Raw genomic sequence first — 57671 nt, 5'->3', positions numbered from 1 at the left:
TAAGGAGGAGTGCTATCTCTTTTTTGAAGATATCTGCACAGTGAATGAATTATTATCCTTATCACAACGTTTTGAAGTAGCTGGTATGTTGCGCGCTAAGAAAACCTACTTAGAAATTGCTGAAAAGACCGGCGCTTCTACTGCTACCATTAGCCGTGTGAATCGTTCCTTAAATTATGGTAATGATGGCTATGATATGGTCTTTAACAGAATCTCTGCACTCCCAAGTGGCGATGACGTGAACGCGACCGAATAAACAAGCGTCATATCTCTTTAGATTATATAAAATCTAGGTAATACAAATGAGTCACAAGCTACATGCCCCAGATGATAGATTATAACTATCATTTGGGGTTTTTTCGTTTTTACAAATACCAAAAGCTAGTACATATACATATAATATGATAAAATAACGAAGTATTATTTAATAAAAACAAAAAAACTATTATATAAAAAATTTCTTGCATTACTTTACTGTAGAAATTAACACATAAAAGCTAGAAGTTAAATATACATAGAAAGGCGTCACTATGAAACAAAATAAAGATACAATAACGAACAATATTAGAATTGCAATCATCGGTGTTGGCAGCATGGGTAAAAAATATGCCACACTTCTTAATTCAGGCAAAATAAAAGGCTTAACCTTAACTGCTGTATGCTGCAGAAGTGAATCGAATAAACAATGGGTGAAAGATAATCTAGATAATCAAGTATCTATTTACGAATCAACTGACCTTCTATTTGAGCATACCAATGAATTTGATGCAGTTTTAATCGTAACTCCACATAAAGAACACCCTTCTCTAGTAATCAAAGCATTTGAGCATGGGCTCCACGTATTTTGTGACAAACCAGCAGGTATTTCAACAAAAGAAGCAAAACTTATGAACGAAGCGGCGAAACGCTCCCATAAGGCATATGCCATGATGTTTCATAAACGTACCATGCCTATTTACCAAGCAATTAAGAAAAAACTTAACTCCAATGAATTAGGTAAATTATTACGTGTTTCCTTTGTAAATACAGAATCACTCCGTACGAAAGCCTATCATGATTCCTCTCCTTGGCGAAGCACTTGGGAACAAGAAGGTGGCGGCTTACTTATAAATCAAGCCCAGCATCCTCTTGATTTATGGCATTGGTGGTTTGGAACACCAACATCCTTATACGCTGACATTTGCTTTGGTAAACTTAACTCCTTTTCTGTGGATGATGAAAGTACCCTCCTAATGCAATATGGATCAGGCATGAGAGGCAGTTTTATTGTTTCTACGATTGAAGGGGCTGGTAGTGAAAGAATTGAGATTTCTGGTACTAAGGGTAAACTAGTTGCAGAAGGAAATATTTTAACCCAATATGAATATAAAATACCTTTAGATGAATTTATTGCACAAGGTGAAAATGGTGCTTCTCTTACCTATACTATAACCGAAGAGAAATTTGATAAAAATCAAGCTCCCTATGAAACGATGCTTCAAAACTTTGCAGATCATATATTGCTAGGGGTTCCATTAATATCTCCTGGTGAAGATGGGTTATACCCGATTGAACTTACCAACGCCGCTTACCTTTCAGCTTGGCAGGATAAAAAAATAAAGCTTCCTGTAGAGGAAAAGGCATATGAAGAAGGACTTTTGGACGCAATTCAAAAAGAAAGAACTAAATAATCTTCTTTTTTATAAAAAGACTAATATATAATAAATATAATGAAGGAATTGAATATAAAAAAGCTGTAAGTTGAATTTATATAACCTTAAATTATATAAATCCAACTTACAGCTTTTTCAGTGTCCCCACACCTCTATATCTACTTTTTACTCTTGTCAGCTTCTTTACTATCTTTCTCTTTTGCCTTTTTATCCTTCTTTGCATCTTCTTTTACATTAAATTGAAAATTATCATCAATCAGTTTCTCGATTAGCTGCTTTTTCATATAGACATCAAAACAAAGCATACAAACAAATGCAAAGGTCTGTAAGAATTCTCGGTCCTCATCATCGCTTACTTCTAAAAAGGATTGTCTTGTTTTTTCATTCTTACGAACGACTTCCTTTGTTAATGTAACCGACTGCTCTACACCAAGACGAAAGATTTCCTCATAAATTTGTTCTAGATTCATTTCACCATCATTACCAAAGAACTTATCTGTAATTGGCTCAAGTATACTCTTGATATCGCTAATAGATAAAATATTCTTCATATAGTAAATATAAATCAATAGATACATATGATCCTTTGAATATTTTTTCTTCGCTGGTGAAGGTAATAAATTATTCTTAGTATAATTGTTAATCATTGTTTTTGTCAACAATTTATCCTCAGAATAACGTTTTGACGACTCTAGATGCTTATCCATAAATGTCGTCACTTGGTCCATATATAAATCTATATTTGGAAGCTCATCCGGCTTTATATAATCAGTGCGTTTGAGGCCTTCAATAATAGCCCTAATTTGCTCTTCACGCTTTTTCTCCACAATAATCACCTCTAAGTCACATTATATAGTATTAAAAACCACATGTCAATTAATCTTTATACTATAAATGCTCAATACTTAGGTACAGCACATTTTAGTTTCATAGTTGTGTCTTACTATTTCACATGCTATAATAAACATACGTTTGCATAAAGCTTGATTTATGCATGAAATAAAAGAGAGAGGGTAGTTATTACTATGAGCATATATGATACCTTAAATCCTGAGCAACGAAGAGCCGTAGAGCACGACAAAGGACCACTTCTTATCCTTGCTGGTGCTGGTTCAGGAAAAACCAGAGTATTAACACACCGCATCGCTTATTTAATTGAAGAACGCGATGTTAATCCATACCATATACTTGCGTTAACATTTACAAACAAAGCAGCGAAAGAAATGAGAGAACGTGTAGATAAAATCGTAGGCTATGGTTCTGAAAATATCTGGGTTAGTACCTTTCACTCCACTTGTGTACGTATTTTAAGAAGATGGATTGAATCCCTAGGTTATGATAGAAGTTTTACTATTTATGATACGGATGACCAAAAAACCTTAATGCGCGAAGTTTGCAAATCCTTAGAGATTGATACTCAAAAATTTAAAGAACGTTCCTTTTTATCTGCAATTTCCTCTGCTAAAAATGAACTCATAACTCCTGAAGAATATGAATTAAATGCGCATGGTGATTATACAAAATCAAAATATGCCACAGTGTATAAAGAGTATCAAAAACGATTAAAATCAAACAATGCACTTGACTTTGATGATTTGATATTTAAAACAGTGGAATTATTTCAAACAAATAAAGAGGCACTTACTTATTATCAGAACCGTTTTCGTTATATCATGGTGGATGAGTACCAAGATACCAATACCGCACAATTCCGTTTAATTAGTTTAATGGCATCTTATACGAATGAATTTGGTGAAATTGAGCATAATTTATGTGTCGTTGGTGATGATGATCAGTCCATTTATAAATTCCGTGGCGCTAACATACGTAATATTCTTGATTTTGAGAAAGAATATAAAAATACTGAAGTTATTAAGCTTGAGCAAAATTATCGTTCAACGCAAAACATTTTAAATGCAGCAAATGAAGTAATTCGAAATAATCAAGGACGTAAAGACAAATCCTTATGGACAAGCAATGATGAGGGTGAACCTGTTTATTTTAATCAATACGATACGGATTATGAGGAAGCTACACAAGTTGTAAATTCTATCGCTTCTTTAATTGATGAAAAGAATGCAAAATACGCAGACTGTGCCATTTTATATCGTACCAATGCACAATCTCGTGTACTGGAAGAAAAATTAATTTTAAAAAGTATTCCATATAAAATCATTGGTGGCACAAACTTCTATGCAAGAAAAGAAGTCAAAGATTTGCTTGCTTATTTAAAAACGATTGACAACGGTCTTGATGGAGTTGCTGCAAAAAGAATTATCAATGTTCCAAAACGAGGCATTGGTCTAACAAGCATTGATCGTATTGAAGAATATGCGTTTCGAAATGGAATGAGTTTTTACGAAGCCCTACGTCATGCCGAACACATTCCTGCTCTTGGACGTGCCACCAGCAAAATTACAAGTTTTGTTAGTTTAATCGAAACTTTAAAAAGTAATCTTGGAAAACCTGGTTATACTTTAAAAAACTTGATTGATGAAATTATTGAGGCTACTGGTTATGTTAAAGAGCTTGAAGCACTTGACCAAGAAGAAGCGCTTGATCGTATTGGTAACGTAAACGAATTAATCAATAAGATTACGACTTTTGAAGAAAACTCTATTGAGCCTCCAACACTTAGTGCATTCTTAGAAGATGTTGCACTTGTTGCTGATATCGATAGCTTAGAAGAAGATAATAATATGGTTGTACTAATGACTCTTCACAGTGCAAAAGGACTTGAGTTCCCATATGTTTATTTATGTGGTATGGAAGAAGGAATTTTCCCAAGTTACATGTCCATCCATGCAGATGATCCAGACCAAGAAATTGAGGAAGAACGTCGTTTATGTTATGTAGGTATTACAAGAGCTAAGAACATTTTGAATATGAGTGCCGCAAAACAGCGAATGTTACGTGGTGAAACGCAGTTTAATCGACCTAGCAGGTTTATTAATGAAATACCAAGATATTTAATCTCCATAGGAGCAAATAAGGGTCGTAACTTTATTTCAAATAATTCTTATGGAACAAGCCCAATTCGAGGCGCGCAACCTGGTGGAACTACGAATTCAATGCGTAGTAGTGTAATGGATAAACCTTACGCTAGTACCTCATCGATGAAAAATTTTGATTTTGAAAAGCCATCAACTCCGGCATATAAGGCTTATGAAGCGACTTCTCAGAAACCATATTCTGCTGCCCCATTAAAACAATTTGGCAGTGCAAATCTTGGACAATTAGATTACGGTGTTGGTGATTCAGTAAAACATATTAAATTTGGAGTTGGTACTGTAACTGCTATTACACAAGGTGGTAGAGATTACGAAGTAACCGTTGATTTTCCAGGTCAAGGCACGAAAAAAATGCTCTCAACTTTCGCAAAATTAACAAAAGTGGAATAATTTTCAATTTATTTTCAAATAAACCATAGTAAAAAGGTTCAATTAGTGGTATAATAACCTTGAAATCCAACACAAATTAGAGAGGACGTGCTAATATGAATAATAAATTTGATAAACTTAGTGAAGCATTAGCCGCTACTAAACTTAGCGAATTGCTTCATAAGAAACCGGATCCAATTGAGGAAAAGAAACATACACTTGTATTCGTTTTAGCTATTATCGGTGCAATTGCAGCAATTGCAGCCATTGCGTTTGCAGTGTATAAATTTGTTACTCCTGATTATTTAGAAGATTTCGAAGATGATTTTGACGACGAATTCGAAGACGATTTTGAAGATGAATCAGATAATGATTCTAGCTCATTCACAGAAGGCGAATAAATAAAAGACAAAGGAGTAAATTCCTTATAAAAACAAATCGCAAAGAATGCTCTCAAGAATTAGTATTATAACTAATCTTGAGAGCATTTTTAGTTTTACTTTTCTTATTTACTTCGCAACATCCGTCGCATAACTAGTATTTACAAGTTTCTCATAAGGAGCTTTTTCTGTAATTACGCCTGCTTCCATCAAAATATCTTGCAATAAATCAAAGCTTTCTTGTTCAAATACTAAATTATCTTTCCAAGTATCTTGATCATAATATCTTGTTACAATTTTAGTAATTGTTTCTAGACCAGTTTCTTTAAACTGAGGCTCAATTACTTTAGCAATCTCTTCTGGAGAATGAGTATTTACATAGTCCATACCTTTTTGTAATGCTTTCACAAATTTCTCAATTACTTCAGGATTCTTCTTAATAAAACTAGTTTTTGCAGAATACGCAGTATAAGGTACCATTCCACTTTCAACTCCAAGGGAAGCTACTACCTTACCAGCTTTTTGAGTTTCTAGGCCAGTTGCGGCAGGTTCAAATTCGATTGTATAATCTCCTGTTCCCGCAGCAAAACTCTGTGATGTAATTCCAAAATCAATATTTTGAATGATTGTTAAATCAGTTGTCGGGTCGATTCCATGTTTCTTTAAGATATACTCAAATACCATTTCAGGCATACCACCAACACGGCCACCTATTACCGTCTTACCTTTTATGTTATCCCAAGTAAATTCTTCATTCATATCTCTTGAAACTAAGAAATTACCTGCACGTTGTGTTAACTGTGCAAAGTTAACAACATAGTCTTCATTTCCCTCATTGTATACATAAATTGAGGCTTCTGAACCCATAAATCCTATGTCTGCATCGCCGGAGAGCACAGCTGTCATTGTCTTATCAGCTCCAAGACCATTCACTAAATTTACATCCAATCCTTCTTCTTCAAAGTATCCCTTTTCAATTGCTACATACTGTGGTGCATAAAATATTGAGTGAGCAACTTCATTTAAATTTACCTGTATAAGATCGGATTTCTTTTTACAAGCAGCCAATCCGGTAATCATAAGTGTTACAATGAATAAAGCTAAAATCCTTTTTTTCATTGTAATCCCCCTTAATTTATTTGGTATTATATAATATATCGCAATATCTATCAGATTGTGCTTGTTTCATGAAAGTTGTTGTTTTACTCAAATTATTTTCCTATTCATAAGTATACATATCATCACCAGAGTTTAAATTTAATTCTTCCTTTGAAGTAATTCCCTGCTCAATTGCTTCTTTTCGAAGGATTAAATATAATTCTGCATCTGTTGCATTTACGTACGGTTGTACAAATAATATACCAATTCCACACGCTAATAATCCTAATAGGTTCCACCCGATAAATGACAAATCAAGAACAAATGTATCCAGTTTATTCCCATCCATCATCTCTTGACTTAATTCAATTGCTCGGTTATGTCCAATGGAAGGATTGTCTGCCAATATATATGGTACCATTCGATACGCATAAGATTTCACAATGCCAGGTATTATAAATAACAAGGTCCACAGAAATGTATAAATACTTCGAAGTAACATTGTAACCATTATATCGAAATATCTTTTACCTTTAAAACAATAGCTAATAAATTCTTTAAAATCATTTCCAGATGCTGCTTCAATAAAAAATTTTCTTCCACTTACTTCAAGCATATATCCAATTACTATTCTTAAAAAAGTAATGCCAATAGCTATAATAAAGAAAATAAAGAAAAATAATTCATAGTCAATAACATCTCGATACACCCTATGTGTGTTGCTAGCATTGCCTCCACTAGCCCCACCTCCTCCAGCGATAGCAATAATAAAGCTAACAAGAAATGCCTTCCAATAATTTATTCTCAATACATCTTTTGCTCTACTTTTAATTAATTCTCTTGTCCACATACAAACACTCCTTCCTCATCTAAACTAATACTTCGTTTATTCTAATTACTTTCCATGAATTGTTATTTTGTTTATACTCAAATTCGCTTATCCCACACAAATCGACATGAAATAAATTTCTTTTATATAACGGAAGATTGATTAGATGACATATTAATAATCGTATGTAACCTTCATGGCTAATAAGAACGACATCCTCATTTCTCTCAATCAGCTCGTCTAACAAACTCTTTTGTCGAATTCTTACCTCTTCACTATTCTCACCATTTGGAAACCGAACATCTTTAGAGTAGCTAAAAAAGTCTTTAAAGAATTCAGGATAGTTCTTTTTAATTTCATCATCACACATTGTCTCGATAATTCCATTATCAATTTCATTCAATCTTTTATCTTTAAGAACGGGTAATTTCTTTTTATTTGCTAGAAACTTCGCAGTCTCCTGAGTTCTTATGTATTCACTCACAATTATCTTCTTTATAAATTTTTCTTCAAAGTAGTCTACCAACTTCTTTGCTTTTCTTATTCCATCATTACTAAGAGGAGGATCCTGATGATTTAATACTGTATTAAAATACTCTCCACTTTCGTTATCTCCATGCCGGACTATGTATACCTTCATACAGTAACCTCCTTAAAAGAAATATCTTGTTGATGGATTTAATCATTTAATCTTTATATAAACGTACCATTGGTGCTTCACTACCTATACATCCTAAACGATTCAGTTCCCCTAACATTTCCCCAAACAATTCAAAGAGATTCTTTAATAAGTCTATGTCTGTAATTACTCTATCTGCTTGGAAATATAATTCACCTTCATTCTGTTTAAAACCCGATCCAAATATTCCTTCACCCTCTTTTATTTCTAAGCTTATCCTTGGCTGAATTTTGATAAGATTTCGGATTCTACTATTTGAAAAAAGTTTTTTAATAATATCTTCCTTATTACCTTTTATTATGTAATCTTCATCAAAATCTTGAATTCCTATTTCAATATCCTGCATCCCAAAAAACTTTCCCATTTCAGAGAATATACCTTTTTTATATACCTTGAAATACAAATTATCAGACAAAATGAATGGAGCCCTCATACGGGTATATATCACCGTTGTTTTCCCTGTTGATACCGAATAGGTATCCAAATAAATGGTCCAAGGATGATGACTAAGCTCCACTCGACTTCCCTTAAAAAAACTCCCCTTTACAAATTTCCCGTTGATTTCTTCACTTAATTGCGACCAAACCTCATTTTGGGATGGGCCAAATAATCCCATAAAGCATTCCTCCTTTTACTTACTTAAAATCAATATATTAGGAATCAACTAATAAAATCCATTATAAATTAAGAATTAATTGATAAAATCATTATAAATTATTTATATATTATTCCCTTCTAAATTGTTCCTATTTTTTTACATTATAACATATTTTTTATATAAATCATATAAGGTGTGTAAATCGGCAAAAATTTATTACAATACATATAAAGCATTTAAAAAGAAAAAGAAGCTTTCAAAAGAGTATAATTAAATTGCACTTCAAGACTACTCTAATTGAAAGTTCCTTTTCTCAGCTCATTTACCTTCTTTAAAATAAGAATTTATACTGTTTGGACCACACATAATCTTCTTGTTTATGTTAAGCATGCCATCATCTTGTACCTCTACTTCCCATTTTACAATAGATATCTCGCCTTTATTTATTTCAATAGCGTTAATGTATCGTGGATGTACGCAGCAACCATCATTGAAATACGGTGTCTCGCCAGGGTTAGGATAAATCGGTCTGTGGGTGTGACCTGCCACAATTGCCTTTCCATGTTTATCGCACCAGTCCATTAATATTCTTTCTACAATGTCTTTCCTATTCGGATTAATGGATGTAATTGTAGGATTTTTTATACCTATCAGTTCAAGGGGATGCCAAATATAACGTACTAAAAACCTGCTAATACGCCACAACTGGTCGTTAATGAAATCTGCTTGATGACCATGAAGAAGCAATATTTCATTCTCTGTATTTATATCTTTTAATATAATAGCCTGATGAACTTTTATATCCGGAAAAAGGTCTCTTTCTGCAGTACAATTATGCTCATGTATTTTTGCAAGATTTTCTCTACACCATTTTTGTTTTCTCTTAACAATATCATGATTACCATAAACCATTAAAAGCTTTCCATCACTAAACATTCGAGCTAAAAGCTCAAATATGCCGTCATATTCATCTTTAATATTATCCATGCTCCTATTTTCCCATAGCTCATCTCCATCACCTAATTCAATATAGGTAAATCCTTGTTTGTAATAGGTGTTAAGTGCATAATATAATAGCAATTGGTTTTGTGCAAAATTGTCTGCACCTCCGCCAGTTCCTCGATGACAATCACTTATAATAACAATCTTTGTTTTATTATCAATATCTAATCTTTCCGCATTGTTATAAGCTTTGGTTATCCTCTTCTCTTCAAACATATACCTCCCCCTTTTCTTCTTGGTGCCTATAAATCATTCTATGCATAAAGAGAGGTATAAGTTCCTACTATCTGTCGATATATTTGTATTTTTGTCGAAACAAGATGGTGTTTTCCTTGTTATCACATTTCATTATTATCCCATTTCTTTGTTGTTTTTTTTGTTGGTTTTTTTGTTGGTTTTTTTGTTGGTTTCTTTGTTGGTTCCTTTCATTATTGGTTTCATTCTTTATTGATCCCTTTCTTTGTTGGCTCCTTACGTTATGGACTATCTTCCATCTAGTAGCGCTTATATAAATAGCCCTATAAACTGGTATGATTACTTTTTTAAAATCTGGTCCTTTTAAAATAGCCAAACTTACTGTATATTTATCAGCAATACCAAATATTAATAAAACTATAAATTTTAAGGAGGATTCTATGAAACCGAACACTAGAACACTAAAAATTATATTGACTGCACTTATGGCAGCCCTATGTTGTATTAGTACTATGATTATACAAGTACCCTCACCAACTGGTGGATACATACATTTAGGCGATGGTTTAGTACTTCTTTCAGGTATTATTTTAGGACCTATCTATGGAGGATTAGCTGCTGGTATTGGATCAATGTTAGCTGATATACTATCTGGTTATCCACATTATGCCATCGCGACTTTAATAATAAAAGCTCTAGCAGCTGTTGTAGGAAGTAGTATCTATGCCCTCCTTACCTCTAAAAAACCTGGGAAATCAATTTCTATTATCATTGCTGGTGTCTTTGGTGGAATCATTGTAACCTTGGGATATTTTATTTTCGATTCTATATTACTTGGAAGTGGCTTTGCCGCTGCTGTTACTGGAGTACCAGGTAACGTCGTTCAAAATATTTTTGGAATTATTGTTTCAACCTTTCTTTTCCCATTTCTTGTTAAGTCGCCATACTTAAAAGAATTGATTTTAAAAGAAGCTAGATCTTAATAATAGGATATAAAACTTTATTATTAGAAATAAGGACTTAAGTATAAAATAAGTCCTTAAGAAAAAAATTAGGCCTTAAAAGAAAATTTGACCTTAAAAAGCTTTAAAAAGAAATATGAATTTAGAATTTAAATGATCACTATAAAATGTATCACCTAATAAGTTATACTTCGTTAAATCAGATATATTAGACTCATAATAAAACTCCACAAGAGATGTTCTCTTAACTCTTTTTAAGAATAACATCTCTTATGAAGTTTTTTTAAAATTTTACCAACTAACATTACGAAATCTAACTATTTATTAAACCAATGCCCTCTCCCACGCCTCATAAGAAAGCTCCAACTCTTTCTCTAAATTTTCTTTCTCAATAAAAATCCTTGCCAAATATTCTGTATCCGAATTATGTTTGTTCATTTCATTCTCTAGTAATTGCACCTTTAATTCGATATCCTCTATTTTTCTTTCCAATAATTCTACTTTTTTACTATCTTGCTTCAATGTATTATTTTGTTTCACCGTATTTCTTTGTTTCCATACATTATTTTGTTTTGCTATATTATTTGACTTACCAACATCATCTATTTTCTGTGTCTGCTTTTTAGGCTCCTTATTCTCTAAGATTCGATTATTTTCTAATTTTCTTTTGGCACATTCATTTAAATAATAGTTATAATCACCATCATAAATGTCCATTACGCCATTTTTAAGCTCCATAATTTTATCCGCTACTTTGTTGATAAAATATCGATCATGTGATACAAACAACAGCGTTCCTTCATAGTTAATCAAGGTCTCCTCTAATACCTCTCGGGAATCAATATCTAGATGATTCGTAGGCTCATCCAATATCATAAAATTCACTTGTTCAAATGTTAAAGAACATAACTTTAAACGGCTTTTCTCACCACCAGATAAATTCTTAATCTTTTTAAATACATCCTCTTTAAAAAATAAGACTTTTGCTAATTGACCTCTAGCGATTTCATTTGTGATATTGTGTTTTCTCGAGAAGTATTCTAAAATCGTCTGTTCTTCATCTTCAAATTCTACGTGCTGTGGCAAGTAACCAATCTTTACCCCGGAACCAATTTTTATCACACCTGCATCGGGTTTCATTTCATCTAAAATTAATTTTAGTAAAGTAGATTTTCCACTTCCGTTTTTCCCTATAATGCAAGCACTCTCCTGATAAAATATATTTAAACTAATATCAACAAGTAGTCTTTTTTGTTCAAATGCCTTTTTAAGTTCTTCTATTTCTAGTACTAGTTTCCCAGTTCGATTTACAACATCAATCCCCAATCTTACTTTTCTTGAATCTAAAATTGGACGGTCTAAAACTTCTATTTTTTCTAAACGTTTTTCTAATTCTTTCGCTCGTTTATACATTACCTCACTGTCACGCATTTTACCCCAGATTCGGTATCGTTTGATTTGGTTTTCCATTCGCTCTATTTTCTTTTGTTGATTTTGATAATGGCTATAATCCATAAGAAATCTTCGCTCCTTCTCTAATACATAATAGCTATAATTCCCTTCATAAATATTAGCACGACTAAATTCTAAATCGATAATTCTACCTACTACGCGGTCCAAGAAGTATCTATCATGAGATATAATAAGAACGGATCCCTTATATTCTTTTAAAAAGCCCTCCAACCAGTCAATGGTTTCTAGGTCTAAATGATTGGTCGGTTCATCTAATAAAAGAAGATCGGGCTCCTCTAAAAGCAACTTTGCTAAAATCACTCTAGTCTTTTCACCACCACTTAAACTCTTAAATGGTAAATCTTTTAGATTTTCTGTTATATGAAGGCCTTCTGTAATCTTATTAATTTTAGTTTCTAAGTCGTAGCCACCTTCCAATTCATATTGTGAGGTTAATCTTCCGTAATAATTGATTGACTTTTCTAGTTCCACTCCTTCTAAGGACTCAAAGCTTTTTTCCAACGCTTTCATTTCTTTACTTATTGCACTTAACTTTTCAAACGCCATGCGTATAACCTCAATGGTCTTTATTTCCTCGCTATACACAGGAATTTGATTTAAATATCCTAGTTTTATATCTTTACGATAATTAATATCTCCTTCTTGATAATCCTCAAGGCCCATTAAAATCTTAAAGATTGTAGTTTTACCACATCCATTCCTACCAATTAATCCAATTCGTTCTCCTGTTTTAATTTCAAAGCTTATCTTTTCAAATATCTTTGTCGCACCGTAATACTTTGATAAATTATTTACACCTATTTCTATCATAAAATCCTCCTTTTGGACGCAAAAAAGCCCAAAGCCAATAAGCTTTGGGTGATTTCAAATTTATTATAATGAATCATTGCATCATTAAATATCTAGCTTGAATACTCCAAAATACCTATATGGTTTCTTGTAAATCTATTAAATTTGGACGCACTTATCCCCTTAACGAAAAATAGCGCGATCATAATAGATTCTAATTTTACCCATTTAAGTATGCGATTCATTTTGAGTATCCTTTCTTTTACATATATTTTCATGATATTCCATGTTTTCACTTTTGTCAAGGAATTAATAATTCTGTAGGGACTCTAGCATCTTTTGAACTGTTTTAAATTCCCTGTAACTTTCATCATAATCATCTGGATTTAATACAATATAATACCTTGAATATAATTTCACCTCTGGTATCTTATCTATTTCATTGTCTGCAAAGGACTTCCTATTCTCTCTCCACTGTCTGCTATGAAACATGGTAAGTACAATATCTTGATATGGTGTTTCTTGTGTCCAGTTCGGATGGCGTATTCTTACAATAACGTAATCCTCATCTAACCTTTGAAATATTTCATGCTTCTCACTTTCTTTATTTTGTTGTTCTTCAATTACTCGATACCCATCCCAATCTTTGGGTAGTTCTATAGCAAATCCATATTCCTCATTCTTATATTCAATTACAGAATCATCTAATACGGTTAGTTCACGCTCCTTATTTTTATTACCTACTGTAAAATAACCATAAACTTGGTACCTCGGATACCCTGACCTGCCATAGTCAACACCATTCAATGTATCTCGACTAAATGTAGCATTGATACGATATTTACCTGGAGTAAGGCCATCTGTATAATATTCTAGACTGTGACTCTGCCATCTTGTAGAATTTGGTTCCAAGATAAAACCTATCGCAGTGAAGCCATAATTTTTTGTAGTTTCTTTCGTTACCACTTTCCACTTATCATTGACTTTCTTCTCAAGAAGATATGATTGTCCATATGTCATTTGATCGTTTAAAGTATTAAACCACTTAACTCTAACGATAAGTGTTCCTTTTTCATACGTTTCATTTTCCGTTTCAATCCAAACTCCGCTTAGTTCATCAATACCTTCAGAAGCCTCCCGCCATTCACTTTCCATTTGATTTTCAGCTTTGTTACAGGCTGCAATACTCAATAAAGTTATATTAAGCAATAGAATGAAAAATATCCATTTTAGACGCATCATTACCCTATCACTCCTTATTTTATCTTAGAAGAAGATAATTTATGTTTTAATAGTTCAAAAATTGCTGCAATCGTAACACCAAACGTATATGCCAAAATATCTGACCACAAAAAGCCATGACCTAATATTAATCCCCCTATGGTTGTATTTCTTAAATTATTAATCCAGCCGGCTTGATATAATTGGCTCACCTCAATGAAATAACAAAATAGTAGACTTATTAAAAATACCCCTTTAAGACTCTTATGAATAAAGAAAAATCTCACAATGTAAAATATCATAACTGCCCAAAGTATATCCCCAACAAACAACGGAACTATTGATATCCTTCGTGAAAGTAAACCTAATAAAATAATGAAACAAATAATTAATACATATTTTACTCTGATATTTAATTGAATTGATTTAATATAATTTATAATAAAATTACTTCCTCTCTATAAATAAGCAAACATCTTTAAACATTGTTAATTAAATAATTTTAGTCTGCTTTCTTTTCATAGCAATTTTAGTTAGCTATAAAACTTCAACTTTTGCTTATTTACTTAAATTTGCTACTCCTTTGTCTTTATGCCCTTAACTTCTTTACTTAACTCTTAATCTCCAAATTATTAGCAAGGGTATTCACTTTGCTCATCTGCTCTTCTAAATCTTTAACAGCCAGATTTTGTTCATCAATTGTAGAGTTTATTGCACTAACCATTGCCGTATTTTCTTCACCCACTGCTACTAAATTATTCATTTCAGAGCTAATATTTTCGATTTCATAACCAACCTTATTGATAACCTCATGCTCTTCTTCCATTATCTTTCTTGCATCTTTCGTTGTCATATGTATTTCATCAAAAAGTTGTGTTAAAACATCTATTTCCAAAACTCCACCCTTAGCAGCTTCTGCTCCAGAGGATATCTTTTCTGCTACCTTATTCGCAACCTGTTGTAGCTGTGAGAGAATTGATTGAATATTTCCTGCTGCCTTTACGCTGCCTTCAGAAAGTGTTCGAATTTCTTCTGCAACCACCGAAAAACCACGTCCATGTTCACCTGCTCTTGCAGCTTCAATCGATGCGTTCAAAGATAATAGATTCGTTTGGCTGGCAATTCCGTTAATCTCATCTAAAATGGTGTGAATACTATTCATTCGGTCCATCAATTCATCTGTAACTGACAAAGCCTCCTCTACATCCGCTGACATAATATGAAGCTCACGTTTTGCATTTTCTACCCCGGCATTCCCCTTATCAACAGAACTAGAAACCCTAGTAAAACTCTTATCCAAAGTTTTAGCAATTTCTTTATTACGTGTTATTGCAGTGACAGTATTAAACACATTTTCATTGATATTTGTAATTCCCTCCATCATACTGTCCATTGCCATATTAATCTGATTTGCAGATTCTTTTACACTTTCAGCATATTCAGACACTCCAATCATTCGATTATTTCCAGTGATTACTGCATTATTAAGTTCTTTAGCTGTCAAAGATGTGAGCTCATTTTGTTCCTTTATTATTTGAAGCATTTCTCTTGCTTCTAAGACCATTTTTTCGCCACGTTTTGTTGTTAATGCCAAAATACATGTTACAATCACTAATAAAATCGTTTTCCCTAATGCGCCTGCGAGTGTTGAATTTGGCATTCCTTCAATATAATTTGGGTTAATAAACGATAAAATAAACATATAACCACAAATAGGGAATATTGCCATATAGATGTATTTTGTGACAAAATAACTTGTTGCCATACCAAGAATGACGTATAAAGCAAATACTGCAGTAGAACTTCCACCAATGAGTACGCTATACGTTAAAGCAGCCACACCTACTATCCACATCATTCCCATGACTTTAATGATATCTTTTTTAACAAAGAGATATAGTAGCGTTACTATCACCCCAGAGATAATAAGACAAGCGCAAGCTTTTATAGTATTATTATCAATTCCGTATTTTGAAATCGTTAGTCCAATTAAAACTACAATACAGCACATAATAATTATCCAATTATTTTTGTGATTTCTTTCCATGATACTCCTCCTAAGTACTTTTTTAATCTTTTACCAATACCCTTTCAATATGCCACCAATCATGTCCTGAACCCTCGCCTTCTAGCTTTTCTCGAACATACAACATTGTTTTCTCAATAATTTGTTGCTTCTCATCTTTGTTCATTTATTAAGATTCTCCTAATCTGTAGTTTCTTTAATTAATAACAGTTCTGTAGGCCATCGTTCTTTGTAATCCATTTTTAACATAGATTTATACCTGATATACAACTGAAAAATCTTCAAATATAACTGGCATCTCTTCCCTAAATTCGTATCCCAGATCTTTTCCTTCTTCTGTAAAAAATTTAGTATGTCCTTTCTTCCAAGATTCTAAGCTATCATCTTCACCTTCTCGTTTACAGATATCATAGGTCATCTCTGAAAAAGGAATAATTGTGATTGCGGTCGTTTCAATAACACATTTCGGGACTCCATCCCAATCTGTAACAATACTTAGATCACCTACCTTAGGTATGCATTCTCCACTTACTTCATATCCCCACAAACTACTAGCTGTGGCCCTTTTTTGCCCACTTAAAACAAGTTGCAATAACTCATTAGCACTCTTCTTCGTTAATTCGAAATGAAATGCATCCAAATATTTTGTTTTAGCATCTCTATTAGTTTCACGTAAGAATTTACTCCAAAATTCATCTATGCTTTCCTTTGAAAATTTTTGAGTATCCATTATTTTACCACTTCACTTTCTTATCTTCACTTTTACTTATCTTCACTTTTCTTATCTTTACTTTTCATATTTTTACTTTTTATATGTAACTGAAGTTCGTTAATCTTATACTTCTATCCTATTAATTACATGAATTGTTATCTTTTTTATGTAACTTATTAATACCAGCCTTTAAAGGTAAATACAACAATACTAATATTACAAATAATATTAACTTAGAATATATCAACACCTTTGTACTTGTAATACTATTTACCAAAACAGAGGTTGGTCCGTCTGACGCACCGATTACTCCAATACTAGCGGCTTTCCCTATACTAAAACCATTAAACTAATTAGCGAAACCTATGAATAAATTCGTTATAAATAATTTTCGCGTAATAATATCGCTAATAAAAGCAATGATTACAATACTAAATGATAAAATGATATGCTTCCAAAACTTCCACTCACAGTTCTTTTTCATCTTATTTGCCTCCTATTTCATCTCTTTTTTTACTACCTGCTCTACAATTACTTACGTCTATCACATGATTGATACGTTTGTGAGTTTTAGCAAATAAATTAATCCCTACACATTTACGTAACTCACTTTATAAAATACTACTTTTATCCTTTCTATAATACTGTAAATATTCTCCTGAATCAATAGTATAAAAGAAGTTGTCCTTGATTTCAATCAAAAAAGGCTATCGAACAAGCTCCTTTGTTTCATTCCACTATTCTATGTCCTTCCCCCTTTTGTAAAGGTGAGACATATTATACAGTCCTATGAAACCTAGTTTGTTCGATAGCCTAATAAATAGATACTATTTTTACATATTAATCAAATTTACTACGATATGATTAAATTTTCCTTATCTTTTTTTACTTCTTATTTTACCTTAACTTTTTATATATCTTATTCTATATTATTATCTTGATTGTGCTGGACGATTACCAAGTGTTACATCTAAAGTCTTCTCAGTATAAGTACCGTTTTCCAATACGCTAACTTTTACTTCAACCTTAGTTCCAGCTCTTGTATAGCTTAGATAACTTTGTAATTGATCCGCATCTTTAATTGTTTTACCATTAATACTTGTAATGATATCTCCTTTGTGTAATCCAGCTGCTTCTGCAGGGGAACCTTCTACTACAGATAGGACATAAACACCAACTGGCATATTAAATGCTTGTGCATAGCTTTCATCTACGGTCTTAGGTTGAATTCCAAGATAAGCACTTTCAGACTCATCTAAATCTTCACGATTCATTAAATCATTGATAATTGGGATTGCATCTGAAATAGGAATCGCATAACCAATACCTTCAACACTTGTATCTGCATATTTTACAGAGTTGATTCCAATTACTTCACCATTGGCATTTAACAAAGCACCACCACTATTTCCTGGGTTGATAGCAGCATCTGTTTGTAATAGATTTAGAGTAGTATCTTCAACTGAAACTTCACGGTTTAATGCACTGATATATCCAACAGTAACGGATTGACCATATCCAAGAGCATTACCAATTGCAATTGCTAATTCACCAGTTTTTACTTCATCTGAATTACCTAATGTAGCTATTTTAATATTATTTCTAGTATCTTGTGTTAAATCATTAATATCTACTGCTACTACAGCTAAATCAGAAGATGGCTCAGCACCTTTTAATTTTGCAATCGCTTTTGTATCATCATTGAAAACAATTTCAATTGCAGTTGCACCACTTACTACATGGTTATTTGTAGCAATCAATATTTCATTATCGTTTTGGCCGATAATAATACCAGAACCACTACCAGATACTTCATTTTCATAAGCTCTTCCAAAGAAATCATATTCAGTCTGTGTAGAAGAAGAGTTAATTGCTACGATTGCAGGCATTGCATTCTCAACAACGGAAGATACATCCATTACGGTAGTTTTTGTAGTTGATGTAGCAATTGCACCACCGTTTGTAGATTGATCCTCATTTGCGGAATCAGTTACATCTCCCTGGTTGGTTTCAACAACACTAACATTTTTCTTAAATCCACCTTGATTTACAAATTGGAAAGTGCCACCTGCAATCATTCCAAATACAGCTGCTGCTGCCATTAATCCAGCCACTTTTTTAAAGAATTTACGTGCCTTTTTCATTTTTGGAATCTTCACCTTCTTTTCATTTACAAAGCTTGCATTAGATTGATTAACAGAATCTTCGTTATTAATTTTTTCTTCGATATTACTATAAGTATCTTTTACCTGCTCTGTCTCTGATTCAGAATATGTTTTAACATCATTTCTAACTTCATTCAAATTCGAATCATCATTACTACTATACATGATAAAGTTAGTTGTATTACTTGGAACTATTTCTTCCATTTGGTTCTTTTGTTCAAATTCATTATTTCTTAATTCAATACTGTCATTGATACCATCGTTGCTATTCATTACATTATTGTCAATGATTACATCGTTTTGATTCATTTCATTATTGCTATTCATTGCATTGTTATTCATTTCATTGTTGTTTTCATTATTGAAAAAATTATCATCTCTCATAAGTTTTTCTCCTTTCAAACTCTTTATTTCAGCACTAAGTAATGTTTCATTTTTATATCTTAGTGATTTCTTGATCAACCTTATGTCTATAGTTTAACCGTATATTGTGTACGAATTGTGTTTAGAGTTTGAAAAAAATATGAAAACATAGAGTAATTCTAATTAGGTCATGGATTTATAATTACCAAGAACCTTCATTTCAAGGGCCTCTGCTTCAATACCAAGGAGTGTATTAACAACTGCTGGGTCTTCTATATTTCCTTCAAAATCTACAAAAAATCGATATTCAAAGTTTCTACCCGCTAGAGGTCTAGACTCAATCTTTGTCATGTTTAAATTATTGTAAATAATATGTGATAGCATATTATAAAGACTACCAGACTCATGTGGTAAGGAAAAACAAATACTTAATTTATCTGCGCCCTTTTTATATTGTTTTTTATTAGTTATAATGATAAATCTTGTTGAATTTGTATCTTCATGATTGATGTGCTCTGCAAGTACTTTTAAACCATATGCTTTTGCTGCTCGAATACTTCCAATCGCAGCTTTTGATTTATCATTATCCTGCATAACTTTTTTCGCACATCCAGCAGTACTTCCATGTTCCACTGTCTTCATATTCGGATATTTTGATAAAAATACTTTACTTTGCATAATTGCCTGTGGATGTGAATATACAGTTTTAATATCTTCAAGAGTCGCATCAGGAAGAGCTAGCAACGCATGATCTACTTTAATTACATGTTCTGCCACGATATAATTATTAAATTCAACCAATAAATCATAACTATCGGTAATTCCACCAGTTGTAGTATTTTCAATCGGTAAAATACCATAATCTGCTCTTCCTTCTTTTACTGCTGACATTACCTCATAAAAGGTATCTGCGGGATAGCTCTTAACTAATGTACCAAAACATTCTTCCATCGCTTGCTCTGTGTACGCCCCTGTGGTCCCAAAATAGATAACTTTCGTATTAGCATCCTTTGGAAGATCTGCAATTTGCTCATAAGGAGCATCTTTATTCTCCATTATCATTGCGTACTGAAGTTTTCTACTCATTGACATAATCTGCGTGAATAACTCCTGTACCCCATGACGATTAAAATCATTGCTACATAACGATGTTACAGATTCTATCTTTTGTTTTTCTCTCGCAACATCTAAAACCTCTTTCCCGATACTCTTTTTATATTCAGCAACCTTTTTCGCTATTTCCATTCGTTGTTCAAATAATTCCACAATCTGTTTATCAATCTTATCAATTTCTTTTCTACATTCTTGTAAATCCATTGTATATTCCTCCATCCTATGTATTTATGGATATTTAATTTATTATACCTACCCTACCATTAATTTGCAATGTGTAAATTGCTTCTCAAACACTAAAAACAATAGGAGTTACATATATAAAATTTTATTTTACGACAGTCCCTTTTATCATACTTAGTTACTATTTGCAATTTATTCCATTCAATTGTATAATATTTTTATATATAAATTTGTAGGATAAGTTCGAAAATTCATTTCAAATAAAATGGATGAATCTTACATTCGTATAAATTTTAACTAAACATAAGCCTTTCGATAAGGAGAAATACGAATCAATGAATAACACACTTAAAAAAATTATTATTGCTATCATTATAGCTGCTGCCCTTATCTGTTCTATCCTACTATATTATCGTACAACTCGTACCTCCTTAAATGAAGGAGACGTGATTGGAAATACTGCCGGAAATCTCTATAATGGAGGATTGTTTTGTGAGTACAACGGAGTCATTTATTTTAGCAACATGAATGACGATGGTGCTCTTTATCAGATGAACTTAAATTGTACTGATGTTAGAAAAATTCATCCAAATAAAGTTAAATATATTAATGCTGATGCTAATTATCTCTACTATTCAAAAGTAAATTATTCGAAACAAAAGCATTCTGATAATATATTCGAGCTTTACAATGCTGGAGTTTATCGAATTGATAAGAATGGTAAGAATTTGAAACTGCTAAATAAAGATCCTGCTGGTGTTGTAAGCCTTTTTAAAAACACATTATTTTTTCAACATTACAATACAAGTGAAGGATTAACCTTTTATAAAGTCAATATTGATGATACCGATGAAAAGAAATTATATGATGACCCAATTGTTCCTGCCTCTTATATCAATGGTGAAATGTATTTTTCCGGAGCCTCCTTTGACCATGATATTCATGCACTTAATATGAATAATTTAAGTGTTCGTACTGTTTATACTGGTAATACATATATGCCAATTGCAACCAATGATTGGATTTATTATATTTCATTGGAAGATAATTATAAATTGTATCGAATTGATCTTAATGGTGAAAATAAAACTCTTATCGTTGACGAATTTGTATTTACATATAATATTAGTCCAGATGGAAACAAAATTTATTACCAAGTTGATGGAGGAGATAACAATCGAATTGAATGTTTAGATTTATCTTCCATGACAACTAAAACAATTCAACAAGGTGATTTTAAGGAAATTCATGTGACTACTAATTATATATTCTTTCTTGACTTTAAAGAAATAAATGTTTATGCATATGATCCTGTAACTGAAAAACTTAGTACATTTCATGCACCTGTCGTTGATGAATAGAAATGGAGTAATTAGCCGTGGTCCAGAATTTATAAATCTGACTACGGCTAATTTTATAACTTTCCTCATTTGTAACATACCTTTTAATAACTTTCCATTCTAACGTTCTTCATTTGTAACTTCCTTTCTATCTAACTTTCTTTCATTGTAGCTATTTCTATCACGAAATAACTACCATACGTTAAATAATATTTTTGAATCTTTATGAAATCTTCAAAATTACCCCTTATCCTATTCTTGAAATCAAAAGAAAGGACTTAGATATTATGAATATGATTTTAAAAACCACTGACCTCTGTAAAAAATTCAAGGGGCAAATAGCGGTCAACAATGTATCGCTGAATATAGAAAAAAACTCTATTTATGGGCTGCTTGGTCCAAACGGTGTAGGCAAGTCTACAACCCTAAAAATGATAACAGGTATTTTAAAACCCACATCAGGAAGCATTGAATTTGATGGTCATATCTGGAAGCGAGATGATCTTAACCATATCGGGGCTTTAATCGAAATGCCACCTCTTTATGAAAACTTAACTGCATATGAAAATCTGAAAGTTAGGGCCACTCTACTTGGCCTTGATGATTTAAGAATTGAAGAAGTTCTGCAAATTGTACGGTTAACTGATACAGGTAAAAAAAGAACCGGACAGTTTTCCCTCGGTATGAAACAGCGACTTGGGATTGCACTAGCCTTATTAAATCATCCAAAGTTATTGATTTTAGATGAACCTACCAATGGTCTTGATCCCGTAGGCATAGAAGAGCTGCGAGAGTTAATTCGTTCTTTTCCCGAAAAAGGTATTACGGTTATTCTCTCTAGCCATATTCTTTCTGAGGTACAACAAATTGCTGACCATGTAGGCATTATTTCTGGGGGTGTTTTAGGTTACAGCAGCAAGATAAATCCTAACGAAGATTTAGAGAAGTTATTTATGCAAGTAATTAAGGAGAATAGAAAGGCTGGTGAATGATATGTTTCGTTTAGTAAAGGCTGAACATCTAAAGTTACAACATACGTTTGGAAGAATTCTTACGGTAATTGCACCTGTTATTACTTTATTGCTAGCGCTATTTCTGACAGGTGGTGTACATAATGCCTTTCCTGCGGGTGCATGGAATTGGTGGTATATTATGCTACTACCTGGAATGTTGGCTGTTTTTTGCTATCTTTCCATCAAAAAAGATAGGAAAATCAAATACTATAATATTTTATCACTTAATATTTCACCAGAAAAATGTTGGATTGGTAAAATCATTTATAGCACCTTTTTATTATTGTTTTCTAATAGTATTATTTTTTTAGGTACCTTAGTTGGAGGATCAGTTCTTGGAACTACAATTTCCCCCTTTGGTGGATTTAGTGGCGCAATATTATTAAGTATAAGCTATTTGTGGGCAATTCCTGTCTACTTGTTTTTGAGTGCCAGGTTCGGTATGTTTGCAAGTATTTTTACAAGTATGGTGCTTTCTGTTAGTGGTGTTGTAGCACTGGCAGATACTAGCTTATGGTGGATTTTTCCTTTCTCCATTCCAATCCGCTTAATGTGTCCGACACTAGGTCTACTGCCAAATGGTTTGCCAATTCCTACTGGTAGTAACCTTAACAATACAAATGTTATTCTACCAGGAATATTACTTTCTCTGTTATGGTTCTTTACGCTAACTTTTCTTACCTCAATTTGGTTTAAGAGAACGGAGGAAAAATAATGAATCTATTTTTTCGTTGTTTTATATCTGAAGTACGTAAGACAAAACGTTTGGCTATTGGGAAAGCGCATTTCTTAATTCCTTTGTGTATTGCTGTCGTTTTTCTTGCTTATTATGCATATACTCCTTGGGACGCTTATAGTAAAATTCAGGCCTACTTTCAGGTATTAGGAATTGGATTCCCATTTCTAATTGGTCTGTTCTGTGTGTTACTTGCTGAGCAAGAGTTGTCGGCTGGACAATTTCAGGTAATGTTATCTGCGCCCAAAAGATTGCCTATGTTTTTTAGTAAGCTTTTCTTACTCATACTTTTAGGGACATTTTCTATCTTTTTGGCAAGTGTTTTCTTTGGTGTGGGATATCTATATTTTTTTCAGGCATCCATGGTGAATTCTTTATTTTATATAAAAGCTGCGCTAATACTTTTAGGCAGCAATATATTTTTGTATATTTTACATTTTTTTTTGTCATTACGCTTTAATAAAGGAATATCCATTGGTATAGGAATTATAGAAAGTTTAATTTCCGCATTATTTCTTACTGGAATGGGCGATGATATTTGGTGCTATGTTCCTTGTGCATGGTCATCTAGGCTTGTTACCTATGCCCTCACTGTAGCAAATGGACAAGAACTACATGAAGCAGATTACAATATTGCAATTTTTATGTGTATTTTCATCACAGTAAGTGCAATCATTTTATTTAGTATCTGGGTTTGTCGCTGGGAAGGACAAAATACCAGTGATTAAACTTTACTAACAAAGGTATCCAGCGTATAATTCTGATGAAGGGAAGTGATTAGTATGGCAAATATATTGGCGGTCGATGACGAGTTGGCAATTTTGACTATGATACAGAAAATTTTAAGTAAGGATGGGCACAATGTAACGACAATTTATGAACCAGCAAACGTTCAGAACCTCAATCTGTGTTCTTTTGATCTTATTTTATTAGATGTAATGATGCCAAAGTTAGATGGTTTTACTTTGTGCAAAGAAATCCGCGGTCACGTAGATTGTCCTATTTTATTCCTGACTGCAAAAACAGAAGAAAATAGTTTGGTTTACGGCTTAGAAACTGGTGCCGATGATTATATTAGTAAACCATTTGGAGCATTAGAACTTCGCGCAAGAGTGACCGCCCATTTAAGGCGTGAGCATCGTGAACATACTACAAGACTCTCTTTTTCAAATTCCTATTTTAATCTTTCTGCAAAGCAATTAATTATCAATGAAAGTATAGCTCCATTGACCAAAGGTGAATACCAGATATGTGAGTTTTTAGCACGAAATACAGGACAAGTATTTTCAAGAGAGCAAATATTTGAACATGTTTTCGGATTTGATAGTGATAGTAATGACAATACGATATCTACACATATTAAAAATATTCGTATAAAATTGGAGCATATGAACTACTCACCAATCAAAACGGTTTGGGGGATAGGATACAAATGGGAAGAATAAAAATTAAAAAACGAGAGATTCCTCTTAGTATGTTTTATTTAAAATACTTCTTTTACCTGTTTCTTAGCGTAATACTAATTGGAATTCTCTTAATTAGCTCCTTTAGTTATTTAATTGCAAACGACATGATTTATCCCGCAGATTTCGCACAGGAACAAGCTAACGCTGCTTACGACCAAATTTTAAAAGCGGATGAAGTAAAGGAGACTATGATTCCTGATTTGTGTCAATATATCGTATTTGATACAAATGGAAGCATTAAAGCTGGTAATATTGAGGGAAGTGGCATAAAAAATGCATGGGCGGCAGTACAAGGGCGTACCTCTGATTTTAGCGAAAATTATTATAAAGTAGTTCAGCGTGTCAATGAATATTGCGTGCTTCGATATAAAATCACCCCACAATTTAAATCCACAACCTTGCGAAAATATCTCATGCCACCACAAACGATGTTTATAGTTACTGCATTATTATTAATCCTATTAAGCGTGATTGTCACAGCTATTCGCTTTGGATATATGATGCACAATAAATTACGTTCACTCACTTTTGTAACAGAGAAAATCCAAAGTCAAGAGTTGGACTTTTCTATTGAGCGTGGCAATATAAAAGAAATAAATGCAGTTTTAAACTCAATGGATAAAATGCGCAAAGCACTAAAGAATTCTTTGGAAAGACAATGGAAATTGGAGCAATCAAGGAAAGAACAAATATCCGCATTAGCTCATGATCTAAAAACTCCGTTGACTCTTATTCGTGGAAATTCTGAACTACTGTACGATACAGAGCCTACTGCTGAGCAATTAGAATGTATTGATTACATTAAGGAAAGTTCTTTACAAATGCAAAATTATGTGCAGATGTTAATAGAAATCACAAAATCAAATGACAGTTTTCGACCGCAACTACAAGATATTATGATAGATGGTTTTATACAAGATGTTCAAAAACAGGCAAAAGGATTATGCACTGTGAAAAATATTCAATTACGATGGGAAACTACTTATGAATCGCAGCATTTTTCTATTGATCCCCATTTATTATTAAGAGCACTTAATAATGTAATGTCCAATGCCGTTGAGCATACTCCATCCGGGGGAATCGTTACGTATAAAGTAAGTGAGGACAATGGTTATATTGTATTCACTATAAGTGACACCGGTATGGGATTTTCATCAGAAGCATTAAAGCATGCAACCGAACAATTTTATATGGATGATCGTAGCCGTAATTCTAAATCTCATTTTGGAATTGGCCTTTATGTAGCTGATTCCGTTGCAAAGCAACACGGTGGATTACTTATTTTAGAAAATTCTAAAAGTACACATGGAGCAAAAATTATAATTAAAATTCCTCTCTAATCTCGTATGAAGCATGTCAGCCTTTTTTAGTAGTAACATAAAGGAGCTGTCGCTAAATAAAGTTTTTATCTGTAACGCCTAATGTCTTTCGTGTTATGAGACAGGTTTAAAATTCTGTCCCATAGCATAAAAACATTGTCTACATATAAAAATAATTATTTTCGACAGCCCCTTTTTATAACTTATTTTTCATTACATACTTGGAAAATATAAAATTTCAAGTAATAAGACTCATCTGCAGCCCATAAAATTGGATGATCTGGTGCCTGCGTACGATACTCCACTTGACGTAAGCGTTTGTGAACATTTTTAGCGGCTTGTCCAACCGTCTCTGTAAATAATTCAGGAGTCATAAAGTGAGAGCAAGAGCAGGTTGCTAAAAATCCTCCATCTTTTAATAACTTCATTGCTCTAAGGTTAATTTCACGATATCCCTTAATCGCATTCTTCACAGAATTTCTTGATTTCGTAAATGCTGGTGGATCAAGTATAATAACATCAAATTTCTCACCTGCTGCTTCTAATTCTGGTAATAATTCAAATACATCCGCACATTTAAACTGAACAATTTTATCAAGTCCATTAAGCTCTGCATTTTCTCTTGCTTGAGCTACTCCCAACTCAGAAGCATCCACTCCTAATACGCTTTTTGCACCGCCAATTCCTGCATTTAAAGCAAAAGAACCAGTATGAGTAAAGCAATCTAGAACTTTCGCATCCTTACAAATTCGTTGAATTGCAAGACGATTGTATTTTTGATCTAAGAAAAATCCTGTTTTTTGTCCGTCTTCAACATCCACGATATATTTAACACCATTTTCAACGATTGTAACTTTTGTGTCGAAAGGTTCACCAATAAAACCTTTGATTCGTTCCATGCCTTCTTGTAATCTTACTTTCGCATCACTACGCTCATAAACACCACGAATCTTGATGCCATCTTCTTCTAACACTTTCTTAAGAAGTGTTAAAATAGTCTCTTTCATACGATCAATTCCAAGTGCTAAAGATTGTACAACTAAAACATCTGAGAATTTATCAATAACAAGCCCAGGTAAAAAATCAGCTTCTCCAAATACAATTCTACAACTACTGATATCTACTGTACTTTTTCTATAATTCCACGCATCTCTCACTCTTTGTAAAAGAAATTCTTCATCAATTTCTTGTCCTTTGATTCGAGACATCATACGAACTGTTATCTTAGAATTTGTATTAATAAAACCTGTTCCCATGCAATAACCATCGAAATCATTTACTGTTACCAAATCACCATTGGTAAACTCGCCTTCAATCTTACTAATCTCATTGTCAAAAACCCAAAGGCCTCCTGATTTTAAGGTTCTTCCCTCACCTTTTTTTAAAACTACTACTGCTTTTTCCATGAATTATTGCCTTCCATTCCTTTTTTAAGATTTCTATAATCTCTAAACTGATTTAGATTCATGATTTAGATTTATGATTTAGATTTATAATTTTGATTCATTATCTATCAATTTTCTCGTTATATTCAGTAACATTAACGGTAGTACTATTTACATCCGTATTCTTATCAAATACAAACCATTTACTGAAGATATAATTTAGTATAATAACTATGATTGCAATAAAACCTTTCACAATCATATTGTACTGATGTAATTTTAATACATCGATAAAGATAAACATACCGGCACTTTCAATCACTAAGGTTACTATTCTAGCACTAAAAAATTTAGCCAGTTTTTCTCCTTCTTTTTTACTACTGCCTGTCTTATTTTGAAACACCCAAAAGTTATTTACAACGTATGCAAATATAACTGCTACGACCCATGCAATTGTATTCGATACCATATTTGCAATCCCTAAAAGATTACATAAAACTCCGTAAACAACGAAATTAACAACCGTTGTTAACACTCCAGCAATCAAATAGGTAAGCACTTCTCTGGTAAGTAATTTATCAATTACTTTCTGAACCAAATTATCATTTAGATTTGAACTCATCGCGATCTCCAATACTGTATTTATTTCTACACATATCTGATATTATAGCAAAGCTGATTTAAAAATACAATGTACACACTTGTGAAAATATGAAATGATAAAAGCTTTTATAATCTATTTACACATATTGACACCTATGATACATTAGATGTATATAATAAGTCGCTGGGAGGTCTCTTATGGAATTATTACTTAAAAATATCATGGAAGATATCGTTATCAAACGGATTGATGAAATACTTCCTGAATTAAACTGTTGTCAATGCGATCAATGTCGCTTAGATATTGCTTCCTATTCATTGAATCGTTTACCACCAAAGTATGTTGTTACAACTCAAGGTGAATTACTATCAAAGTTAGATGTACTAAGTACCCAATTTGAAGCTAGTGTTATTGCTCAAATTACCCAAGCATCACTTCAGGTGGCTCACCACCCTAGACATAATTAATAAAATAAAAAATAATGAGACTTATGCATACATATATTTCATATTAGATTCCTATAGAATTGCATTGCAATATCCATACGGAATACATATATAAAATCGTTTGTACATAAGTCTCATTATTATTCTAATTGACCTCGTCTGTCAACCGTTATACTAGATCTAAAAGTATTTTTTATTACCCCAGAGATTACTTTTTTTTAAATCCACATACTCATTATAGGCACGTTCTAATATTTGCTTTTCATTGGTAAATTTAAGCATGTGGTACGCTTCGTGGAATTTATAGTATCCTGAGTCCATAAAATACTCTTCCCGTTGTGGTTTGCTGTAATAGCTATCAGACATCATAAGGTACCAATGAACATCCTTCAGTACGGTGTTCTGGGGAGTGTTAAAGGTATACTGACTTTTACCGATATATTTAATTATCGATGCAACAGCGCCGGTTTCCTCTTTTACTTCACGAACTGCAGTTTCCTTGTATTCTTCCCCTTCTTCTACAGTTCCTTTAGGTAATACCCAGCCTTCATACTTGTTCTTGTAATTCTTATATAACAATAAGATTTTACCTCTGAAAATAACTACACCACCACAGCTCGTTGCTTCTATCATCGCAATTCCTCCTGTTTTCTGGTGTAACGTTTACTACCCTTTAGTATACAACACTTTCCGTCTTAATTCAACCTATTGTTTTTAGGGATTCTATTTTATTGTTATTAATGAATTATTATATCTATTTTGTAGAATAGTATGCCTCTATAATTTTCTTAGCAATTGGCACCGCATAAGTACTACCAGAACCAACGCTTTCAACAATTACGCTGATTGCTATTTCTGGGTTATCTACAGGTGCAAATCCTACAAACCAAGCATGTTCTGGTTTATTTATATCATACTTTGCTGTACCAGTCTTTCCAGCAACTGTAACGGACATATTTTTTAATTTTGTTCCAGTACCATTTTCAACTACTTCTTGCATATACGTTGTTAAAACTTGTGCTTCATTGGCTGAAATTAAACTTCCGTAGCTAGAAGGTGTATTACGAGATACCTCATCACCATAAGCAGATTCGATATGATCAATAAGATATGGTTTCATTAAAACTCCACCGTTTGCTATAGCAGATACAATCATAGCGTTATGAAGTGGTGTTATCTGTGTTTTACCAAGTCCTATCACCGTTTGTGGATAATCATTAGGATCGGATGTCCCATCTAAAACAAAGCTACTTTGTGAAGTAGTAATTGAAGTTGGAAGTGGTTGATTAAATAAGAAATCCCTAGCTAATTTTTGAAAGGAATCCATATTTAATGTTATTCCTAAATTACCAAATGAAGTATTGCAAGAATGTGCAAAAGAGCTTAATAGATTAACACGTCCATGGCTTTTTACACAATGGAGCGTTACATCATTAAATCTTCCCTCACCTTTACATTCATATTCATAAGATTCGTAATCAGGATTTTCTCTCATATATTCTAATGTTGTTAATATCTTAAATGTCGATCCTGGAGCATACAAACCTCTTGTTGCACGATTTAAAAGTGGTGAAGATGAATCATTATTAAGATCTGCCCAATCATTCACTACTGTATTTGGGTTATAATCAGGTTTTGATACCATTGCAAGTATCTTTCCTGTGGAAGGCTCTAAAACTACCACAGCACCTTGATTATTACCAAGAGCATCATAAGCTACTTGTTGAAGTTTTGTATTAAGAGTTGTTACCACATTATCACCAGGATTCTTCTTCCCAGCAATCTCGTTTGTTAACTTTGTAAAACCATTAATACTTGAAGTCAACAGATTAAAATTATCCGATAATTCGACTCCTGTCCTACCTTTTTGCATTCTTCCAACTACATGTGAAAATGTGTTTCCATATGGGTAAACTCTCATCTCAGTTCCATCATCAAGTTCAACAGTTTGAGCTAATATATTACCATCTGCTGATAATATCTTTCCTCGTGTAATTCGTTGTGCTAGCAAGTCCTGTCTATAATTATAATTATTATTCACAACTGTCTTACTCTTAAATGTTAAGAAATACGTATAATACCCGATCACACCAAATAAAAGTGCTGAAAAAAAGTACATAAAACGAATAACAGATTGAGTCACATCTTTTCTTTTTTTCTCTAACTTCTTTTGTAGTTTTCTTTCTTCCTGTAATTGCAACTGATCATTGCCTTTTTTAGAGTTCTTTTTCTTTTTATCCTTTTGTTTTTCAGCTTCGATTTCATCTAAAGAAACTTCATTTCCATCGGAACGTAAATGTAATACATAAAGCCCTTGAATAATGCTAAACATAAATATACTACTAACAATGGAACTACCACCATAACTAACTAATGGAAGAGTAACTCCTGTGGATGGAATGCATTTTAAAACACCACCAACGTTTAGTAAAACCTGCACGATGTACATAGTACTAAATCCAAGCGCAACTAATTTATAAAACGTATTTTTTATCTTTACTGAAATATTAATAAACATAACAAAACAACTAATGCAAATTAATATGATACATATCGCAAAGATACCACCGAACTCCTCTGCAATCGCTGCGAAGATAAAATCAGAATCTACAACTGGAATATTGTTAGGCAATCCCTGGCTTAATCCCATTCCTAGCCAACCACCAGTTCCTATCGCAAACAAGGATTGACTGATTTGATATCCTTCCTTCTCAATCAACTCAAAAGGATGTAAAAAGGCCGCCACTCTAATTCGTACGTGATCAAACAAAGTGTAGCCTGCAAAGGCTCCAACAACACCAGCCCCTACACCAGCAGCTAAGTAAGCCGCTTTTTTCGTTGCTGCATATAACATTATGATATATGTGATAAAGAAAATAAGTGCAGCACCTAAATCCTTTTCCAATACTAATAAAATAACATGAATTGCAGCCATTATCGTAATTAAGACGATCTCTTTAAATTTTACTGCCTTGCTAAGTAAAGCACCCACTGCAAAGATATACAACAGTTTCACTATTTCAGATGGTTGGAATTGAAACTTACCTATAATAATCCAGTTTTTTGCTCCGTAGTATTCTTGTCCAAAGATTAGAACTACGATTAACATAGCAAGACCTAATAAGCTATAAAACCAACCGAGCCGTCCAAGGGACTTAAATTTTTCAATCGCCACTGGTACAACTAAACATATCAAAAGCATAGCCGCTGAAATAGCAAACTGCCTAACTCCTTTTTCGAATGAAAGTCTCGTTATCATTACAAAACCAATCATCAACAGCATCATCATATTTTGAAAAACTAATTGTGACATCATTCGATAACTAACTTTATATAACGCGCTAAATATGATAAATACCAGTAACTGACTTATATACAATATAAATAATTTTTCATCTCGTGACGTAACATAAAGAGATAAAAAGCTACTACCATGAATCAGATACATCAATATTTCCATTCCACGATATACTCTTTTACGGTAGTGTTTATTCTTTTTTACGATTACTCGAAAGGAAAAGAAAGTATACAGCGTCATTAATATGATAATTAAATATTTTGTTAATTCCGTAATTAAATGATCCATTTTTACCTCTTCTTATTGAACCTTCCATTTGATTTATAGGAAGTATTCTATAAAGCTTATCCAAAAACAACTTAGGGAAAGCTTCCTACGAAGTTTTTTCGCAAAAACTTTTAATGAAACTTCGTAGGAAACATTCCATGTCGGAGTTTAAAGAATACCTCTTCTAAAATGTCCTTTTGTGTATTCTCGCAGATTTAAACTAGAATCTATGCCATGTTTAAATACATCAACAAAACTTTTTAGTACTTTGCTTACTTCTTCTCCAGTTTCGTTACTAAAATCTAGTCTAATATTTCTTGGATTTAAGTTTTGTATTTCTGCCACTTCCTCAAGCAATGAAAGACACTTGGAGTTATAAATAGTATTGTAACATTCTCTACAATTTGTTCTTACTGAGAGTTCATTCTTTAAACGGTCTACAAGAACCAAGGATTTATCATCATCGGCACTCTGTAAATTTTTATTTGCTTTATTTACCTGTTTTCTACAACCAGTCGTATTCATCTTTACGCATTGTGCTGACACCATTAATGGCAAATTACCATACACCAAAAGGTCCATATTTGAAATTCCAAGTCTTGATAACTCACCTTGATTTAACTCAACGGATGCTGTGGTATGAGTAATTCCATGCTCTAGATAGAATTTCTTCGCCTCATTATTCATAACATACATATTGTAATCAAGTCGTACTTCCTTAGATAAATGTTCCTCTGTTTGCAAGTTTTTAAAAAATGTATACTGCTCATAATTTTTAATTACATATCCATCTATAGTATCGGCTAGCAAATACGCTTTATTCCTTAAGAATAAATCATAGGTATAAGAGCGGAAGATGTGTGGCATAACAATATAACATCTTTTCTTATACTCTTTTACTTGCTTGCTAAGTTTCTCAATTTGTAAAAAGTTGCATTCAGCCATGTCTAAATAGATTTCATCAACCTCTTCTATTTCACATGCATGAATTAATTGTTCTTCATCTTTGACAAAAGCAATGATACCAATATCACTATTGTTATCTTCTGCTATAAACTCTTTACTTTGATCTTTCATAATAGGCTCTAAAGCTTCTTCTCTTTTATATTCTTGAGCCATTGCCTCTTCTAAACGTAATAAGGCATTTCTACGAATCTCGTTCAATTTTGATACTGGAATAAATACATCTCCATTCAACTCAATATCTAAGTTCTCAAAAGTAAATGGTGTTTCGTTTGTCTTTTCCAATTGCGCCTTTATTTTTTCCCTAGTCATTGGTTGCTTCATTGCAGGTTCAACCACATCACCAATTTCGCTCACCTTAATCAACTTATCTTCACGATTTTTCGTAGATACCTGTAATTCTAGTTTTTCACCTGGCGTTGCACATAATAAACCATGAATTGAAACCTTACGTTCATTTTCGTAATATTTTTCAGAAAGTTCTTCTAGTAATTGACTATTCTTTGTTCGATAAACTTCATTTCCAATGCTCACCTTACTGCCAGGCTTGAAATTACTTTTTAAAATCTGGCCAGCCTTAGCACCATCTTTAACTGTAAATTCATAAACCTTATCTCCATTTTCACGAATTTCAAGAATATCTTGTGCATTAATATTCTCTTCTAAACGAATGGATGCATTGATTCCTTTGATATCAACAATTTTTCCCACATACACACCACTATGATTTGGTCGATGCATGGACATCATAGATTTGCCGTTGTGAGCTTGATAATAACCATTTGAGAAACCACCACGATTGTACAAATCCTGCAATTTAAGCATGTCCTCTTTTATAAAATTAGGATTCTTTTCTTTAAACTTGCGATAACCTTCACTTCCTAATTCATAATATAAATCTACCTGTTTGCGATAACTTTCAACAACACCTGCAGAGTATTCATATCTCTTCATTCTTCCTTCGATTTTAAAGGAGTCAATCCCTGCCTCGATAAACTCAGCAACGGAATCTAGCGTACAGATATCTTTTGGGCTTAATAAAAAGCTCTCTTCTTTTTTAGATACAACCGAACCGCTTTCTTTGCATCCATGCTCCATACGACATGGTTGAGCGCAACGACCTCGATTACCACTTCTTCCACCAATCATACTACTCATTAAACATTGCCCTGAGTAGCTATAGCACAATGCACCATGTACGAATGATTCAATTTCAAGAGATGTATTGGCACGTATCCTTCTAATCTCTTCTAAACTAAGCTCTCTTGAAGTTACCATTCTAGTAACGCCATAGTCTTCAAAGGTCTTAGCACCTTCTGCCATTGTAAGTGTCATTTGTGTACTTGCATGGATTGGTAGCTTAGGGAAATGTTCATGTATATAACGCATTGCACCTACGTCTTGTACAATAACTGCATCTAAGCCCTCCATATAAAATCTTCTTAAATACGTATATAAATGTTCAGATAGTTCCTCATCCTTTAATAAGGTGTTCACAGTTAAATACATTTGCTTTCCTTTAACGTGAACATAATCAATGGCACGAAGTAAGGTTTCTTCATCCAAATTATTTGCATATGCTCTAGCCCCAAATAATGTGCCGCCTATATATACTGCATCTGCACCTGCATTGATTGCTGCATGTAAACTCTCAATAGAACCAGCAGGTGCTAATATTTCAATTTTATTCATATATACCTTTTCATATAGTATTTTCTTACTAATACTATATGTTAACCCTTTCTTTTACTTAATTACAATGCTTCTATAATTTTAAAAAGGCCGTCATCCCTGACAGCCCCTAATTATTAGTTTGTTTTATTCTTTCGCGCTTCTATAAGCTCTGTCTCTAAACGAACAACTTTCTTCTGTTCTTCTAGATTTTCCTTTTGCAATCCTATAATTTCATTCTCTGCAGCTTCTAGCCTTGTTTGTAGCATAATAATCTCATGCTTCAAATCAAATATCTCTCCACTTTTTAAATCACTATCGCTCTCGGATTGCTTTAATTGTTTTTTCATTTTAAAATAATCATCTGCAATGTTTAGCTGAAGCAAAATATTGCGCATCTCGCCATCTAAAGTTCGGTAGAAATCTTGTTGTTTAAATTCCGCTATCTTACTGTTAATATAGGATGCAACCTTTTGTAAATATTCTTCGCTTTCATACCCACAAATAACATATCGCTTCCCATTAATAATAACTTCAATATCCGTTCGTTTATTCATACCGTCCTCTTTTCCGAGAATTTCCCCACCACTATCTCAAAACTAATAAAACTTATATGAAACTAAATTCTGATAATTGAATCTTTATGAACTTTTGTACAATATTTACTCTGCAAAAGCGCTTCTGATTGTAATAACAAAGCACATATTGCTTTTTAATAGAATCTAATAACGAAGCTAAGTACACTTCTTAATAGAATTTAATAACGAAGCACAAATCGCTTCGTTATTATATTTTAACATAAATCACTGGAAAAACAATACTTATTTTATTTAGGGAATTTATAAGCGTTTTTTATTCATCGCACTCTTTTGAACTAACAGCTAGTCCTAAATGCTTGTAGGCTAAATCTGTAACCATTCGCCCTCTTGGAGTTCTTATTATCAGTCCATTTTGAACTAGATATGGTTCGTATACCTCTTCTACTGTCCCAGAATCTTCTCCAATTGTAGTAGCAACTGCATCAATTCCAACGGGTCCTCCATTGAATTTTTCAATCATGGTCATTAAAATTTGACGGTCAATATGGTCAAGTCCTAGCTTATCAACTTCAAGTAAATCAAGGGCAAAATTAGCAACATCCTTGGTTATCTTGCCATCATATTTTACTTGGGCAAAATCTCGAACACGCTTTAATAAGCGGTTTGCCAAACGTGGTGTTCCTCTTGATCTTCTTGCCAACTCAATCGCACCAGTTTCATCTATTTCCACATTCAAAACACTTGCTGAACGCACAATAATCGTCTTTAGCTCTTCGGCAGAATAAAATTCCAGACGACTAACCACTCCAAAACGATCACGTAAAGGTGCTGTTAACATACCTGCTCTTGTAGTTGCTCCAACCAAAGTAAAACGTGGAAGTTCAAGCCGAATTGACTTTGCAGAAGCACCTTTGCCAATAACAATATCAATAGCGTAATCTTCCATTGCGGGATATAATAATTCTTCAACTTGTCGATTCAAACGATGAATCTCATCGATAAATAATACATCGCCCTCTTGCAAATTATTCAAAATAGCTGCCATATCTCCAGGTTTTTCAATCGCTGGTCCAGCAGTTGTCTTCATGTTAACGCCCATTTCATTTGCAATAATACCTGCAAGTGTTGTCTTTCCAAGTCCAGGTGGTCCAAAAAAAAGGACATGATCTAAAGAATCGCCTCGTTGCTTTGCCGCCTCGATGTAAATCTTTAAATTTTCCTTCGCTTTTTTTTGCCCGATATAATCCTTTAATAACTGAGGTCGTAAGGTGCTTTCTAACTTCACATCCTCTTCCATTAACTCAGTTGTTATCATTCTTTTTCCCATAGGTTCCCTCTAACAATCTATCATTACACTAATCCAATATTTTTAAGCGCAAGCTTTAACACTTTTTCAGAATCCATATCATATGTTACATTCACCATTTTTACCGCTCTCATTGCTTCACTGCTACCATATCCAAGTGCAACCAGCGCTTGGATTGCCTCATTGCATATTCCATCAATCGCACTTCTATCTGTAAAAATATTTTCCGTTGCATTCAATAATTTTTGTTCAAATGCATCCTCTAACTTAAACTTATCCTTTAATTCCAGGATTAGCTTACCTGCTGTTTTTGCACCAATTCCAGGAGCTTTTGAAATTGCTTTTGCATCCTCAGAAAGTATGGCAAATCTCAAATCATCTGCAGAAAGTGCAGATAAAATTCCTAGTGCACCTTTGGGTCCAATTCCATTCACTGTAATCAATAACTTAAATACGTTCAAATCATCCTTATTCGTAAATCCAAATAAGGCAATTCCGTCTTCCTTAACCTGCATATATGTGTGAATCTTCACTTCGCTATGTAGTGCTGGAAGCTTATGAAACACCGTTTGAGGCACTGCTATCTCATAGCCCAAACCGTGATTCTCAACGATAATCGTATTTTCTTTTATCTCTGCTAACTCGCCTTTAACAAATGCTATCATATTCTCTTTCCTATCTAAAATCAAACTTATGTTCTATTAATAATATTATAGCGTAATATCAAAAAGATAGCAACTTAATTAGCAAGCTAAAAAGAATAGGCTATTTTATACGTTCAAAATTTCCTTTTGAAGTCATTAGTCTACCTTCATTCAAATATTGTATTATGATATAAGCAGAAATATCCAAAGCCTCTGCAATTTGAAGTGCATTGCTATTTGGATATTTCATTAAATATTCTTTTATCTGTTCAAATTGTAAATCATCTTTTTCTTTACACTCATTACATGCATACGATACAAATTTACTCGTGTATACCTTCTTACAATGCTTACAAACATTTATGTGCATCTTTGTTGTCAAGCCTTTCTTTATATAAGTAGCATTTTAAATTATTCGATCTAGTTATTTACATAAGCGTAGAAAATAAGTTTAAAATACTTTGTAAGAACTTAGTGGTCCATGGACGATTCTTCCATTCCTCGTATGTCACTTCTTTGGAAACTTCGAATGTTTTATCAAAATCTTCTCTAATGGTTTGAATCACATCTCGATTACATATAAAAACACCACACTCATAATGTAAGTAAAAGCTTCGATAATCCATATTTATTGTTCCTACGATTCCGCAGTCTTCATTGATAATTGCTTTGGCATGAATAAATCCAGGCGTATATTCAAAAATTCGAACACCAGCTTCCAAAAGCTTTCCGTAGTTATAATTCGTCACTTGCTTCACACTTTTTTTATCAGGGATAAATGGAGTAATGATTCTAACATCCACACCACCCCTTACTGCGCTAATCAAGCTATCTCTCATATCATCTTCAATCACTAAATATGGTGTCATGACATATAAGTACTTTTTAGTATAATGAATCATTTGCTTATAAACAGATTCAATTGGATTCTCAGGATTATTAGCTGGTCCATCTGCAATTACTTGGCAAAATACATTATTCTTCTTAAATTCTTTTGTTGGGCGATATGGAGTATAATCAATTAAGGCACCATTGGTGCATACTTCCCACATCTGAAGGAATGTAACCGTTAATCCCCAAACAGCATCGCCTTCTACACGAACAGCACTATCTTTCCATATACCAAAACGAGCTACGTAGTTCACATACTCATCTGCTAAGTTTATTCCACCAGTATAACCGACATTTCCATCAATCACAATGATTTTTTGATGACTTCGATAATTCATATATAATTTTTCTGTATACTTGTGTATTGGATTAAATATTCTGATCTTAAATCCTTCTTCTTCAAGCTTTCTTTTAAAATCCTTACTAGTACGAAGCATTGCACCAAAATCGTCATACATAAACATAACTTCTACGCCTTGTTGTATTTTAGTTAATAGCAATGCATGCATCTTTTCCCAAAGAAGACCCTCCCCAACAATAAAAAAGTTTATCATTATAAAATTCTTTGCTTCTTTTATGTCTTCAAAGATAGCTGCAAATACGTCTTCCCCCATGGGATAATACGTAACCTCATTATTTTTAAATAGTGGAAACGTATGGGATTCCATAAATTTTGCCATTCTTGATTTCGTTGGATATTGCTCTGCAAATAAATTCATGGTTTCTTCATCGTATTCGTAAAATGTTGCACCATGCCTTAATTTACCTAGCACTTTTTTCTCAATGCTTTTTTTAGAACCTGACTTTCCCCATAAGGCGTACATGATATGCCCTGTTAGAGGAAGTAATAGTACAATGCAAATCCAAGCAATTTTATATGAAGAGGATCGATAATCATTAAGTAATCCAATAATTACAAAAATACTTAGAATTTCGATAATGGTATAAATGTAAACTGTGTATCCACTTAGCCATATCGATAGCGCAAATATTAGTCCAAATTGAACAAAAACCAAGCTGGCTACTACCGCTACACGCAAAAAACCACTTACATAGTTCTTTACTACTCCCTTTTCTTTATTATCATTCACTTTTTACGACTCCCATCCTATAAATTCTTAGTAACTCTCCTTATTAATTGTTAACCCTATAATATATTTCTTTGTTACTTATTCTTTATTACTTATTCTTTCTATCTTTTAATCTCTCCTTTAAGTCAGCAAATGCGCCTTCATGATGGCTCACTTTCATATTAGGGAAAGCTTTAAATAAACGTTTATAAATATTTCTTTGTAATTTATTATTGGTTTGCTTTTTATAAGCAGTCTTAAATTCTTTGATCTTGTCTTCTACTTCAACAAAAAGCTGTTTTTTCTCTGACATTTGTAAAGATAACTGTTTTTGCTTTTCTTGGAATCGTTCATAACTCTTATCTAAGGATTCACGAAATTCATTCAAAAATTCACGAACATGCGGATTACTTATCTTTCCTTTAATCTCTTCACGCTTTTCATACCATTTTAGTCCCATTGCATATTCATACAATTCTTCACGTAATTTCTCCATAACCTGTAGCTTGTGATTTAACTGTAATGTTGCTATAACTGTAACGGTAAGGTCACTTAAAAAAACTATCATCAATGCGAATAAAACTATATCCCCAACATTTCTTGGAATCTTATCTGTAAATTTCGTTACCGCCGGTTGAATTAAGTAAGCCATAACAACGGATAAAAAACCCCAAAATAAAGAAGGGATTAAGCTTATTCTCCCCTGAATATTAAACTTCCTATCACTATAATCCCACCATTTTGCATGGAATAATTTTTCCATAACCCAAGAAGTGACAAATTCAAGTACCGTTGCAGAAATCATACCTATAAAATACAATAATACAACATTCCTTGGCGTTACCGATTGTGTCAAAGTTACTGTATGGGTATTAAAAAATATAATATAAAAGAAAGTTGCGCCAAAGCCATAGATTGGAATGACTGGCCCATTTAAGAAACCACGATTAATCCAAGTTTTTTTGCAAAATGAAACATATAAACTTTCATAAATCCATCCAAAAAAACTGTAAATAAAAAAATTATAGAAGATATCAAAAACTTCTAATCCTAATATTGTTTTTCCCATCTTTTGTAATCACCACCTATATTTATTACACATATTATCACAATTAAGCAATCTTTACATTATAATCAAATTAAAAAATCATTACATTCTTTTTTATTGTTCTTTCGTTGGTTTTAAAACAATTCATTGAAGTTTTAGAATCATTTATGATAATATACTAATAGACGTACGCTTGCGATACTTGTAACAAAATGGAGGTACTTATGCAAATACACGAAAAAAAATTAAATTCGGTAATAGGATACCCTTTTGAACTTCAATATTCTCTTGATGATATACTTTTTTTTGATATAGAAACCACGGGATTATCATCTAAGATGTCATACCTCTATTTAATTGGTTGTGTTCATTATAAAAAAGGAGAACCTTATTTACTCCAATGGTTTGCTGATAGCATTGAAGACGAAAAAGAACTTCTAATTCAGTTTTTTACTTTTTTAGAAAATTATAAAGTTCTCATACACTATAATGGATCTGGTTTTGACATTCCTTATTTAACTGCAAAATGCAAACGTTACCAATTACGATATAACTTTGAGCATATAAAAAGCATCGATATCTATAAAGAACTTCATCCAATGAAAAAGTTTCTTCCTTTGGAAAGTCTGAAACAACGTAGTGTTGAAGAGTATCTTGGTATTAAAAGAGAAGATACCTTTACTGGCGGAGATTTAATTAGTGTTTATGGCAGATATGTTGGCATAAAACGCTATGAAACCTTAAACTCTTCAAGCGAAAAAATTTATGCCGTGCAAAATGAATCTGGTCTACCTAGTTTAGGTACTTCCTCTTCCGACGCATTGCTTTATGTACTGCTTTTACACAACGCAGAAGATTTGCAGGGATTGTTATGTATTTCATCAATGCTTGCTTATCGTGATTTTTTTCAAGGTCAAATAACGAATCTTAATTATGAATATACAAAGTATGGACTCTCTATTTTTTTTGAACTTAAGACAGCTATCCCAAAGAACTTAAATTTTAAAAAAACATTGGATACTTTTATACCTTCAATGAATTCTGAAAGTTTTGATTATGTAATAACCTGCAGTATAAAAGATAAGAACGGCACAATGTTTCTTCCGTTTTATGAAGGAGTATTAAAACATTTCTTTGCAAACTATAAAGACTACTATTATCTTCCTATGGAAGATACCGCGATCCATAAAAGCGTTGCCGAATATGTAGAAAAAGATTATCGAAAAAAAGCCACCAAAGAAACTTGTTATATAAAAAAGGAAGGTATATTTTTACCTCAAACTGAAAACATTTTTAAACCAGAGTTTCAATTCGAACATAAAGACAAAATATACTGGTTTGAATATACGTGTTTATCAGACGCATCGAATCTTTTAAATAATTATGCTAAAGTTATGCTTTCTTTAATTTTTTCAAAATAAAATGTTATTTTATTCCAATCTCTTACAAAAAGCATATCATACTACTATTAAAAGTGCAACCAAGCTTTTATAATTACAATATTTCAAAACACAAAAAAGAGCTGTATTAACAGCTCTTTACTTGCATATTTAATCTTCCAAGTGCTTGAATTATTCAGCAGTAGAAATGATTTCTTTCTTGTTGTAAGATCCACAAGCCTTACATACTCTATGTGGCATCATAAGTTCACCACATTTGCTGCATTTCACTAAGTTTGGAGCAGTCATTTTCCAGTTTGCTCTACGACTGTCTCTTCTTGCTTTGGAATGTTTATTCTTTGGACAAATAGCTCCCATTGATTACACCTCCTTAAAGTTGTTAAAAATATCTCGGATAACAGACATTCTTGGGTCTAGTTCTGTGCGGTCACATCCGCACTCTCCGTCATTTAGATTAGCGCCACAGACCTTGCAGAATCCCTTACAGTCATCTTTACACAGAACCTTCATTGGGAAACCAATCAAGACTTCTTCGCAAATAAGCCTATCTACATCTAACTCGTATCCGGTAATAAAAGTTGTTTCATCCAAATCCTCGGTACGTTGTTCTGTGGTTAGATTAAAGTCAATCTCTTTTGATGTATCGATATCAAAAGGAATGAGAACTGGCTTTAAGCATCTGTCACAAGGAACATACAAAGATAAGTTTGTCTTAGCGTCAATCAAAACTTTTCGATTGCCAAGATTCTTTATCGTTAATTGGACAGAATCTTTTTCGTGTACCTTATATGTGTTACCATTTAATTCGAATGTATCGAACTCTATAGGAACTGTCATCTTACGTACACCGTCATTTATATTCATGATTTCAGACAATTGAACTAGCATTTTTGACTCCTGTATTATAAACTACAAACTATCCATATCAAGGACTTTCGCGCAATGAATTACATGACACATAAATGTGCCTAGAAATTCACACTGTTTGTATTATACTCATTGATACTTCGTTTGTCAACGATTATTTACTATTGTAATAGGGATTTTTTCTAAAATATCCTATAATAATTCAACTGTTTCTCTACAAATAGCAAGTTCTTCGTTAGTAGGAACTACTAATACTTTTACTTTGCTATCTTCGCCAGAAATGATGATTTCTTTACCTCTTGTAGAGTTCTTTTCTTCATCTAATGTAACGCCCATATATCCTAATTGAGCACATACAGCTGCTCTAATGTTCTTATCATTTTCACCAAGACCTGCAGTAAATGCAATTGCATCTACACCGTTCATAGCTGCAATATAAGATCCAACATATTTAGCTACACGATATGCAAATACGCTAAGAGCTTCTTTTGCATGTTCATTTCCTTCGTTTGCTGCAGCTTCAAGATCTCTAAAGTCAGAAGATACACCAGACATACCTAATACACCGGATTTCTTATTTAAGATTTCCATGATATCATCAAGAGATTTGTTTTCTTTCTTAGCAATGAAATCAATGATCGCTGGATCGATATCACCACTTCTTGTACCCATGATAAGACCTTCAAGTGGAGTAAGACCCATACTTGTATCTACAGATTCACCGTTCTTTACTGCAGAGATACTAGCACCATTACCTAAGTGGCAAACGATCACTTTAGAATTATTTTTATCAAGTCCTGCTATTTCAATTGTACGACCAGATACATAGCTATGGCTTGTTCCGTGGAAACCATATCTTCTTACCTTATATTTGTCATAGTATTCAAATGGAATACCGTAAAGGTAAGCTTCTTTTGGCATTGTTTGATGGAATGCAGTATCAAAAACAGCTACCATAGGAACATTTGGCATGATGGATTTACAAGCATTGATTCCTACTAAGTTTGCTGGATTATGAAGTGGTGCTAAATCATTACACTCTTCAATTGCTTTTAAAACTTCATCGTTAATAACTACTGAATGAGCGAATTTTTCTCCACCATGAACAACTCTGTGACCAACTGCACCGATTTCATCAAGAGACTTAATAACACCATATGTCTCATTTGTAAGAGCAGCGATTACGTTTTTGATTGCTACTTCATGATTTGGTAATGCATCATCTAATACAACTTTTTCTCCACCAGCTGGTGTATGATTTAAACGACCATCAATACCAATTCTTTCACATAAACCAACAGCTAATGCTTTTTCTGTTTCGGAATCAATTAACTGGTATTTTAATGAGGAACTTCCACAGTTAATAACTAAAACTTTCATTGTTAATCTCCTTTTTTCTTCACTTCATCTATGTTTACTTTATAATTCACAAAGCAACTGGTTACAATTACTTTAGCAATTATTTTGCAGCTGCTTGAACTGCTGTAATAGCGATAACACCAACGATATCTTCAGCAGAACATCCTCTAGATAAATCGTTAACTGGTGCAGCGATACCTTGTGTAATAGGACCATAAGCTTCAGCTTTTGCTAATCTTTGAGCAATCTTGTAACCAATGTTACCTGCATCAAGGTCTGGGAATACTAATACGTTTGCTTTACCAGCAATTTCATTTCCAGGTGCTTTTGCAGCGCCAACGCTAGGAACGATTGCTGCGTCAAATTGGAATTCTCCATCTACTTTAAGAGTTGGATTTGCTTCTTTTGCGATTCTAGCAGCTTCAACTACTTTATCAACATCTGCGTGTTTTGCACTACCTTTTGTGGAGTGAGAAAGCATTGCTACGATTGGCTCTTTTTCAACTAATAATTCAAAGCTCTTAGCGGAAGATTCAGCAATCGCTGCAAGTTCTTCTGAATTTGGATTCTGAACTAATCCTGCATCAGAGAAGATGAAAGTGCCATTTGCACCATATTCACAATCTGGAACAACAATTACGAAGAAAGCGGAAACTAACTTAGTATTTGGTGCTGTTTTTAAAATCTGTAAACATGGTCTTAATGTATCAGCAGTTGAGTGGCATGCTCCAGATACTAATCCGTCTGCGTCTCCAGCTTTAACCATCATTACACCAAATGTAGTGTAATCTGTAGTTAAAAGTTCTTCTGCCTTTTCTGCTGTCATACCTTTTGCTTTTCTAAGTTCTACTAAAAGGTCGATATACTCTTGTAATTTTTCGTATTTTTTAGGATCAACAATGACAGCTTTAGAAATATCAAGGCCTTTGGAATTCTCCTTAACTACTTCTTCACTACCAATTAGGACAACATTTGCATTTCCCTCTTTAAGCGTTATTGCTGCCGCCTCGTAAGTTCTTCTGTCCTCTGTTTCTGGTAGTACAATTGTTTTAATATTTTTTCTTGCTCTGACTTTAATGTCATCGATAAAACCCATGGTAATACTCCTTTCGATATCTTGTGTATTCAATTTTTTGCGCTCTACTTACATTAATTTACATATAAGGTGAATTCCCTACATCAATTAATTTAAAGCAGGTCAAAACATACTGCTATTTATTATAATACTATCAAATGAAGTATACAAGAGGCAAATTTGTAAACGCTTACATTCTTTCAATTTCCCCTATTCTAGTCAGTATTTTTCTCATTTTTTTGTACTATTTTACTACTATTGCTCTTCTTTGGGTTAAATTTTTATTATATATAACTTTTATTAGTATTTCAAAATTCGAAGATAATAACCGAATTTTTCAAAAAATGATTCTCTGATTGTTGAATTCATATTTTTATGATAGGATAACATTATAAATAGGAAAGGAATTAGATAAATGAAGACAGTTGCAATTATTGTTGAATATAATCCGTTTCACAATGGCCACCTTTATCAAATCAACAAGGTAAAACAAGAAACAAATGCTGATTGTGTAATTGTTATTATGAGTGGTAATTATGTGCAACGTGGTACACCAGCGATTATAGATAAATATGCAAGAACAAAAATGGCTCTCTCAAATGGTGTGGATTTGGTTTTTGAGCTCCCTGTTTATTATGCTACTGCTAGTGCAGAATTGTTTGCACATGGTGCAGTTAACATATTAAATCGTCTAGGGATAGTCGATTATCTTTGCTTTGGTAGCGAATGCGGTGATATCTCATTGCTAGATAAAATAGCGTCCGTACTATTAGAGGAACCTGATAATTTTAAATTATATTTAAAGACATATCTTAAAAATGGTCTATCCTTTCCAGTTGCAAGAAAACAAGCCCTCATTGATTTTTTAGGAAAGGATCAAAGGATTGAACAGGTTTTAGATGAACCAAATAATATTTTAGGGATTGAGTATATAAAAGCTCTAAAAAAATTAAATTCCTCCATCGAACCAGTCACGATTCTAAGGCATGGTTCTGGTTATCATGATCCTAATCTTAATAATCCTTTTTGTTCTGCTACTGCACTAAGAAACTATTATGAGGCATTAGCACAAAATAATGATTTTCTTACGGAATATCAAGATTCGCTTTCAACTAAAATTGATAAAAAGATGCTTTCTATTGATACCTTTGTTCCAAGCACTACAAAGGAATGTCTAGAAAACTCCTATCATAAGACGTTTCCTATTACAGTGGATGATTTTACTTCCCTACTTTATTATCAATTGACGCAAGAAACCAGTGAATCTTTACAAAGCTATCTTGACGTAAATGAAGATCTTTCTAATCGTATTTTAAATGAAATAAATTATCACACGAAATTTACTGATTTAATTGAGCTAATAAAAACAAAACAATTCACTTACACAAGGATTTCACGAACCTTACTTCATATACTCCTTCAAATTAAAACGGAACTCATGAGTACGTTTCTTTTATCTCCTGATAGTGCGTATGCAAGATTGCTTGGCTTTCAAACATCCGCTAGCACACATTTAAAACAAATTAAAAAGAATGGTCTTATCCCAGTGATAACAAAAGTAGCAGATGCAGATAAATTATTATCTCCAATTGCAATGCAATGCTTTCAAGCCGATTTAAAAGCAACACATTTGTATAACCAGATTGTGTTTTCCAAATTTAATACTGTATTGCCAAATGAATTCAAAGCAGGACCTATAATTTATCAAGGAAATAAATCATTGTAAAAGTAAATCATGAATTCTTGCATAGATTAGACAATCCATCATAAATTATACAAATACTATGTGAAGGTTTTGTATGGCAAAGACAATGAAAACATTTATTTCTAAAAATAAATTAATAAAAATTGCTCTTTTATTATTTTTAGTTTTAATGCTAGTACGTCCCATTGAAACATTAGCGGGGGCAACATCGGGGTTATTATTGTGGTTTGAAGCTGTATTACCTAATTTATTGCCCTTTATTATAATTTCTGGACTTATCATACGATTACAAATTACCAGACCCATTGGTGCCTTGTTTTATCCCTTCTTAAAGCACATATTACCTGTTACAAAGGAAGGTTGCTATCCAATTTTTATAGGTTTTTTATCCGGGCTTCCTGTAGGTGCTAAAACAAGTGCAGATATGGTGGAATCAAAACGCATTTCTTTAAAAGAAGGTCAATTCTTAGCCAGTATGTGTAATAATGCAAGTCCCATGTTTATTTTAGGATACATTGCAATGACTAAAATAGGTTATCCAAAAATAGGCGCATTCCTTTGTATTATAATTTATACTTCCTCTATTATTAGCACAAAAATATGTTATCACTTTTATAAAGATAAAATAACAAGTCCAACAGAGTCCTGTCTGGAGACACATGGCCCACAAAGCTATACAACAATTAAAAACAATACCTTGTGTCTAGAGATTGTAGATGAAGCTATTTTAAGTGGTTTTGAGGTAGTCACTAAAGTCGGAGGATATATTATTCTATTTTCTGTACTTGCAAGCATTGTTGAGTCTTTTGGTTTTCTATCCTTATTTTCTGCTTCCATCTTAACTGGAATATTAGAAATTACCGTTGGTATTCATAATATTAGTTATTTAGCCATAGATTTGGGATTAAAAATAGTCCTTATTACAACGATAACAGCTTTTGGCGGTTTATCAGGTCTTGCACAAACCAAAAGTGTTATAGGGGTAACAGGACTATCGATTAAATTCTATTTTATTACAAAAATACTCTGTGCTTTTATTGCGTTTATCCTTAGTAGTATTTATGTAATGTTTTTTATTTAACTTGTATGGGTTTTTGAATAATAGAATGCTTTAATCATCAATATCTTCTAGAAAAGTATTCTCATCAAAGTCAAACTCTTCCTCATTATACTCTCTTGGTCCTTCTTCTAACTCTTCTGGTTCTATGGAGTTCATATTATTAGAAGGACTTAGAGATTCTGTAAGCTCTTTTTTATTATTCACTACAATATCTAAATTGTTCTTTAATGTAGAAACTAAAGCTTCTGTCTTACTTCTTGTTTCATCATAAGCACCAGTTAAAACACGTTCTACTTCAGATAAAATTTCATTCGCATAAGCGAGCGCGCCAGCACGAATTTGGTTCGCATCTTCATTGGCACTTCTAAGCATAGCTTCCGCTTGTGCATTCGCACTACTTACCATCTCATTCGCTTGATAGTATGCTTGCTGCATAATTTCATTTTCATTTACAAGGGTTTTTGCCTTTTCCTTTGCTTCTGCTTGAATTGATGCTGCTTTTTCTTCAGCATCTGCAATGATAGCATCCCTGTTTGCGATTATCTTTTGATAACGTTTAATCTCATCAGGGGTACGTAATCTTAATTCATCAAGCAAATCATATAACTCATCCTTTGGAACTATTACCTTTGTCTGCGACAATGGTTGCATCTTACAACTTTCTACGAATTCATAGATATCTTCTATTAGCTGTTCTATTCGATTAGCTCCCATATTAATCGTTCCTCCTCAATTTATATTTGTCATATACATAATCTACAATTGCTTCTGGAACCAATTGTGTGATATCACCATTGTAACTAGCTATCTCTTTCACGATACTTGAGCTTAAATAAGAATACGCGTCGCTCGTCGTTAAGAAAATTGTATCAATTGCAGGATATAACTTATGATTGATCTGTGCTACTTGTAATTCGTATTCGAAATCAGAAACAGCACGTAGACCGCGTACGATAACAGAAGCATTTCTTTGCTTTGCAAAATCTACTGTTAAACCTTTAAATGCTTCTACTCTTACGTTTGGTATATCAGAAACTACCATTTCTATTAATTTTACTCTTTCTTCGGCAGAAAATAAAGGTACTTTTGTACTATTTATCAACACACCAATGATTAATTCATCCATTAGTTTGGCCGAACGTCTTATTACGTCTAAATGACCAAGGGTAATTGGATCAAAACTACCTGGATATATCCCAATTTTCATATTACCTCCATGTTCATTTAAGTCATACCTATTATTTTATCTCAATAAATATTGTTCCATAAATGATTTATTCTATTAAAATGATTGCATGTGTGTTTAATTATATTTTTACTTATATTTTTACTTATATTTTTTCTTATATTTCTTCTTTTAATTCAATAAATACATGCTTATTTGTCTTATATACTTTTTCACGATAAACTTGAAATCGACTATTTTCTAAATAATCAAAACTAGTATCTAAAGAAGCCTCAACTACTATAATCGTATCACGAGATACAATAGTTGAATGTTCCAAATATTCTAGCACTTCTTGCTCTAGGGCTTGATTATATGGGGGATCCATAAATATAATATCAAAAGCTCGTCCCTCTTTTTCCATAGAACGAATCACAGATAAGGCATCTTGCTGATATACTTTTGCATTTTCTTCGAAATGCGTTGCTTTAAGATTTGATTTAATACACTCTATGGCAATTCGATTAATCTCTGAAAATACGGCTAATTTAGCCCCCCGACTAATTGCTTCTATACCAATGGCACCACTCCCGCTAAATAAATCCAAAAAGTTGCAATCTGGCAAATAGCCATTCAAAATATTGAACAGAGTTTCCTTGGTACGATCTGTTGTAGGTCTAGTATCAAACCCTTCTGGCGTTTTAAGCAATGTTCTTCTTGCTTTTCCAGCGATTACTCTCATTTTTTTACCTCTTAAACTTCATTTACTATTTACATAGAACATATGTAATAGCAGTCATAAAAGCTCATAATACCGCAAAATACATATATACTCCTATTTTATTATATAATTGTGTTTTGTCAACTGAAATTTATATGAAATTGACTGCTAAAACATTGGAAATCTGCTTATTTCATCTATTTTTGCTTCTCAACAAAATAATGAACAGAACATGCCAAGTAATTTCTACGTAAAATAAAAATGAAGCGTACAACTAGTGTACGCTCCATAATTTGTTCCTAAGTTTTGTATTCGATTACTGACCAGATCCTGTACCAGCCATTTTTTCTTCTTGTGCTTTAATCATTTTCTTAACCATATAACCACCAACACTACCGTTTTGGTATGAAGTTAAGTTTCCGTTATATCCGTTAGTTAATGGAACACCTAGTTCAGATGCAACTTCCATTTTAAAACGGTTTAATGCTTCTTTAGCCTCTGGAACTTCTACTCTGTTTCTGCTACTCATAATAAACTCCTCCATTTCTAATGCTGACTAACTAGTTATTTTTAATGTATTTGTCAGCAAATGTTGATGTTTGTTACGCTCTTAGTATGTGCAGTGATTTGAAATATACACTGGGAAGTTTTTCAATAGTTAAGAAATCTACCCTTTTCTTTTAACCAGTCTCTTCTTTGCTTATAATCAGGTAAAATGCTCTTCACTAAGTTCCAAAAATGCTCTGAGTGATCAAAATATTTTAGATGACATAACTCATGAACAACTACATAATCAAGGATTTCTGGTGGTGCAAGGATGCATCTTAAATTAAAGTTTAAATTCCCTTTTGAAGAACAACTACCAAAGCAACCTTTTTGTTCCTTGATTCTTATGGTGCCATAGCGAACATTTAATTGTTTTTCATAAAAGGATACTCTTTCATGAAATGCAATTCTTGCCTGTTCTCTATACCATTTACGAAGTGCTTCTCTTTTTTCTTCATAATCAAAATGATTATCATAGATATAAAAAGCATCTCCATTAAATCTTATCTTAGGTATTTTACATGTTATATCTTCTATTATATGAAGTGGATATAAAGATCCTTTAAATAATAAGTTACTACCGTCTTCATAGCTTAAATAATCCAAACGATTCATTGTCTCATTTTGTTTTAAAATTTCATTTCTTTTTTTAATGATCCAATCCTGCTTTTTATTTAATATTTCCCCTATCCTAGTTTCTGAAATCTGATATGGTACATGAATTACAATTTCTCCATTTTGTAAAACAGCAATACTAATGGTTTTACGTTTGCTTTTTACAATACTATATGTAATTTTCTCGTTTTTATCTGTGATAAAATTTTTTTTCACCGCTTTTACCCCTTTCTTTTTATAAAGTGATAAAATTCGTTTAACTTTTATCCATGATAGAGTTTTGTAGTGGCTAAAAAGCCACTAACTCTAACTTGATTGTACCAAAAAACAAGAAAATGTCAAAGTTTTATCGAAATAGAATATTTTTAATTCTATAATAAAGTATTTAATTATAGAAATTTTCTAAGGTCATCCATAAATCTTTGTTCTGTCTTTACCAGTTTATCCGCAATGTCTTGGCAATCTTGTGACGCTTCTTTGTATTCATTAATATACTCACTCACCGATTGAATCCCCATATTACAGCCGTCCATCATTAATTTTGCAATTTCATGTTCCGAATTATCTAGCGCAAGTTTTACTCCCGTTGATAAATTTGCAAAAAGTTTTGTTACAGTACTTGGCTCTTTTGCTTCTTCATCATATTTTAAAAGCATTTGGTCTAATTTTCCGCCAATTTCTGTATGGGCTTTTTTATAATCTTCTAGTAAGCTTTTTAACTCATTATTTTCTGTTGCAGCTAGTACATGTTCTATACTTCCTATTGCAGTTTTAGTACCAGTGCTACACTCCTTAAGTAATTGAATGGAATCTTCTTTATTCATATCTTACCAAGCCTTTCTTTGCTAATCTTACCTTTTGCAATCATTTCTTTTGCCTATTATTTTTTACTACCACTTCATTTAGCTTCCTTCTTAATCTTGTGAAAAAAACATGGTTTTTATTCGTTTTCATTGCATTTTGTATAACTTTGATTTAACCTTAAGGTAATATATTTAAAAATAATAGTTGTAAGAATCGTTAAAAAATAAAAATTAATTTTACACGCAAGCTTGTGTTTGCGAATCACAAGCTTGCTAAATACAAAAAAAGAGCGAAAAAAGTGGAGGATAAAAATGAATATTTTAGTAAGTGCATGTCTACTGGGTGTACCTTGCCGATATGATGGACAAAGTAAGATCAATGAATCTATATATAAATTAAATGAGCATCATACGTTAATCCCTATCTGCCCAGAACAACTTGGAGGACTTTCAACTCCAAGAGACTCATCGGAACGTGTCGGTGATAAGATAATAACAAATAATTCTAAAGATGTAAGCGATGCATTTTATCTTGGAGCAAAACAAGCTTTATATATTGCACAAACATGCCACTGTAAGATTGCTATTTTAAAAGAGAAAAGCCCATCCTGTGGAAACAAGATGATTTATGACGGAACTTTTTCTGGTCATCTTATTCCTGGAATGGGCGTCTGCGCTGAACTTCTTATGAAGCATGGTATCAAAGTATATGGTGAATCCGAATTAGACTTACTAGCAAAAGAGTTACTCTGATTGTTTCCAATAAATCGCTTTTTGCCTTTCGGTTAAAGAATTTGCAAAATTATTTTTAATCTTTAAAAAGTATTCAAAATCATGAAAGATTTGAAATAATACAGCACGACTCTCAAACTCCTGTCTTGTAACAGGTAATGCTTGTTTTTTGAAATTATTTCGAAGAACATTTACCTCATAAAGCAATCTTGTGGCATTGTTATATTCATGATAGGAGTCTGATATATGCTGTATAAATGTAACGATCTCATAGGCCTGACTTGGTACTTCACCTAGTCGATGAATATGGTGATGTATATCCTTTAATAACATACATTGATTTTTTCTCATTTCCATATAATTCAAATAATAAATTGTATCCGAATCAAAAGAATTATTTAATACTTGTTTTGCAAGTGTTATTGCATCTTCAATTTCACGAATAAGTGGCTTGAAAATTTCTTCTTCTTGCTCTGGTATTTCAACCACAATTTCTTCTGCTAGATGAAGTAATACTTGCTTCATTTTTTCATCAATGCCTTGTTGTTTTTCCCTATAATCTTTTATCTTCTTTGGTATAAATAAATTAATTACTACTCCAATACTTGCACCAATCAGTAGTAAATATACTTCATTTAAAATTATATCTACATTCACCGCTCCTTGTCCCAAAATATGAGTGATTAAAACTGCATTGGAAGTTATGCCAACCTCTAAACCAAATAAGTTACATAGCATAACAAAAAATAATAAAAATACACCGTAGATAACTGTATAAAAACCTAGTTGTAAAAACAAGAAAGATGCCAAACCCATTGCAATAACAAATGACGCAATTCGTTTGATGGATACTTGTATCGTTTCCTTCTTCGTCGTTTGTATTGTAAGTAAGGTTATAATCCCTGCTGATGTTGCATATTCAAGATTAAAATATTTAGCGATTAGTACTGCAATTGTACTTCCTATTGCTACTTTTAAAAAATGTAAGTAATTTAATCTCCTTAAATTATTCCAGTGATACAAGCTTACCTCCTAACTGTTTATTAAACATTTTTTTATTATTGCTAATTCTTAAAAAGAGCTAAAAGATTTTTTCCATTGATTCTATACTTTTTATTTACAATAGTTGAACCTTTACATTCATTCTATTCTTTTTATTTACTATAGTTAAACCTTTACATTCGTTCTATTCTTTCTATTTACAATAGTTAAACCTTTACATTCGTTCTATTCTTTTTATTTACAATAGCTTAAAACCTCTTATTTTATCCAATTTTTTTATAGAAAAAGGCTGTATTTACAGCCTTTTTCTAAACATACAACGGTCATTCATAGAACATGTTTCACAACTATTTCTTCCGCATGTCTTCCTATGTAATTCTTTTTGTTTTTCTTGTCCTAAATTATTGCCTTTCCTTTTTAAACCAATAAATCCTGATACTGATTTTAATGGTATTAATATACTGGAATTATTTGCACTTACGCCAATTTCCTCTTTTGCATGAATTAAAGTAAGAAAATCCTTTTGCAATGATAAAGGTAAATCTCCATATCCAATACCAAATTGCCAATTAATTTCATACTCCTGATATTCTTCTGCTAACGACTTCTCTAAATCCATGCGAACTTCTTCAATTGCAGCATTGGCTAAACTATCTAATAACAAGGAATGTAACATATCATGTTTTTGAGTTTCATCAATTAATACATCAACACCTTCAGATAAGGTTGCACAGCCAAGGGCTACTAATTCGCAATCTGCTAAATGATCCTTTATGGCACTACCTTCTAACACTAATTGATGTTCCCCTACATACCAGTTTTCTCCCTCTCTTAATATAGGAAATACTCGGTACATATATTTTGGTTGCATCGCTTTTATAATAGCATCCTTACAAATCTCTAATTCTTCTTGTATATTTTCATCCGGCTTATCATTTCCATAACCAAGATAACGAATTGCTTCACTCATATTAATACAATCACTTGGGTTCATCTGTTTCATAAGTTCCTCCATGCTGCTTCCATCCAGTTCATCATCTAGCTAAATGGATTACTTAAATCTTATGCATAATATTTATCTAAAAATTTAATAATGGACTGAAAATATTTTAAAGGATCAATGATACATGATTGTGCATGTTTCGCTCCTTCACAAATAAAAATATCTTTCGCTTCACTCCGTTTTTCATACATTTCAATTGACATTGAAGCTGGTACATACATATCGTCTTCTCCATGAATAAACAATACAGGAGTCTTTGTGTTTGTTACACTGTTCATTGGTGAAACATCTTTTATAAAAAAGCCAGCTCTGATTTTGAAAATAAGATTGGCAATTGGTAAAAAGAGAGCCGCAGGTAAATGATAGTATCTCTTTAACTGATATTGAAGTAATGATGTTAAATCAGAAAATGGGCAATCCGCAATAGTACAAGTAACTCGATTATCAATTTCTAAATGATTTAATACCGTAGCTGCACCCATAGATTCGCCATGTGTTATAACTTTTATATCTTCACCGAAATGTTCATAACAAAAATCGATTACTGTCTGTAAATCGTATTTTTCATAGTATCCCATTGAAGTGTAGACTTTATCACTATCTCCATGGTTTCTATGATCATAAATCACACAAGTAAATCCTAGCTCCATTAATATTTTTGCGTAACATACTGAACCATATTTGCCGTAGGTGTAGCCATGGCAAAGAACTGCAACCTTATGAAGATTCACAGATTTATTAGTTTCTTCATTGGATAAAATTATGCCGGATAGTTTATACCCATATCTTGAGGTTAATATAAACTCTTCCTTTTTAATACTATTATAAAATTCTTCATCCAATCTTCCCTTTAAAACTTCTTTATCATATATTTCGTTCGTTGATAATACCTTAGGTTTTAATATTATATTGGATAATCTCCAAGTAATTGCTCCTATAATTATAGTTACTATTAGGACAATTATAATAAAAGTAATCAAAAGACCCATAGCAACCTCCTATTCCTTTGGCATCATCTTTTTACCAAAATCCATTTTTAACCTTAGCTAGCCTTAGCTCGTACGATTAAACGTTTCGTAGAATTATCCTCACAAGTAATTAATGTTAAAATTTTTTCATCCGTATTATTTTCTGCTACCCATACTTCCGTTGGCTCTACAATAAAAGATTCTGTTACGAGATAAGTGTATTCCACTCCATTTGCATCTGTTAATTTTATTGGATCACCGACTTTTAACTTATCTATCTTCTTAAAATAAGGTCCACTGATACCACCACGATGTCCAGCGAGTACACAGTTTCCTGGTTGACCAAATTTTGCAGTATTTTTCATATGCCCAATTGCTACTCCAAGATTGTCATCGCTTGTTCCTTCTACAACTGCATAGATAAGATCAATTTTATCGATTTCAATAATGCCCATTACCGTTTGATTTTTCAAACGATCTCTTACATTCTCAGGATTTTCAGTTTCCTGCTGTACCTCTTGTGTTAGAGTTAAATCTGCATATTCTTCTTCCAATGTAGTATTTAAATCTGAATCGTTATCATTTGTATCAGATGTATCCTCGGTAGCACTTATATCCATATTTTCTTTAATCACTTCCCTGATATCTTTCATCAGATTGTTTTGCACTCGTTTTGCATTTGCTTGTCTCACGATTGGATACATAAAAATACAAAATCCAAGTACCATGATTAAAATACCGAATATTTTTCTTTTATTCATAACGAGCCCCTCCTCTTACAAATTCAAACATTCGATTTGGCTTGGTTATTTAAGTTTTCTTACAAATAATTAAGCGTTGGGTTAAATTTCATAAAAAGTATTTCTCTTGATTTCGTATTCTTAAAAGAACTACGCTTGGTTTCTAACTTTTTCCAAGACCAAGCTTGATTATAACTTTTTCTAAAACTATGCTTGACTTCTAACTTTCTCTAAAAGTGCTTCATCAAACTGCTTTTGACGTAGCATTTCTATTTCATATTTATAAGGAGCAAAAGATTTTTTTGAATCTTGTTCTAATGGAACATAAGGTGTCTCTAAAATCTTTGGTACATGCTCAAAGTCCTTATGATGTACGATATTCATCAATGCGTCAAATCCAATAGATCCAAATCCAATATTTTCATGGCGATCTTTTGCTGCACCTTTTTCATTCTTACTATCATTAATATGAAATACCGCTATTTGATCTTTTCCAATATATTTATCAAATTCACCAATTACACCATCAAAATCATTGACAATGTCATAGCCACTATCATTAACATGACAGGTATCAAAGCATACTCTAAGCTTATCATTAAGTGCTACTCCGTCATAAATTTTAGCGATTTCTTCAAAGGTTCTTCCGATTTCACTTCCCTTACCTGCCATGGTTTCTAACGCTACATACACGTTTGTATCTTTGGTAAGAACTTCATTCAAGCCTTTCACAATTTGTTTGATACCAGCTTCCTCGCCGGCACCAACATGTGCTCCTGGATGTAAAACTAAATACTTACTTCCTAGAGCCTCTGCACGTTGTAACTCCATTGCTAAAAACTCAGTTGCCAAGGAGAAAATATCCTCCTTCACTGTATTTCCAAGATTTATAATATATGGTGCATGTACTATGATATCAGAGATTCCATGCTCTTTCATATATGCTTTACCAGCTTCAATATTTAACTCTTCAATTTTCTTTCTTCTTGTGTTTTGTGGTGCGCCTGTGTAAATCATAAATGTATTTGCACCATAAGAATTTGCTTCTTTGGCAGAACCTAGAAACATTTCTTTTCCACTCATT

57 protein-coding genes (2 of these 57 cut by a window edge) are annotated in these 57671 nt (G+C 32.7%); 16 read left to right on the top strand and 41 right to left on the bottom strand.

Features of this window, described 5'->3' with window-relative positions:
• Together BN4220_RS11475 and BN4220_RS11470 are read left to right on the top strand one after the other, a co-directional pair.
• Nucleotides 1–256, top strand: partial view of a YerC/YecD family TrpR-related protein gene (locus BN4220_RS11475; RefSeq protein ID WP_066716211.1) — the 3' portion only. The gene continues 65 nt to the left of window position 1, outside the view; the window shows 256 of its 321 coding nt (coding positions 66–321); its start codon lies beyond the left edge, outside the window; the stop codon is at nt 254–256.
• A 274-nt stretch (nt 257–530) separates the two neighbouring features.
• The gene (locus tag BN4220_RS11470; RefSeq protein WP_066716208.1) at nt 531–1670 is read left to right on the top strand and encodes a Gfo/Idh/MocA family protein; all 1140 of its coding nucleotides are present in this window, start codon (nt 531–533) and stop codon (nt 1668–1670) included.
• Between the two features lie 140 nt (nt 1671–1810).
• On the opposite strand, the gene BN4220_RS11465 is transcribed toward BN4220_RS11470, so the two are convergent.
• The gene (locus BN4220_RS11465; RefSeq protein WP_347477084.1) at nt 1811–2479 is read right to left on the bottom strand and encodes a DUF1836 domain-containing protein; all 669 of its coding nucleotides are present in this window, start codon (nt 2477–2479) and stop codon (nt 1811–1813) included.
• A gap of 198 nt (nt 2480–2677) precedes the next feature.
• Here BN4220_RS11465 and BN4220_RS11460 point away from each other — a divergent pair, with 198 nt between their 5' ends.
• Nucleotides 2678–5053 (top strand): ATP-dependent helicase, encoded by a 2376-nt coding sequence (locus BN4220_RS11460; RefSeq protein WP_066716207.1) that lies wholly within the window; start codon nt 2678–2680, stop codon nt 5051–5053.
• 95 nt (nt 5054–5148) lie between these two features.
• Nucleotides 5149–5433 carry a hypothetical protein gene (locus tag BN4220_RS11455; protein ID WP_066716205.1) on the top strand — a complete coding sequence of 95 codons (285 nt, stop codon included), beginning with the start codon at nt 5149–5151 and terminating at the stop codon, nt 5431–5433.
• Between the two features lie 108 nt (nt 5434–5541).
• Here the strand turns inward: BN4220_RS11455 and BN4220_RS11450 are convergent, their stop codons facing one another.
• The 5 genes from BN4220_RS11450 to BN4220_RS11430 all read right to left on the bottom strand — a co-directional run bounded on the left by BN4220_RS11450 (nt 5542) and on the right by BN4220_RS11430 (nt 9834).
• Nucleotides 5542–6531 carry an ABC transporter substrate-binding protein gene (locus BN4220_RS11450; protein ID WP_066716203.1) on the bottom strand — a complete coding sequence of 330 codons (990 nt, stop codon included), beginning with the start codon at nt 6529–6531 and terminating at the stop codon, nt 5542–5544.
• A 100-nt stretch (nt 6532–6631) separates the two neighbouring features.
• Nucleotides 6632–7360 (bottom strand): DUF975 family protein, encoded by a 729-nt coding sequence (locus BN4220_RS11445; RefSeq protein WP_066716200.1) that lies wholly within the window; start codon nt 7358–7360, stop codon nt 6632–6634.
• A 19-nt stretch (nt 7361–7379) separates the two neighbouring features.
• Nucleotides 7380–7979, bottom strand: coding sequence for a histidine phosphatase family protein (locus BN4220_RS11440; RefSeq protein ID WP_066716199.1), 600 nt, complete (start codon nt 7977–7979; stop codon nt 7380–7382).
• A 46-nt stretch (nt 7980–8025) separates the two neighbouring features.
• The gene (locus BN4220_RS11435) at nt 8026–8634 is read right to left on the bottom strand and encodes a hypothetical protein (protein WP_066716197.1); all 609 of its coding nucleotides are present in this window, start codon (nt 8632–8634) and stop codon (nt 8026–8028) included.
• 300 nt (nt 8635–8934) lie between these two features.
• On the bottom strand, nt 8935–9834 hold the full coding sequence (locus BN4220_RS11430; RefSeq protein WP_066716194.1) for a metallophosphoesterase: 900 nt from the start codon (nt 9832–9834) through the stop codon (nt 8935–8937).
• 419 nt (nt 9835–10253) lie between these two features.
• On the opposite strand from BN4220_RS11430, the gene BN4220_RS11420 reads away from it, so the two are divergent.
• On the top strand, nt 10254–10796 hold the full coding sequence (locus BN4220_RS11420; protein ID WP_066716192.1) for an ECF transporter S component: 543 nt from the start codon (nt 10254–10256) through the stop codon (nt 10794–10796).
• 303 nt (nt 10797–11099) lie between these two features.
• Here BN4220_RS11420 and abc-f read toward each other — a convergent pair whose 3' ends face one another.
• The 9 genes from abc-f to pheA all read right to left on the bottom strand — a co-directional run bounded on the left by abc-f (nt 11100) and on the right by pheA (nt 20841).
• Complete coding sequence (gene abc-f, locus BN4220_RS11415) at nt 11100–13058, bottom strand: ribosomal protection-like ABC-F family protein (protein WP_066716191.1); 1959 nt, start codon at nt 13056–13058, stop codon at nt 11100–11102.
• Nucleotides 13059–13346: 288 nt separating this feature from the next.
• On the bottom strand, nt 13347–14279 hold the full coding sequence (locus BN4220_RS11410) for an immunoglobulin-like domain-containing protein (RefSeq protein WP_066716189.1): 933 nt from the start codon (nt 14277–14279) through the stop codon (nt 13347–13349).
• Between the two features lie 14 nt (nt 14280–14293).
• A complete protein-coding gene (locus BN4220_RS11405) occupies nt 14294–14590 on the bottom strand; it encodes a ribosomal maturation YjgA family protein (RefSeq protein ID WP_278280724.1) in 297 nt (98 codons plus the stop codon).
• A 278-nt stretch (nt 14591–14868) separates the two neighbouring features.
• Complete coding sequence (locus BN4220_RS11400) at nt 14869–16305, bottom strand: methyl-accepting chemotaxis protein (protein WP_066716185.1); 1437 nt, start codon at nt 16303–16305, stop codon at nt 14869–14871.
• 22 nt (nt 16306–16327) lie between these two features.
• Nucleotides 16328–16450: a phosphohydrolase gene (locus BN4220_RS20285; RefSeq protein ID WP_197467924.1), complete on the bottom strand. Its 123-nt coding sequence runs from the start codon at nt 16448–16450 to the stop codon at nt 16328–16330.
• Between the two features lie 87 nt (nt 16451–16537).
• Nucleotides 16538–17014 (bottom strand): ASCH domain-containing protein, encoded by a 477-nt coding sequence (locus tag BN4220_RS11395; protein WP_082812270.1) that lies wholly within the window; start codon nt 17012–17014, stop codon nt 16538–16540.
• 331 nt (nt 17015–17345) lie between these two features.
• On the bottom strand, nt 17346–17480 hold the full coding sequence (locus BN4220_RS20630; RefSeq protein WP_278280723.1) for a hypothetical protein: 135 nt from the start codon (nt 17478–17480) through the stop codon (nt 17346–17348).
• Nucleotides 17481–17928: 448 nt separating this feature from the next.
• Nucleotides 17929–19545, bottom strand: a complete 1617-nt coding sequence (locus tag BN4220_RS11390) for a S1C family serine protease (RefSeq protein ID WP_066716183.1) — start codon at nt 19543–19545, stop codon at nt 17929–17931.
• Nucleotides 19546–19707: 162 nt separating this feature from the next.
• Complete coding sequence (pheA, locus tag BN4220_RS11385; protein WP_066716181.1) at nt 19708–20841, bottom strand: prephenate dehydratase; 1134 nt, start codon at nt 20839–20841, stop codon at nt 19708–19710.
• Nucleotides 20842–21155: 314 nt separating this feature from the next.
• On the opposite strand from pheA, the gene BN4220_RS11380 reads away from it, so the two are divergent.
• From BN4220_RS11380 to BN4220_RS11355, 6 genes are all read left to right on the top strand, one after another.
• Nucleotides 21156–22181 carry a DUF5050 domain-containing protein gene (locus BN4220_RS11380; RefSeq protein WP_066716179.1) on the top strand — a complete coding sequence of 342 codons (1026 nt, stop codon included), beginning with the start codon at nt 21156–21158 and terminating at the stop codon, nt 22179–22181.
• A 266-nt stretch (nt 22182–22447) separates the two neighbouring features.
• On the top strand, nt 22448–23152 hold the full coding sequence (locus BN4220_RS11375) for a lantibiotic protection ABC transporter ATP-binding protein (RefSeq protein WP_066716177.1): 705 nt from the start codon (nt 22448–22450) through the stop codon (nt 23150–23152).
• 1 nt (nt 23153) lies between these two features.
• Entirely contained in the window at nt 23154–23888 is a 735-nt protein-coding gene (locus tag BN4220_RS11370; RefSeq protein ID WP_066716175.1) for a lantibiotic immunity ABC transporter MutE/EpiE family permease subunit, read from the top strand.
• Complete coding sequence (locus BN4220_RS11365; RefSeq protein ID WP_066716173.1) at nt 23888–24637, top strand: lantibiotic immunity ABC transporter MutG family permease subunit; 750 nt, start codon at nt 23888–23890, stop codon at nt 24635–24637. Before BN4220_RS11370 ends, BN4220_RS11365 begins: the two co-directional genes overlap by 1 nt.
• 54 nt (nt 24638–24691) lie before the next feature.
• Entirely contained in the window at nt 24692–25354 is a 663-nt protein-coding gene (locus tag BN4220_RS11360) for a response regulator transcription factor (protein ID WP_066716172.1), read from the top strand.
• The gene (locus BN4220_RS11355; protein WP_066716170.1) at nt 25342–26715 is read left to right on the top strand and encodes a sensor histidine kinase; all 1374 of its coding nucleotides are present in this window, start codon (nt 25342–25344) and stop codon (nt 26713–26715) included. Before BN4220_RS11360 ends, BN4220_RS11355 begins: the two co-directional genes overlap by 13 nt.
• A gap of 182 nt (nt 26716–26897) precedes the next feature.
• Here the strand turns inward: BN4220_RS11355 and BN4220_RS11350 are convergent, their stop codons facing one another.
• Both BN4220_RS11350 and BN4220_RS11345 read right to left on the bottom strand, forming a co-directional pair.
• Entirely contained in the window at nt 26898–28100 is a 1203-nt protein-coding gene (locus BN4220_RS11350) for a class I SAM-dependent rRNA methyltransferase (RefSeq protein ID WP_066716168.1), read from the bottom strand.
• Nucleotides 28101–28200: 100 nt separating this feature from the next.
• Entirely contained in the window at nt 28201–28701 is a 501-nt protein-coding gene (locus BN4220_RS11345; RefSeq protein ID WP_066716166.1) for a GtrA family protein, read from the bottom strand.
• A 179-nt stretch (nt 28702–28880) separates the two neighbouring features.
• Between BN4220_RS11345 and BN4220_RS11340 the strand changes: the two genes are divergently transcribed.
• On the top strand, nt 28881–29150 hold the full coding sequence (locus tag BN4220_RS11340) for a late competence development ComFB family protein (protein WP_066716164.1): 270 nt from the start codon (nt 28881–28883) through the stop codon (nt 29148–29150).
• A 159-nt stretch (nt 29151–29309) separates the two neighbouring features.
• Here BN4220_RS11340 and BN4220_RS11335 read toward each other — a convergent pair whose 3' ends face one another.
• The 9 genes from BN4220_RS11335 to BN4220_RS11295 form a co-directional block, all read right to left on the bottom strand.
• Nucleotides 29310–29762 (bottom strand): NUDIX hydrolase, encoded by a 453-nt coding sequence (locus BN4220_RS11335; RefSeq protein ID WP_066716162.1) that lies wholly within the window; start codon nt 29760–29762, stop codon nt 29310–29312.
• Between the two features lie 121 nt (nt 29763–29883).
• Nucleotides 29884–32715 (bottom strand): FtsW/RodA/SpoVE family cell cycle protein, encoded by a 2832-nt coding sequence (locus tag BN4220_RS20500; RefSeq protein ID WP_082812269.1) that lies wholly within the window; start codon nt 32713–32715, stop codon nt 29884–29886.
• 147 nt (nt 32716–32862) lie between these two features.
• A complete protein-coding gene (locus tag BN4220_RS11325; protein WP_066716159.1) occupies nt 32863–35349 on the bottom strand; it encodes a U32 family peptidase in 2487 nt (828 codons plus the stop codon).
• 116 nt (nt 35350–35465) lie between these two features.
• Nucleotides 35466–35885, bottom strand: coding sequence for a cell division protein ZapA (locus BN4220_RS11320; RefSeq protein WP_066716157.1), 420 nt, complete (start codon nt 35883–35885; stop codon nt 35466–35468).
• 295 nt (nt 35886–36180) lie between these two features.
• Nucleotides 36181–37194, bottom strand: coding sequence for a Holliday junction branch migration DNA helicase RuvB (gene ruvB / locus BN4220_RS11315; RefSeq protein WP_066716155.1), 1014 nt, complete (start codon nt 37192–37194; stop codon nt 36181–36183).
• Nucleotides 37195–37217: 23 nt separating this feature from the next.
• Nucleotides 37218–37838 (bottom strand): Holliday junction branch migration protein RuvA, encoded by a 621-nt coding sequence (ruvA, locus tag BN4220_RS11310; protein WP_066716153.1) that lies wholly within the window; start codon nt 37836–37838, stop codon nt 37218–37220.
• A 100-nt stretch (nt 37839–37938) separates the two neighbouring features.
• Entirely contained in the window at nt 37939–38187 is a 249-nt protein-coding gene (locus BN4220_RS11305; RefSeq protein ID WP_066716151.1) for a hypothetical protein, read from the bottom strand.
• A gap of 58 nt (nt 38188–38245) precedes the next feature.
• On the bottom strand, nt 38246–39799 hold the full coding sequence (gene cls / locus BN4220_RS11300) for a cardiolipin synthase (protein ID WP_066716144.1): 1554 nt from the start codon (nt 39797–39799) through the stop codon (nt 38246–38248).
• A gap of 88 nt (nt 39800–39887) precedes the next feature.
• Nucleotides 39888–40847, bottom strand: a complete 960-nt coding sequence (locus tag BN4220_RS11295) for a putative ABC transporter permease (protein WP_066716142.1) — start codon at nt 40845–40847, stop codon at nt 39888–39890.
• Between the two features lie 203 nt (nt 40848–41050).
• On the opposite strand from BN4220_RS11295, the gene BN4220_RS11290 reads away from it, so the two are divergent.
• Nucleotides 41051–42247: a ribonuclease H-like domain-containing protein gene (locus tag BN4220_RS11290; protein WP_066716140.1), complete on the top strand. Its 1197-nt coding sequence runs from the start codon at nt 41051–41053 to the stop codon at nt 42245–42247.
• Between the two features lie 150 nt (nt 42248–42397).
• On the opposite strand, the gene rpmF is transcribed toward BN4220_RS11290, so the two are convergent.
• The 4 genes from rpmF to pta all read right to left on the bottom strand — a co-directional run bounded on the left by rpmF (nt 42398) and on the right by pta (nt 45548).
• A complete protein-coding gene (rpmF, locus tag BN4220_RS11285; protein ID WP_066716138.1) occupies nt 42398–42583 on the bottom strand; it encodes a 50S ribosomal protein L32 in 186 nt (61 codons plus the stop codon).
• A 3-nt stretch (nt 42584–42586) separates the two neighbouring features.
• Complete coding sequence (locus tag BN4220_RS11280) at nt 42587–43114, bottom strand: YceD family protein (RefSeq protein ID WP_066716136.1); 528 nt, start codon at nt 43112–43114, stop codon at nt 42587–42589.
• Nucleotides 43115–43285: 171 nt separating this feature from the next.
• A complete protein-coding gene (locus BN4220_RS11275; RefSeq protein WP_066716134.1) occupies nt 43286–44473 on the bottom strand; it encodes an acetate/propionate family kinase in 1188 nt (395 codons plus the stop codon).
• 79 nt (nt 44474–44552) lie between these two features.
• Entirely contained in the window at nt 44553–45548 is a 996-nt protein-coding gene (gene pta / locus BN4220_RS11270; protein ID WP_066716132.1) for a phosphate acetyltransferase, read from the bottom strand.
• Nucleotides 45549–45942: 394 nt separating this feature from the next.
• On the opposite strand from pta, the gene BN4220_RS11265 reads away from it, so the two are divergent.
• Nucleotides 45943–47253 carry a nucleotidyltransferase gene (locus tag BN4220_RS11265; RefSeq protein WP_066716131.1) on the top strand — a complete coding sequence of 437 codons (1311 nt, stop codon included), beginning with the start codon at nt 45943–45945 and terminating at the stop codon, nt 47251–47253.
• Nucleotides 47254–47338: 85 nt separating this feature from the next.
• Entirely contained in the window at nt 47339–48313 is a 975-nt protein-coding gene (locus BN4220_RS11260) for a hypothetical protein (RefSeq protein ID WP_148401731.1), read from the top strand.
• Nucleotides 48314–48343: 30 nt separating this feature from the next.
• Here BN4220_RS11260 and BN4220_RS11255 read toward each other — a convergent pair whose 3' ends face one another.
• From BN4220_RS11255 to BN4220_RS11230, 6 genes are all read right to left on the bottom strand, one after another.
• Nucleotides 48344–49006, bottom strand: a complete 663-nt coding sequence (locus BN4220_RS11255; RefSeq protein ID WP_066716128.1) for an ATPase — start codon at nt 49004–49006, stop codon at nt 48344–48346.
• Nucleotide 49007: 1 nt separating this feature from the next.
• Nucleotides 49008–49499 carry a pantetheine-phosphate adenylyltransferase gene (coaD, locus tag BN4220_RS11250; RefSeq protein WP_066716126.1) on the bottom strand — a complete coding sequence of 164 codons (492 nt, stop codon included), beginning with the start codon at nt 49497–49499 and terminating at the stop codon, nt 49008–49010.
• Between the two features lie 136 nt (nt 49500–49635).
• Nucleotides 49636–50199, bottom strand: a complete 564-nt coding sequence (gene rsmD / locus BN4220_RS11245; RefSeq protein WP_066716124.1) for a 16S rRNA (guanine(966)-N(2))-methyltransferase RsmD — start codon at nt 50197–50199, stop codon at nt 49636–49638.
• A gap of 295 nt (nt 50200–50494) precedes the next feature.
• Nucleotides 50495–50707: an alpha/beta-type small acid-soluble spore protein gene (locus tag BN4220_RS11240; RefSeq protein WP_066716123.1), complete on the bottom strand. Its 213-nt coding sequence runs from the start codon at nt 50705–50707 to the stop codon at nt 50495–50497.
• A gap of 122 nt (nt 50708–50829) precedes the next feature.
• Complete coding sequence (locus BN4220_RS11235) at nt 50830–51555, bottom strand: M48 family metallopeptidase (RefSeq protein ID WP_066716118.1); 726 nt, start codon at nt 51553–51555, stop codon at nt 50830–50832.
• A 173-nt stretch (nt 51556–51728) separates the two neighbouring features.
• Nucleotides 51729–52163 carry a hypothetical protein gene (locus tag BN4220_RS11230; protein WP_066716117.1) on the bottom strand — a complete coding sequence of 145 codons (435 nt, stop codon included), beginning with the start codon at nt 52161–52163 and terminating at the stop codon, nt 51729–51731.
• Between the two features lie 291 nt (nt 52164–52454).
• On the opposite strand from BN4220_RS11230, the gene BN4220_RS11225 reads away from it, so the two are divergent.
• Nucleotides 52455–52895 (top strand): DUF523 domain-containing protein, encoded by a 441-nt coding sequence (locus BN4220_RS11225; RefSeq protein WP_066716116.1) that lies wholly within the window; start codon nt 52455–52457, stop codon nt 52893–52895.
• Here BN4220_RS11225 and BN4220_RS11220 read toward each other — a convergent pair.
• From BN4220_RS11220 to BN4220_RS11200, 5 genes are all read right to left on the bottom strand, one after another.
• Entirely contained in the window at nt 52887–53897 is a 1011-nt protein-coding gene (locus tag BN4220_RS11220) for an aromatic acid exporter family protein (RefSeq protein WP_066716114.1), read from the bottom strand. The genes BN4220_RS11225 and BN4220_RS11220 overlap by 9 nt on opposite strands.
• A 274-nt stretch (nt 53898–54171) precedes the next feature.
• A complete protein-coding gene (locus tag BN4220_RS11215; RefSeq protein ID WP_066716112.1) occupies nt 54172–54879 on the bottom strand; it encodes a vitamin B12 dependent-methionine synthase activation domain-containing protein in 708 nt (235 codons plus the stop codon).
• A gap of 59 nt (nt 54880–54938) precedes the next feature.
• The gene (locus tag BN4220_RS11210; protein WP_066716110.1) at nt 54939–55868 is read right to left on the bottom strand and encodes an alpha/beta hydrolase; all 930 of its coding nucleotides are present in this window, start codon (nt 55866–55868) and stop codon (nt 54939–54941) included.
• 53 nt (nt 55869–55921) lie between these two features.
• Nucleotides 55922–56608 (bottom strand): class D sortase, encoded by a 687-nt coding sequence (locus tag BN4220_RS11205; protein WP_066716108.1) that lies wholly within the window; start codon nt 56606–56608, stop codon nt 55922–55924.
• Nucleotides 56609–56794: 186 nt separating this feature from the next.
• Nucleotides 56795–57671, bottom strand: partial view of a deoxyribonuclease IV gene (locus BN4220_RS11200; RefSeq protein ID WP_066716106.1) — the 3' portion only. The gene runs 26 nt beyond the window's last position; the window shows 877 of its 903 coding nt (coding positions 27–903); the start codon falls outside the window, past its right edge; its stop codon occupies nt 56795–56797.

The organism is Clostridium sp. Marseille-P299, from assembly GCF_900078195.1.
Classification (GTDB): domain Bacteria; phylum Bacillota; class Clostridia; order Lachnospirales; family Lachnospiraceae; genus Lachnoclostridium.
This window is presented reverse-complemented; position numbering and strand designations above follow the sequence as displayed.

Bases quoted from the DNA above. Each gene is read 5' to 3' on its own strand.
- BN4220_RS11335 (WP_066716162.1), bottom strand. From the start codon at position 29,762: ATGATAGAAGCAACGAGCTGTGGTGGTGTAGTTATTTTCAGAGGTAAA.
- BN4220_RS11450 (WP_066716203.1), bottom strand. From the start codon at position 6,531: ATGAAAAAAAGGATTTTAGCTTTATTCATTGTAACACTTATGATTACC.
- BN4220_RS11390 (WP_066716183.1), bottom strand. From the start codon at position 19,545: ATGAGAGATGATAATTTTTTCAATAATGAAAACAACAATGAAATGAAT.
- ruvA (WP_066716153.1), bottom strand. From the start codon at position 37,838: ATGATAGCATTTGTTAAAGGCGAGTTAGCAGAGATAAAAGAAAATACG.
- BN4220_RS11380 (WP_066716179.1), top strand. From the start codon at position 21,156: ATGAATAACACACTTAAAAAAATTATTATTGCTATCATTATAGCTGCT.
- BN4220_RS11295 (WP_066716142.1), bottom strand. From the start codon at position 40,847: ATGGGAAAAACAATATTAGGATTAGAAGTTTTTGATATCTTCTATAAT.
- BN4220_RS11445 (WP_066716200.1), bottom strand. From the start codon at position 7,360: ATGTGGACAAGAGAATTAATTAAAAGTAGAGCAAAAGATGTATTGAGA.
- BN4220_RS20285 (WP_197467924.1), bottom strand. From the start codon at position 16,450: ATGAACAAAGATGAGAAGCAACAAATTATTGAGAAAACAATGTTGTAT.
- BN4220_RS11290 (WP_066716140.1), top strand. From the start codon at position 41,051: ATGCAAATACACGAAAAAAAATTAAATTCGGTAATAGGATACCCTTTT.
- BN4220_RS20630 (WP_278280723.1), bottom strand. From the start codon at position 17,480: ATGAAAAAGAACTGTGAGTGGAAGTTTTGGAAGCATATCATTTTATCA.
- BN4220_RS11340 (WP_066716164.1), top strand. From the start codon at position 28,881: ATGGAATTATTACTTAAAAATATCATGGAAGATATCGTTATCAAACGG.
- BN4220_RS11225 (WP_066716116.1), top strand. From the start codon at position 52,455: ATGAATATTTTAGTAAGTGCATGTCTACTGGGTGTACCTTGCCGATAT.
- BN4220_RS20500 (WP_082812269.1), bottom strand. From the start codon at position 32,715: ATGGATCATTTAATTACGGAATTAACAAAATATTTAATTATCATATTA.
- BN4220_RS11410 (WP_066716189.1), bottom strand. From the start codon at position 14,279: ATGATGCGTCTAAAATGGATATTTTTCATTCTATTGCTTAATATAACT.
- BN4220_RS11215 (WP_066716112.1), bottom strand. From the start codon at position 54,879: ATGAAACAGATGAACCCAAGTGATTGTATTAATATGAGTGAAGCAATT.
- BN4220_RS11350 (WP_066716168.1), bottom strand. From the start codon at position 28,100: ATGGAAAAAGCAGTAGTAGTTTTAAAAAAAGGTGAGGGAAGAACCTTA.
- BN4220_RS11320 (WP_066716157.1), bottom strand. From the start codon at position 35,885: ATGAATAAACGAACGGATATTGAAGTTATTATTAATGGGAAGCGATAT.
- BN4220_RS11305 (WP_066716151.1), bottom strand. From the start codon at position 38,187: ATGCACATAAATGTTTGTAAGCATTGTAAGAAGGTATACACGAGTAAA.
- BN4220_RS11260 (WP_148401731.1), top strand. From the start codon at position 47,339: ATGAAAACATTTATTTCTAAAAATAAATTAATAAAAATTGCTCTTTTA.
- BN4220_RS11205 (WP_066716108.1), bottom strand. From the start codon at position 56,608: ATGAATAAAAGAAAAATATTCGGTATTTTAATCATGGTACTTGGATTT.
- BN4220_RS11395 (WP_082812270.1), bottom strand. From the start codon at position 17,014: ATGGATACTCAAAAATTTTCAAAGGAAAGCATAGATGAATTTTGGAGT.
- ruvB (WP_066716155.1), bottom strand. From the start codon at position 37,194: ATGGGAAAAAGAATGATAACAACTGAGTTAATGGAAGAGGATGTGAAG.
- BN4220_RS11430 (WP_066716194.1), bottom strand. From the start codon at position 9,834: ATGTTTGAAGAGAAGAGGATAACCAAAGCTTATAACAATGCGGAAAGA.
- coaD (WP_066716126.1), bottom strand. From the start codon at position 49,499: ATGAAAATTGGGATATATCCAGGTAGTTTTGATCCAATTACCCTTGGT.
- pta (WP_066716132.1), bottom strand. From the start codon at position 45,548: ATGGGTTTTATCGATGACATTAAAGTCAGAGCAAGAAAAAATATTAAA.
- BN4220_RS11460 (WP_066716207.1), top strand. From the start codon at position 2,678: ATGAGCATATATGATACCTTAAATCCTGAGCAACGAAGAGCCGTAGAG.
- rpmF (WP_066716138.1), bottom strand. From the start codon at position 42,583: ATGGGAGCTATTTGTCCAAAGAATAAACATTCCAAAGCAAGAAGAGAC.
- BN4220_RS11325 (WP_066716159.1), bottom strand. From the start codon at position 35,349: ATGAATAAAATTGAAATATTAGCACCTGCTGGTTCTATTGAGAGTTTA.
- BN4220_RS11230 (WP_066716117.1), bottom strand. From the start codon at position 52,163: ATGAATAAAGAAGATTCCATTCAATTACTTAAGGAGTGTAGCACTGGT.
- pheA (WP_066716181.1), bottom strand. From the start codon at position 20,841: ATGGATTTACAAGAATGTAGAAAAGAAATTGATAAGATTGATAAACAG.
- BN4220_RS11210 (WP_066716110.1), bottom strand. From the start codon at position 55,868: ATGGGTCTTTTGATTACTTTTATTATAATTGTCCTAATAGTAACTATA.
- BN4220_RS11370 (WP_066716175.1), top strand. From the start codon at position 23,154: ATGTTTCGTTTAGTAAAGGCTGAACATCTAAAGTTACAACATACGTTT.
- BN4220_RS11265 (WP_066716131.1), top strand. From the start codon at position 45,943: ATGAAGACAGTTGCAATTATTGTTGAATATAATCCGTTTCACAATGGC.
- abc-f (WP_066716191.1), bottom strand. From the start codon at position 13,058: ATGATAGAAATAGGTGTAAATAATTTATCAAAGTATTACGGTGCGACA.
- BN4220_RS11275 (WP_066716134.1), bottom strand. From the start codon at position 44,473: ATGAAAGTTTTAGTTATTAACTGTGGAAGTTCCTCATTAAAATACCAG.
- BN4220_RS11440 (WP_066716199.1), bottom strand. From the start codon at position 7,979: ATGAAGGTATACATAGTCCGGCATGGAGATAACGAAAGTGGAGAGTAT.
- BN4220_RS11355 (WP_066716170.1), top strand. From the start codon at position 25,342: ATGGGAAGAATAAAAATTAAAAAACGAGAGATTCCTCTTAGTATGTTT.
- BN4220_RS11420 (WP_066716192.1), top strand. From the start codon at position 10,254: ATGAAACCGAACACTAGAACACTAAAAATTATATTGACTGCACTTATG.
- BN4220_RS11240 (WP_066716123.1), bottom strand. From the start codon at position 50,707: ATGAGTAGCAGAAACAGAGTAGAAGTTCCAGAGGCTAAAGAAGCATTA.
- BN4220_RS11255 (WP_066716128.1), bottom strand. From the start codon at position 49,006: ATGGGAGCTAATCGAATAGAACAGCTAATAGAAGATATCTATGAATTC.
- BN4220_RS11375 (WP_066716177.1), top strand. From the start codon at position 22,448: ATGAATATGATTTTAAAAACCACTGACCTCTGTAAAAAATTCAAGGGG.
- BN4220_RS11455 (WP_066716205.1), top strand. From the start codon at position 5,149: ATGAATAATAAATTTGATAAACTTAGTGAAGCATTAGCCGCTACTAAA.
- rsmD (WP_066716124.1), bottom strand. From the start codon at position 50,199: ATGAGAGTAATCGCTGGAAAAGCAAGAAGAACATTGCTTAAAACGCCA.
- BN4220_RS11365 (WP_066716173.1), top strand. From the start codon at position 23,888: ATGAATCTATTTTTTCGTTGTTTTATATCTGAAGTACGTAAGACAAAA.
- BN4220_RS11400 (WP_066716185.1), bottom strand. From the start codon at position 16,305: ATGGAAAGAAATCACAAAAATAATTGGATAATTATTATGTGCTGTATT.
- BN4220_RS11435 (WP_066716197.1), bottom strand. From the start codon at position 8,634: ATGGGATTATTTGGCCCATCCCAAAATGAGGTTTGGTCGCAATTAAGT.
- BN4220_RS11345 (WP_066716166.1), bottom strand. From the start codon at position 28,701: ATGAGTTCAAATCTAAATGATAATTTGGTTCAGAAAGTAATTGATAAA.
- BN4220_RS11280 (WP_066716136.1), bottom strand. From the start codon at position 43,114: ATGCTAGTTCAATTGTCTGAAATCATGAATATAAATGACGGTGTACGT.
- BN4220_RS11470 (WP_066716208.1), top strand. From the start codon at position 531: ATGAAACAAAATAAAGATACAATAACGAACAATATTAGAATTGCAATC.
- BN4220_RS11360 (WP_066716172.1), top strand. From the start codon at position 24,692: ATGGCAAATATATTGGCGGTCGATGACGAGTTGGCAATTTTGACTATG.